Annotated in this window: 55 protein-coding genes, 1 other RNA gene and 1 pseudogene (1 of these 57 running past the window's edge); 33 read left to right on the forward strand and 24 right to left on the reverse strand. The window is 55.1% G+C overall.

The features are described 5' to 3' along the window. Window positions 1-170: 170 nt before the first annotated feature. From CDH48_RS11230 to CDH48_RS11245, 4 genes are all read left to right on the forward strand, one after another. Window positions 171-1,916: a hypothetical protein gene (locus tag CDH48_RS11230; RefSeq protein WP_100688841.1), complete on the forward strand. Its 1,746-nt coding sequence runs from the start codon at window positions 171-173 to the stop codon at window positions 1,914-1,916. After that, window positions 1,913-2,680, forward strand: coding sequence for a DUF3726 domain-containing protein (locus CDH48_RS11235; RefSeq protein ID WP_100688842.1), 768 nt, complete (start codon window positions 1,913-1,915; stop codon window positions 2,678-2,680). Before CDH48_RS11230 ends, CDH48_RS11235 begins: the two co-directional genes overlap by 4 nt. Window positions 2,681-2,689: 9 nt before the next feature. Next, window positions 2,690-3,067: a RidA family protein gene (locus CDH48_RS11240; RefSeq protein WP_100688843.1), complete on the forward strand. Its 378-nt coding sequence runs from the start codon at window positions 2,690-2,692 to the stop codon at window positions 3,065-3,067. Window positions 3,068-3,207: 140 nt separating this feature from the next. Continuing rightward, window positions 3,208-4,104: a chemotaxis protein gene (locus tag CDH48_RS11245; protein ID WP_100688844.1), complete on the forward strand. Its 897-nt coding sequence runs from the start codon at window positions 3,208-3,210 to the stop codon at window positions 4,102-4,104. 6 nt (window positions 4,105-4,110) lie between these two features. Here CDH48_RS11245 and CDH48_RS11250 read toward each other — a convergent pair whose 3' ends face one another. The 3 genes from CDH48_RS11250 to mqo form a co-directional block, all read right to left on the reverse strand. After that, window positions 4,111-6,135, reverse strand: coding sequence for a hypothetical protein (locus CDH48_RS11250; protein ID WP_100688845.1), 2,025 nt, complete (start codon window positions 6,133-6,135; stop codon window positions 4,111-4,113). 53 nt (window positions 6,136-6,188) lie between these two features. Then, window positions 6,189-7,421 (reverse strand): ATP-grasp domain-containing protein, encoded by a 1,233-nt coding sequence (locus tag CDH48_RS11255; protein WP_100688846.1) that lies wholly within the window; start codon window positions 7,419-7,421, stop codon window positions 6,189-6,191. Between the two features lie 179 nt (window positions 7,422-7,600). After that, window positions 7,601-9,082 (reverse strand): malate dehydrogenase (quinone), encoded by a 1,482-nt coding sequence (gene mqo, locus CDH48_RS11260; RefSeq protein WP_100688847.1) that lies wholly within the window; start codon window positions 9,080-9,082, stop codon window positions 7,601-7,603. A gap of 449 nt (window positions 9,083-9,531) precedes the next feature. On the opposite strand from mqo, the gene CDH48_RS11265 reads away from it, so the two are divergent. Next, complete coding sequence (locus CDH48_RS11265) at window positions 9,532-10,515, forward strand: calcium/sodium antiporter (protein WP_188437586.1); 984 nt, start codon at window positions 9,532-9,534, stop codon at window positions 10,513-10,515. 30 nt (window positions 10,516-10,545) lie between these two features. Here CDH48_RS11265 and msrB read toward each other — a convergent pair whose 3' ends face one another. Together msrB and msrA are read right to left on the reverse strand one after the other, a co-directional pair. Next, complete coding sequence (gene msrB, locus CDH48_RS11270; protein ID WP_100688848.1) at window positions 10,546-10,971, reverse strand: peptide-methionine (R)-S-oxide reductase MsrB; 426 nt, start codon at window positions 10,969-10,971, stop codon at window positions 10,546-10,548. 11 nt (window positions 10,972-10,982) lie between these two features. Beyond that, window positions 10,983-11,663, reverse strand: a complete 681-nt coding sequence (msrA, locus tag CDH48_RS11275; protein WP_100688849.1) for a peptide-methionine (S)-S-oxide reductase MsrA — start codon at window positions 11,661-11,663, stop codon at window positions 10,983-10,985. 157 nt (window positions 11,664-11,820) lie between these two features. Here msrA and CDH48_RS11280 point away from each other — a divergent pair, with 157 nt between their 5' ends. Further along, window positions 11,821-12,798, forward strand: coding sequence for a metallophosphoesterase (locus CDH48_RS11280; RefSeq protein ID WP_100688850.1), 978 nt, complete (start codon window positions 11,821-11,823; stop codon window positions 12,796-12,798). A 12-nt stretch (window positions 12,799-12,810) separates the two neighbouring features. On the opposite strand, the gene CDH48_RS11285 is transcribed toward CDH48_RS11280, so the two are convergent. The 4 genes from CDH48_RS11285 to CDH48_RS11300 all read right to left on the reverse strand — a co-directional run bounded on the left by CDH48_RS11285 (window position 12,811) and on the right by CDH48_RS11300 (window position 17,803). After that, on the reverse strand, window positions 12,811-13,293 hold the full coding sequence (locus CDH48_RS11285) for a CDP-archaeol synthase (protein ID WP_100688851.1): 483 nt from the start codon (window positions 13,291-13,293) through the stop codon (window positions 12,811-12,813). A gap of 25 nt (window positions 13,294-13,318) precedes the next feature. Continuing rightward, window positions 13,319-14,722, reverse strand: a complete 1,404-nt coding sequence (locus tag CDH48_RS11290; protein ID WP_100688852.1) for a class II fumarate hydratase — start codon at window positions 14,720-14,722, stop codon at window positions 13,319-13,321. Between the two features lie 99 nt (window positions 14,723-14,821). Continuing rightward, entirely contained in the window at window positions 14,822-16,342 is a 1,521-nt protein-coding gene (gene exaC / locus CDH48_RS11295; protein ID WP_100688853.1) for an acetaldehyde dehydrogenase ExaC, read from the reverse strand. Between the two features lie 69 nt (window positions 16,343-16,411). Then, window positions 16,412-17,803, reverse strand: coding sequence for a WS/DGAT domain-containing protein (locus tag CDH48_RS11300; RefSeq protein ID WP_227521070.1), 1,392 nt, complete (start codon window positions 17,801-17,803; stop codon window positions 16,412-16,414). A gap of 353 nt (window positions 17,804-18,156) precedes the next feature. Here CDH48_RS11300 and CDH48_RS11305 point away from each other — a divergent pair, with 353 nt between their 5' ends. Together CDH48_RS11305 and CDH48_RS11310 are read left to right on the forward strand one after the other, a co-directional pair. Beyond that, a complete protein-coding gene (locus CDH48_RS11305) occupies window positions 18,157-19,080 on the forward strand; it encodes an alpha/beta hydrolase (protein ID WP_100688855.1) in 924 nt (307 codons plus the stop codon). Between the two features lie 114 nt (window positions 19,081-19,194). Further along, window positions 19,195-19,944 (forward strand): FFLEELY motif protein, encoded by a 750-nt coding sequence (locus CDH48_RS11310; RefSeq protein ID WP_100688856.1) that lies wholly within the window; start codon window positions 19,195-19,197, stop codon window positions 19,942-19,944. Between the two features lie 14 nt (window positions 19,945-19,958). On the opposite strand, the gene CDH48_RS11315 is transcribed toward CDH48_RS11310, so the two are convergent. After that, window positions 19,959-20,237, reverse strand: a complete 279-nt coding sequence (locus CDH48_RS11315; RefSeq protein ID WP_100688857.1) for a polyhydroxyalkanoic acid system family protein — start codon at window positions 20,235-20,237, stop codon at window positions 19,959-19,961. Window positions 20,238-20,363: 126 nt separating this feature from the next. Here CDH48_RS11315 and ubiE point away from each other — a divergent pair, with 126 nt between their 5' ends. From ubiE to CDH48_RS11340, 4 genes are all read left to right on the forward strand, one after another. Beyond that, entirely contained in the window at window positions 20,364-21,146 is a 783-nt protein-coding gene (ubiE, locus tag CDH48_RS11320; protein WP_100688858.1) for a bifunctional demethylmenaquinone methyltransferase/2-methoxy-6-polyprenyl-1,4-benzoquinol methylase UbiE, read from the forward strand. Then, window positions 21,146-21,787, forward strand: coding sequence for a ubiquinone biosynthesis accessory factor UbiJ (locus CDH48_RS11325; protein ID WP_100688859.1), 642 nt, complete (start codon window positions 21,146-21,148; stop codon window positions 21,785-21,787). Before ubiE ends, CDH48_RS11325 begins: the two co-directional genes overlap by 1 nt. Then, entirely contained in the window at window positions 21,784-23,427 is a 1,644-nt protein-coding gene (gene ubiB / locus CDH48_RS11330; RefSeq protein ID WP_100688860.1) for a ubiquinone biosynthesis regulatory protein kinase UbiB, read from the forward strand. Before CDH48_RS11325 ends, ubiB begins: the two co-directional genes overlap by 4 nt. A 139-nt stretch (window positions 23,428-23,566) precedes the next feature. Beyond that, on the forward strand, window positions 23,567-25,168 hold the full coding sequence (locus tag CDH48_RS11340) for a GMC family oxidoreductase (protein WP_100688862.1): 1,602 nt from the start codon (window positions 23,567-23,569) through the stop codon (window positions 25,166-25,168). Here the strand turns inward: CDH48_RS11340 and CDH48_RS11345 are convergent. Continuing rightward, on the reverse strand, window positions 25,049-25,894 hold the full coding sequence (locus tag CDH48_RS11345; RefSeq protein ID WP_198515498.1) for a GNAT family N-acetyltransferase: 846 nt from the start codon (window positions 25,892-25,894) through the stop codon (window positions 25,049-25,051). The genes CDH48_RS11340 and CDH48_RS11345 overlap by 120 nt on opposite strands. Before the next feature lie 137 nt (window positions 25,895-26,031). Between CDH48_RS11345 and CDH48_RS11350 the strand changes: the two genes are divergently transcribed. The 7 genes from CDH48_RS11350 to CDH48_RS11380 all read left to right on the forward strand — a co-directional run bounded on the left by CDH48_RS11350 (window position 26,032) and on the right by CDH48_RS11380 (window position 29,776). After that, a complete protein-coding gene (locus CDH48_RS11350; RefSeq protein WP_100688863.1) occupies window positions 26,032-26,667 on the forward strand; it encodes a LysE family translocator in 636 nt (211 codons plus the stop codon). 85 nt (window positions 26,668-26,752) lie between these two features. Further along, a complete protein-coding gene (gene hisI / locus CDH48_RS11355; protein ID WP_100689055.1) occupies window positions 26,753-27,169 on the forward strand; it encodes a phosphoribosyl-AMP cyclohydrolase in 417 nt (138 codons plus the stop codon). 12 nt (window positions 27,170-27,181) lie between these two features. Continuing rightward, complete coding sequence (locus tag CDH48_RS11360; protein WP_100688864.1) at window positions 27,182-27,511, forward strand: phosphoribosyl-ATP diphosphatase; 330 nt, start codon at window positions 27,182-27,184, stop codon at window positions 27,509-27,511. 90 nt (window positions 27,512-27,601) lie between these two features. Beyond that, window positions 27,602-27,835 (forward strand): twin-arginine translocase TatA/TatE family subunit, encoded by a 234-nt coding sequence (gene tatA / locus CDH48_RS11365; protein ID WP_100688865.1) that lies wholly within the window; start codon window positions 27,602-27,604, stop codon window positions 27,833-27,835. A gap of 11 nt (window positions 27,836-27,846) precedes the next feature. Then, complete coding sequence (gene tatB / locus CDH48_RS11370; protein ID WP_100688866.1) at window positions 27,847-28,269, forward strand: Sec-independent protein translocase protein TatB; 423 nt, start codon at window positions 27,847-27,849, stop codon at window positions 28,267-28,269. Beyond that, the gene (gene tatC / locus CDH48_RS11375) at window positions 28,266-29,060 is read left to right on the forward strand and encodes a twin-arginine translocase subunit TatC (protein WP_100688867.1); all 795 of its coding nucleotides are present in this window, start codon (window positions 28,266-28,268) and stop codon (window positions 29,058-29,060) included. The genes tatB and tatC overlap by 4 nt, the downstream gene beginning before the upstream one ends. After that, window positions 29,057-29,776 carry a 16S rRNA (uracil(1498)-N(3))-methyltransferase gene (locus tag CDH48_RS11380; RefSeq protein ID WP_100688868.1) on the forward strand — a complete coding sequence of 240 codons (720 nt, stop codon included), beginning with the start codon at window positions 29,057-29,059 and terminating at the stop codon, window positions 29,774-29,776. The genes tatC and CDH48_RS11380 overlap by 4 nt, the downstream gene beginning before the upstream one ends. On the opposite strand, the gene CDH48_RS11385 is transcribed toward CDH48_RS11380, so the two are convergent. Continuing rightward, window positions 29,756-30,682: a DUF808 domain-containing protein gene (locus CDH48_RS11385; RefSeq protein WP_100688869.1), complete on the reverse strand. Its 927-nt coding sequence runs from the start codon at window positions 30,680-30,682 to the stop codon at window positions 29,756-29,758. The two genes, CDH48_RS11380 and CDH48_RS11385, sit on opposite strands and share 21 nt — an antisense overlap. A 149-nt stretch (window positions 30,683-30,831) precedes the next feature. Here CDH48_RS11385 and CDH48_RS11390 point away from each other — a divergent pair, with 149 nt between their 5' ends. The 4 genes from CDH48_RS11390 (at window position 30,832) to CDH48_RS11405 (ending at window position 34,013) form a co-directional block, all read left to right on the forward strand. Further along, complete coding sequence (locus CDH48_RS11390; protein ID WP_227521059.1) at window positions 30,832-31,353, forward strand: TlpA family protein disulfide reductase; 522 nt, start codon at window positions 30,832-30,834, stop codon at window positions 31,351-31,353. Between the two features lie 44 nt (window positions 31,354-31,397). Further along, a complete protein-coding gene (locus CDH48_RS11395; protein WP_100688870.1) occupies window positions 31,398-31,661 on the forward strand; it encodes a DUF4266 domain-containing protein in 264 nt (87 codons plus the stop codon). Continuing rightward, on the forward strand, window positions 31,652-33,013 hold the full coding sequence (locus CDH48_RS11400) for a DUF3570 domain-containing protein (RefSeq protein ID WP_100688871.1): 1,362 nt from the start codon (window positions 31,652-31,654) through the stop codon (window positions 33,011-33,013). The genes CDH48_RS11395 and CDH48_RS11400 overlap by 10 nt, the downstream gene beginning before the upstream one ends. Before the next feature lie 64 nt (window positions 33,014-33,077). Next, window positions 33,078-34,013, forward strand: coding sequence for an FAD:protein FMN transferase (locus CDH48_RS11405; protein WP_100688872.1), 936 nt, complete (start codon window positions 33,078-33,080; stop codon window positions 34,011-34,013). A gap of 23 nt (window positions 34,014-34,036) precedes the next feature. On the opposite strand, the gene CDH48_RS11410 is transcribed toward CDH48_RS11405, so the two are convergent. The 4 genes from CDH48_RS11410 to CDH48_RS11425 are packed head-to-tail and all read right to left on the reverse strand — an operon-like array spanning window position 34,037 to window position 38,490. Continuing rightward, a complete protein-coding gene (locus CDH48_RS11410) occupies window positions 34,037-35,260 on the reverse strand; it encodes an FAD-dependent monooxygenase (RefSeq protein WP_100688873.1) in 1,224 nt (407 codons plus the stop codon). Beyond that, window positions 35,257-36,540 (reverse strand): 2-octaprenyl-6-methoxyphenyl hydroxylase, encoded by a 1,284-nt coding sequence (ubiH, locus tag CDH48_RS11415; protein ID WP_100688874.1) that lies wholly within the window; start codon window positions 36,538-36,540, stop codon window positions 35,257-35,259. The genes CDH48_RS11410 and ubiH overlap by 4 nt, the downstream gene beginning before the upstream one ends. 4 nt (window positions 36,541-36,544) lie before the next feature. Then, window positions 36,545-37,864: a Xaa-Pro aminopeptidase gene (gene pepP / locus CDH48_RS11420; protein ID WP_100688875.1), complete on the reverse strand. Its 1,320-nt coding sequence runs from the start codon at window positions 37,862-37,864 to the stop codon at window positions 36,545-36,547. Between the two features lie 26 nt (window positions 37,865-37,890). Further along, complete coding sequence (locus CDH48_RS11425; protein WP_100688876.1) at window positions 37,891-38,490, reverse strand: UPF0149 family protein; 600 nt, start codon at window positions 38,488-38,490, stop codon at window positions 37,891-37,893. A gap of 191 nt (window positions 38,491-38,681) precedes the next feature. Between CDH48_RS11425 and CDH48_RS11430 the strand changes: the two genes are divergently transcribed. Beyond that, on the forward strand, window positions 38,682-39,221 hold the full coding sequence (locus CDH48_RS11430) for a ZrgA family zinc uptake protein (RefSeq protein WP_100688877.1): 540 nt from the start codon (window positions 38,682-38,684) through the stop codon (window positions 39,219-39,221). Between the two features lie 2 nt (window positions 39,222-39,223). Here the strand turns inward: CDH48_RS11430 and CDH48_RS11435 are convergent, their stop codons facing one another. Further along, window positions 39,224-39,766: a DUF3299 domain-containing protein gene (locus CDH48_RS11435; protein WP_100688878.1), complete on the reverse strand. Its 543-nt coding sequence runs from the start codon at window positions 39,764-39,766 to the stop codon at window positions 39,224-39,226. An 86-nt stretch (window positions 39,767-39,852) separates the two neighbouring features. On the opposite strand from CDH48_RS11435, the gene CDH48_RS11440 reads away from it, so the two are divergent. The 7 genes and pseudogenes from CDH48_RS11440 to CDH48_RS11470 all read left to right on the forward strand — a co-directional run bounded on the left by CDH48_RS11440 (window position 39,853) and on the right by CDH48_RS11470 (window position 44,309). After that, a complete protein-coding gene (locus CDH48_RS11440) occupies window positions 39,853-40,569 on the forward strand; it encodes an ABC transporter ATP-binding protein (protein WP_100688879.1) in 717 nt (238 codons plus the stop codon). After that, complete coding sequence (locus CDH48_RS11445) at window positions 40,566-41,840, forward strand: ABC transporter permease (protein WP_100688880.1); 1,275 nt, start codon at window positions 40,566-40,568, stop codon at window positions 41,838-41,840. The genes CDH48_RS11440 and CDH48_RS11445 overlap by 4 nt, the downstream gene beginning before the upstream one ends. Before the next feature lie 123 nt (window positions 41,841-41,963). After that, the gene (locus CDH48_RS11450; protein ID WP_100688881.1) at window positions 41,964-42,170 is read left to right on the forward strand and encodes a TIGR02449 family protein; all 207 of its coding nucleotides are present in this window, start codon (window positions 41,964-41,966) and stop codon (window positions 42,168-42,170) included. After that, the gene (locus CDH48_RS11455) at window positions 42,170-42,466 is read left to right on the forward strand and encodes a cell division protein ZapA (RefSeq protein ID WP_100688882.1); all 297 of its coding nucleotides are present in this window, start codon (window positions 42,170-42,172) and stop codon (window positions 42,464-42,466) included. Before CDH48_RS11450 ends, CDH48_RS11455 begins: the two co-directional genes overlap by 1 nt. 61 nt (window positions 42,467-42,527) lie before the next feature. Further along, a non-coding RNA gene (gene ssrS, locus CDH48_RS11460) (6S RNA) lies at window positions 42,528-42,707 on the forward strand. A 38-nt stretch (window positions 42,708-42,745) separates the two neighbouring features. Further along, a pseudogene (locus tag CDH48_RS11465) lies at window positions 42,746-43,732 on the forward strand (DUF6538 domain-containing protein); the annotation flags it as partial. Further along, window positions 43,689-44,309, forward strand: a complete 621-nt coding sequence (locus CDH48_RS11470; RefSeq protein WP_157807820.1) for a tyrosine-type recombinase/integrase — start codon at window positions 43,689-43,691, stop codon at window positions 44,307-44,309. The pseudogene CDH48_RS11465 and the gene CDH48_RS11470, both read left to right, overlap by 44 nt. Window positions 44,310-44,367: 58 nt before the next feature. Here the strand turns inward: CDH48_RS11470 and CDH48_RS11475 are convergent, their stop codons facing one another. Beyond that, a complete protein-coding gene (locus CDH48_RS11475) occupies window positions 44,368-44,727 on the reverse strand; it encodes a hypothetical protein (protein WP_157807821.1) in 360 nt (119 codons plus the stop codon). A 125-nt stretch (window positions 44,728-44,852) separates the two neighbouring features. Next, on the reverse strand, window positions 44,853-45,584 hold the full coding sequence (locus CDH48_RS11480) for a hypothetical protein (protein ID WP_100688886.1): 732 nt from the start codon (window positions 45,582-45,584) through the stop codon (window positions 44,853-44,855). A gap of 189 nt (window positions 45,585-45,773) precedes the next feature. On the opposite strand from CDH48_RS11480, the gene CDH48_RS11485 reads away from it, so the two are divergent. Next, complete coding sequence (locus CDH48_RS11485) at window positions 45,774-46,481, forward strand: hypothetical protein (RefSeq protein ID WP_100688887.1); 708 nt, start codon at window positions 45,774-45,776, stop codon at window positions 46,479-46,481. Window positions 46,482-46,616: 135 nt separating this feature from the next. Further along, complete coding sequence (locus CDH48_RS11490; protein WP_100688888.1) at window positions 46,617-48,026, forward strand: DNA cytosine methyltransferase; 1,410 nt, start codon at window positions 46,617-46,619, stop codon at window positions 48,024-48,026. Between the two features lie 5 nt (window positions 48,027-48,031). Here the strand turns inward: CDH48_RS11490 and CDH48_RS19715 are convergent, their stop codons facing one another. The 5 genes in view from CDH48_RS19715 to CDH48_RS11515 are tightly spaced (at most 40 nt apart) and all read right to left on the reverse strand, a layout consistent with a single transcriptional unit that may run on beyond the window. Continuing rightward, window positions 48,032-48,748 (reverse strand): HhH-GPD family protein, encoded by a 717-nt coding sequence (locus CDH48_RS19715; RefSeq protein ID WP_100688889.1) that lies wholly within the window; start codon window positions 48,746-48,748, stop codon window positions 48,032-48,034. Window positions 48,749-48,788: 40 nt separating this feature from the next. Further along, window positions 48,789-50,390 (reverse strand): hypothetical protein, encoded by a 1,602-nt coding sequence (locus tag CDH48_RS11500; RefSeq protein ID WP_100688890.1) that lies wholly within the window; start codon window positions 50,388-50,390, stop codon window positions 48,789-48,791. Window positions 50,391-50,403: 13 nt separating this feature from the next. Next, window positions 50,404-51,888, reverse strand: a complete 1,485-nt coding sequence (locus CDH48_RS11505; RefSeq protein ID WP_157807822.1) for a DNA/RNA helicase domain-containing protein — start codon at window positions 51,886-51,888, stop codon at window positions 50,404-50,406. After that, window positions 51,872-53,752: a DrmB family protein gene (drmB, locus tag CDH48_RS11510; protein WP_100688892.1), complete on the reverse strand. Its 1,881-nt coding sequence runs from the start codon at window positions 53,750-53,752 to the stop codon at window positions 51,872-51,874. The genes CDH48_RS11505 and drmB overlap by 17 nt, the downstream gene beginning before the upstream one ends. A gap of 4 nt (window positions 53,753-53,756) precedes the next feature. Continuing rightward, a protein-coding gene (locus CDH48_RS11515) for a helicase-related protein (protein WP_100688893.1) crosses the window boundary here: on the reverse strand, window positions 53,757-56,900 show its 3' portion. Its footprint extends 207 nt past the window's final position; the window shows 3,144 of its 3,351 coding nt (coding positions 208-3,351); its start codon lies off the right edge, out of view; the stop codon is at window positions 53,757-53,759.

Consider the following 56,900-nt stretch of genomic DNA (forward strand, 5'->3'; position numbering starts at 1 on the left):
TCAGTGTGCTGCAGCAGTTCATCGTGATCACGGCCATCCCGGTCTCGCTGGTGCTGCTACCCTCGTTATGGCTTGGCCCCAAAGCGGCCTATGCCATGGCGCGCGAACAGAATCTGATCGCTACTGAAAACGCCGTACCGAAAAAAGCCTGAACAGGCAGGGGTGACACCATGATTTCAGCAACGTCTGCATCCGAATTATACAATTTACGTCCTGCTCGCGAAGTGATGAAGCTGGAGCGACTTGGCAGTATGTTTGCCAGCAGGCTCAGCTTTGTCCGGTCACTGATGCGGAAGATGATCACAGAACGCTGGCAGATTGTGAATACGGTGTTTGATCTGGACGCGAAAGGCCACGGCCTTGCGATCTACCGCATCAAAACTCCGGCCAACTGTTACCACTGTGTGATTTTCTCCAGAGACCTGACGCCGGAGCAACGCTCGGACCGGGTTATCGCAGAGGCCTGGGATGTCACTTTTGCTGTGGTTGAAGGCGAAGTGGAGAACTCGTTGCTGGAGCAAATGGCCGCCAACGTCCCGCTGCAAGAGGCGGGGAGACAGCACCCGCGGGTTCTGGTGCTCTCGCGCGCCAACAAAAGTCTGCGCAACTTCAGCCAGTTTATCGGCGCCCTGGCCGCAGGCCGGCAACCCGACCCGGCCTGGCTGACCGCTGTGGGCTACCTTTACAGAACCACCGCAGTCTATGGCAACGGCAAGTTCGGCATTGCCGACTTTGCCCGGCTTGAGCGTAACCCGGATTTCAATCGCCCGTTCGCCGCACAAATGCTGGCTGTTTACGTGTTGCGCCAATTCTCGATTGATCAGCTCAACCATCTTGCCAAAGTACAGTCGCCGGAACAGGCAACAACCCTGCATCCGGAACTGGAGCGCTATCTGGGCATTGGCAACTCCACGGGGCTGGGCATGGCCCCCTTCCTGATTAACCATCCCCAACTGATTCAGCAATGGGTCTACGGCCGGGAACGGGCACTGGCGTACGCCCGTCAGGAAGCGGCGACCGAACAGACCCACGCCAAGCTGCAGGAACTGATGGCACGCGCCCTCAAACACCTGCAACAAACACAGACAGAGGACCGGGAACAGGCCCTGCGCAACCAGGAGACGGCCAGGTCGGTAACGGAAACCATAGACTGGCTGGACCGGACACCAGCCCATCCGGGGCTTTACGAAGAGCTGATAACCTGGGCCCGGGGCCATTGCTCCCTGGAAGCCCAGGAGCTGATCAATACCATGCTGATCGAACTCTACCCGAATCTGGTAGACAAGCTGGATGACGAACTCGGCTGTCACGAATCCATGGATTTACAGCCGGATATGAAAGCAAAACAACTGAAAAGCCTGATTGACCAGAAATTCAGCTGGGCTCTGAGCTACCGCGAGGACTGCCCTGATGATAATTACTGGTTCTGGTACCGCTCCGTTGAAAAAGAAGAGCCAAGGCTGGGTGTACGGGGCGCTGAATCCGGAGCAGAAAAGGAAACCGCTTTGGCCATTGGCCCCCGGATCAGCCGTTGCCACGCCAAACTTGAGCAATTTCTGGCACAGAACCCAAACGCCATGGTTGTGGAGTTCCTGTTGGCCCACCCGGAGCAAAAGGAATGTGTGCGCCGGATCCAGACAATGGGGGAGACACCCTACGGTGAAATCCGTGCAAATCTGTGGCATCGCGATATGAAGCCCATGCACCTGTTAAGAACCAAGCTGTCGTTTTTCGGTGCCAGCCGATTTGACCCGAAATCCGACCGCTGGGTGCGCATTACGCTGTTCCAGGGCGCACCGCGGCCTTGCGAGCTGACCAACCCTGAGCGTTCACTGGAACAACTGGACGACTGGGGCTTTCCTCTGGAACCACAACTCGATAACAACAACCTTATCCTTCAGGGTAAAGTGACATGAAAGTCTCGTTCAACGAATTGCAGGGGCTGTCCCGGAAAGCCTTCATTGCCATTGGTTTTGACGAAGGCGATGCCAATGATGCAGCCGACATGGTGGCCTGGATGGAAGCCCATGGTCTGGACGGCATTGCCGCACTCAGGAAAGGCCTGGATTTCCTGCTCAACGAGGACAAGTCCCAGCCGCCCGAGCTGATCTACCAGGACGCGGATTTGTGCGTTGTCGATGCCCAGCACAAAACGGTGCTCGGCCATGCCAGCCTGGCTGTTGAACTGGGTTACGCGAAGTGCCGCGCCAGAGGTCTCTCGGTTACCAAGATCCGCCACTGCCATAACCGCATGCTGATCGTGGGTTATCTTTCTCGTATAGCCCGGCGCAACATGAGCGTTACCGCCTTCTGGCGCAATTCCCATGAACCGTTGACCGAAATTCTGGTGAGCTTCAAATCTGGTGAGGCTGAGCCCGAGATATGCATGTATGGCCTGCCATCAACTCCGGACGACACGGAGCCCAACGACGGCATAACGCTGGTGATGGTGAACCACGTGGACCTGCTGCCTGATCTCAAGCCAGACGCGCCGCCGAACGACCTGATTCGCCAGAACCGCGAAGCCATGGCGGACTGGCATGAACGCTCACTGGTTGAAGGCATCGAAGTAGACCCGGAACTCTGGGAACGCCTGAAACTGCTGGCTACCAGGATGCTGGTAGAAGCGTCTGACGACTCACGCCAGGGTGCCGGTGCCGGCACAAACGACAACGACTGAGGACTCTCTATGAACCCCTATCCTGTTAATACAGACCTGCCCGCCTCCAAATCTCCCCTGGCCTGGGCAACCGTGGGCAACGGCATACTGTTTACAGCACAGATTCCCATCGATGCCGAGGGCAAGGTTGTTGACGGTGGCATCGAACCACAGATCATTCAGACTCTGGCAAACCTCAAACACACTCTGGAAAGCGCCGGCAGCCAGGTTTCCGACCTCACGCAGGTTGTTATCTATGTGACAAACCGGGAGCACCTTGCCACCGTTAACCGCGTGTATGGCGATTTCGTAGCGGAGCCTTTCCCGAACCGGGCTGCCATTATTGTGTCCGGATTTGCCCGCGAAGAAATGCTGGTAGAAATCCTCGCTTATGCGGTTGTACCCTGAGCCGGCGCCTCCTGATCCATCAATACTCCGATTTAACAGATGATCGCAAGCCGTAAGCTTGCTATGTTTAGCATCTGTCGTATTTGATGGCTCCCGGTAACCTTCTTGCGTCGCCGGGAACCATCCGTAAGGATCGGGTTATGACCAACACAAGCAAACAGTCCCAGAAGCTTCTTCTTTTCCGATTGTCCGGTAACCGGCTGTTCGGCATTGGCACGCTGAAAATTCGCGAAATATTGCCTTTCAAGCCACTCACCAAACTCCCTCACAGCCATCATGCTGTTGCCGGAACCGTCAGTTTCCGCGGTTCCTCTGTACCAGTGATTGATATGGCTGCTGCCGTTGGCTATCCGCCGCTGGAACCTGAAGAACTCAAAACCGCCTCCATCATCATCACCGATGTTCAACGTCAGGAAACCGGCTTTCTGGTGCGTGGCGTACAAAAGATCATCGAGATCGACTGGAAGAAGGTAAAGTCGCCACCAGCGGCGCTGGGCGACAAGGCCTTTATAACCGGCCTGCTGGATGTGGAAGGAGATATTATCCAGTTACTGGATGTGGAGTTGCTGCTGGCAAATGTGTATCCGGAATCCCTGGCACCGCGCGATGTAACTCTCACCGACGTACAGAGCGAAACCCTCAAAGCCCTTAATATTCTGCTGGTGGACGACTCCCGCGTAGCCCGGAAACAGCTGTGTGACGCGCTCGATGCCAAAGACATTTCCTATCAGGTCACCAGTAACGGCGATGAAGCGCTGCAGTTTCTGCTGAACGATAACGGGCGGGGGAAGCCGGTAGACATTCTGGTAAGCGATATTGAAATGCCCGGGCTGGATGGCTATGAGCTGGCATTTAACGTGCGGGACAACAGCGCCCTGAAGCAGCCTTACATCATTCTGCACACGTCCCTGAACAGTGAAATGAGCCTGAGTTATGCCAATCAGGTGGGGGCTAACGAGGCTCTCACCAAATTTGATGCGGATGAGCTGTTGCAAGCCATGCTCAGGGGTGCCCGCCAGCCCGGGGAGCAGGCGTAACACTGCTCACTCGGTTTGAGGCGGCTCGGCTTGCAGATCCAGCGCGGGAACGCGATTTCTGCCCCAGCTCCGGTATACCCGTGCCATTACCCGTTGCAGCTCTTCTTCGCCTACGTCCGCCGGCTCGCCCCGCTCCAGTGGATCAAAGTGGAAGATATACAACCGGGACGCAAACTGCTCAAACGGCAGAGACGCTTCACCAAATCGTTCACCACGGCCTTCTGTGCTTACATTCACGTCGTCACCCCAACTCTGGCCGCTGTCGTTGTTCGGGTTGTAGAAATAGGCGCGCATTTCGCCTTCCGGATCCAGCGCCACCCGTAAAATGGTGATCGCATGCCAGCCTATGAAACGTGCAGCCCTGTCGGTCACGGCAATGCCCGCCGGCTGCGGGTGAATCAGCGGTTGGTTACCGTTGTAATAGGGATGGTAGCTGGCGTAGAAGTGCCGGAGAAACCCTTCCAGATCGTGCAGGTTACCCGTGGCCACATCCACGTTGATGGCAAATCCTCGCCCTGCAGACCAGCCGTGAAATTCCGGGTTTACCCACCTGTGCGGGTCGCCTTCGCGTCCTATGCACATCCGCCCCATCTCACCGTAAATCCGGTCAAGATGCGGAACCACAACCAGTGAAACCGGGTCCAGATCAAGAGTGACTTCCGAGGCAACACCGCCAAGGCTGTGGGCCGACGATACCGGCTGCCCTTCAAAATGCATGATGATTTCGTTATCCCGGGCTGCCCACGCAACCATTTGCAGCATGTAGTCCGGGTCGTTGTAGGCCCACATGGATAATGCGCGGGCAGATTGGCAGGTGGGGTTGTTGCCCTGGCCGACGCCCAGCGGCTGCCCCAGCATATTCAGCACGCCCTGGATCAGCCAGGCGGCTGCCTGGGGCTGGTAGCCAAAGGCAAACTGCAGGCGCTCGCGAGCCTGCGGGCAAAGATTCAGCCGGACCTGGCGCCAGAGCGCGGGCGCCACCGGGGGCTGGTACAGGATGCCCCTTTCCAGCATAAGCGCCAGGCCGTACAAACCCTGCGCTGTCTCAGGAAAAATACCCTCGGTAATGAGTGCGTGCACCAGTTCCCGGTAACATAGCAGGCAGTCACGGCCCGTGCTGGACAGCCCGAGCGCTTCGCTGAGCAGATTGTCCTGGCCATCAAGTATATAACGCACAAAGGTCGCATGATAAGGCGCCACAAGCCCCGTATCGTGCATGGAGCGGGCGAAGCCGGTGGCTTCGTTCTGCAGGGCCTGGCCGTCCATGGATTCCAGGCGCTGCTGGTAAATGATTGTACCCGGGTCTTCGCTGCATCCGCGGGTCGGGCCGTACAAACTCGAGATCAGCCGGTCGGCTCCGCGCCCGGCACTGCCAAGATCGGCGCCCGGCTCGGCCCGGCAAATCGCAATCTGGGTAATCATCTTGCGCACATCAGCCACCTGGATTGGTCGCTGCTGCAGAATACGCCAGATTTCTTCAATCAGGCTGTCTATAACGTGTTCATAACCGATGTGCCGGGCCACATGCTGCACAACGTGCTGGCTGATCAGCGCCAGCCGGCCCTGTTCACGTTCAGCCTCCCCGGTCATACCAAACAGCAGGCCAAGGTTGATCGCCAGAACCTGCGTGAGGTAATGATGAGCCTGCTCAGCCGACACCGTGGGATGCACATAGGCTCCGCGCGCAACCGCCAGCAACCGAAGCTCGCTGAGCGCCTCCACAACCACTGTGTCGGCACTCTTGCTTTGCAGGGAATGAGTGGTCAGTGATGGCAGCAGAATAGCCGGCTCGGCCCAGTCTGTGCCTTCAAAAACGCCGGCCTTTTCCAGGCGTTCGGCCCGTGCCTCAATAATTGCGCAGCCTTCCGGCTGCAACAGTATCCTGCGCACAAGGTCGAAGACGAGGGGAAGCTTGCCAACCTTCGCAAAAGACCGGCTTTCTTCCAGCGCCAGAACCGCATCGTCCAGTCTTTGGGCCAGCTTGTCCAGATTGACAGCCGGCGCTGCACTGCCTGATTGGTGATCGTTCAACCGATGTTCCTCAGGGCCTGCATAAAACCCGTTTGATGTAATGCATCACCCGATTATACATAGAAATCCAGATCTTCCTGATGCTTCAGCAAATCCCGCATCACATAGGGATCCTCACCGAAGAAATAAACCAGGCCCCAATGGGTGCCAAATGCCGTGCGTTTGGTGACGGTTTCTTCCAGCGGTGGCGTCAGCTCATGGGATTCAAAATACTCGTGGTTTTCGGTTTCCTCGGGAATCTCCAGCCTGCTGACAACCCGACGGCGCGGGTACACGCCAAAGCAACCGGCATAGCCTTTCGCATCCACCACTTCTTTCGGGAAAAAGGCCTGGATTTCTTCCGCGGTTGTTTTCGGATCAAACGCAAGGATCAGGCCCTGATAGGCGTTGAAACCGTAGGCCTTTTCAAGCAATTCGAAAACCTTGAACCCGGGCGGCCGGTAGGCCACTTCACCGAAGTACATGGTGCTGTCGCTGGTCACGAAATATTCCGGGTGAACAAAACCGAAATCGATATCAAACGTCTTGATCAGCTTCTCGATTTCGCCGCGAATCTGGTCCCGGTATTTTTCGAGATCCGGCGTCGCCGGCACGAACACCGAGTAGCCCAGGGTGACGTACTCCGAGATATTCAGGAAGGCAATTTTGCCGTTGTGAATCCATGCCTCTACCGCAAACTCCCAGCCGTCGAGGTGGGATTCCATGAGTACCGGGAATTCCTCTTCCGGGATGGAGTCCACTTCATCAGGGGTGCGAATCACCCTGTGACCAAGACAGCCGGCCTTATCAAAGGCTTTCAGGTGAATCGGGTCGTTGGGGTCACCATCGAGTTTGAGCAAGGTCTGGTTCACACGCTTGAGAAAGCGGATTACATCGCCCTTGTCGTGGGCCTCTTCAAAAATCCCGACCCGGATGCCGCCGAGCTGGGCGCGGCGTTTCATCAGTGCCTTGTCCCTCAGCAACATGGCCTGGCCAAACAGTTTGGGCTTGTCCATTAACACTGAGTTGATAGCACCGGCCCACTCCACGGTCTCTTCAAACAGGGGAATGGCAACGTCTACCCCCATATCCTTGAGGGTCTGGGCTATCTCGACCGAGCGGTCATTCAGGCGCTCGAAATTCCAGGGTACGTAGGGGATGTCATGTTCCTGGCAATAGGTTTCTGCCCAGTCGGGCGCAACCACCACGTAACGGCGGTCAAATTTGTCGGCGGCTTCTACGGCGTTAAGGCTCCACCCAAGAAGTGCAACATATCCCTTGTCCGGATTGTATTGTTGTTTGCTCACAGGCTGTCTCCTTGTATCAGGGTGTAATCTCTACCCTACGCCGATAGGTGAAAATCGCAAATATCATTAGGGTATTAACAAAAAAAGCACCCTGGGTGCCGGTACCTAAACCGGCGCCCAGGGTGCTTCAGCACTGTGCAGGAATCTCTGGCGGAACTCACTGATTCCACTGAGGAATATCAGTTCAACTTCAAGGTAGCGAGTGTTCGTTCGCGCACTTTTGTAAGGAGAGCCTCATCGTTAACCAGTGACTGGCCGTAGGAGGGCACCATCAACTTCATGCGTTCCTGCCACTCGGCGGTCCGGATTTTGCCGGGGAAGCAACGCTCGATCACGCTGATCATGGCGTTTGCCGCGGTAGAAGCGCCCGGCGAGGCGCCAAGCAATGCGGCCAGAGTGCCATCTTTTGCGGCGACAATTTCGGTGCCGAACTCGAGCTTTCCGCCACCACCTTCGGCTTGCTTGATAATCTGAACGCGCTGGCCGGCGTTACGCAGTTGCCAGCTGCCTTCTTCAGCTTCCGGGAAGAAATTACGCAGGGACGCCACCCGGTCACTGTGCGACTGGAAGACTTCACCGATCAGATAGCGGGTAAGGTCCATATTGCTCTTGCTCACCGACAGCATGGGCTTGAGGTTGGTTGAACGAACCGAGCCGAACAGATCAAAGACCGAGCCCTGCTTGAGGAAGCGTGTGGTGAAGCCGGCAAAGGGGCCAAAGAGCAAGGCCGGCTCACCATTGATAATGCGGGTATCCAGGTGAGGCACCGACATAGGCGGCGCCCCGATGGGAGCCTTGCCGTACACTTTGGCGTGGTGCTGCTCTACCACATCGGTTTTACGACACACCAGCCACTGACCGCTGACGGGAAAACCGCCGTAGCCACGAGCTTCGTCAATTCCCGATTTCTGCAGCAAGGGCAAAGCGCCGCCTCCGGCGCCCAGAAATACGAACCCTGTCTCCAGCTTGGTCAGCTCACCGGTGTGCTGGTTTTTCACCCGGAGTTTCCAGCGACCGTTGTCGCGCTGGTCTATGTAGTGTACAGGGCAGCTTAACATCAACTCGAAGTTGGGCTGGCTTTGCAGCCAGGCCACCATGTTTCGGGTCAGCGAGCCAAAATCCACATCCGAACCGTGGCGGATACGGGTGGCTGCAACCCGCTGCATGGGGTCCCGACCCTTGACGACCAATGGCATCCACTCTTCCAGATCCCGTGGCGATTCGGTGTATTCCATGTCCCGGAACAGATGGTGGGCGCTCAGACGTTCATAGCGACGCTTGAGAAACGCCACGTCTTTTTCACCCCAGACAAAACTCTGATGTGGCGTGCGGTTTATGAATTTGGAGGGCTCCGGCAACACACCCTGCTCGACCAGATGCGACCAGAGTTGCAGAGACACCTCAAACTGGGCATTGATCTGAAGCGCCCTGTCGATGGCCACGTCGCCATCTTCGGTCTCGGGCGTGTAATTCAGCTCGCAGTATCCTGCGTGACCTGTGCCTGCGTTGTTCCATCCGTCCGTGCTTTCATGGGCAACGTGATCCAGACGTTCCAGCATGACAATGTTTATGGACGGATCCAACTGCGTTAACATCACGCCGAGGGTGGCGCTCATGACGCCACCACCGACCAGCACTACGTCTGCCTGTTTAACGGCCATTGGTTTTTCACCCTAGCTAGTATTTGAGCTTTTCGCCCCTCCACGATCAGCAGAGAGGTCTGTCGGATGCCGGCAAATCGCGGGGATAAGAGGGCGTTGCCGTGAGCGTCCGTTCTGAATGTGCGCGCAATTATCCGGATTTTTTGCACAAATATAAATTGCGATTACAAATCATTGCGGATTTGCGTGTGGTCTGCACCGGGTTACAGGTAATCACACCGACAGCTGAAACAGTAAGCTTAAAGAATTTTCCATTCTTTGCCGTGCAATAGCACCGCAACTTTAGTCTCATACACCTCACAGATTGCCATCCTTGCCCTTCATTGCAAAGGGGGCTGACCTCGGTGGCTCTTATGCGGTATCTTGCACACCTTTCCGACCTTCCGCCTCCGGTTTTACGGGCTGGTTTATCACCGGCTTTGCAGGTGGCATCTGACAGAGGTTTATCTATGGCAATGGCTATTGGCGCAATCATCGCCGGCCTTGTTTTGCTGGTGTGGAGTGCAGACAAGTTTGTGGAAGGCGCTGCAGCAACGGCCAAACACCTGGGCATGCCCACACTTCTTATCGGCATGGTAATCATCGGATTCGGTACATCTGCACCGGAACTGGCGGTATCAGCCATGGCTGCCGCCGATGGTAATCCGGGGCTGGCACTGGGTAACGGTTATGGCTCGAACATCACCAACATTGCGTTGATTGTGGGCCTTACCGCGGTAATTGCGCCCATTACCGTACACTCACAGGTTATTCGCAAAGAACTTCCGTTGTTGCTGGTGATCACCCTGATTGCCGGCGCGCAATTGCTGGACGGCGAACTCTCACGGCTTGACGGCTGGGTTCTTCTGGGGGTGTTTTCTGCGGTTATGGGCTGGTCAATTTTCCAGGGCATCCGCGGCAATGGCGATTCCCTGACCGGTGAAACCGATGCACAGATGGGCCCCGATCTCATGCCCATGAAAACCGCCATCATGTGGCTGATTATCGGGCTGGTGCTGCTCGTTGTCAGTTCCCGCCTGCTGGTCTGGGGGGCTGTGACCGTTGCCCAGAGCCTGGGTGTGAGCGATCTGGTGATCGGGCTGACCATCGTCGCCGTTGGCACATCACTGCCGGAACTCGCCTCGGCTCTCGCCGCCGTGCGAAAAAACGAACACGACCTGATTCTGGGGAACATTCTCGGCTCTGGCATCTTCAATACCCTTGCCGTTGTAGGGCTGGCCGCGACTATCCAGCCGCTGTCAGTGGACCCGGAAGTACTGTACCGGGACTGGGCGCTGATGCTGGCGCTGACCCTTGGCCTGCTGGTCATGGGTTTCGGCATGACGGGCTGGCGCAAGGTTATAAGCCGGCTTGATGGATCGATTCTGCTGCTGGTTTACGTGGCCTACACCGGTTACCTGCTGTCTACGGTTGTAGCCGCCAGCACCAGCTGACGGCCACAACCAGGCCGGGCCCAACAGGGCTCAGCGGTTTTCCCTGAAGACCAGGGCAATGGAGTTCAGGCAATAACGCTGGCCTGTTGGCGGAGGCCCGTCCGGAAATACATGCCCAAGATGGCTGTCACAGCGGGGGCAACGCACTTCCGTGCGGCTCATCCCGAGGCTCGTATCTTCGATATAGCGTATGTGGTCCCTGTCGAACGGCTGAAAGAAACTGGGCCAGCCGGTGCCGGAATCAAACTTCGCGCTCGAGCTGAACAGGGGAAGATCACAAAGCCGGCAGTGATAGACACCGTCCAGTTTGTTATCCAGTAAGGTGCCACAAAACGGATGCTCTGTTCCGTGATCCAGCAGCACATCGCGCTCTTCCGGTGTAAGACCGGCGGCTTTTTCCTGTATTTGCGCCTCTGTGAGAGGCGTCAGGTCATAACCTGCGGCAGAACGGCTCATTAATCATCTCCTCACGCCGGGTTGCTCCCGGAATCAGAATGGGACTTTGAAGCTGTGCCTGCGCCCGAATATTCCGGCTTGAGCCGGTCACTGAAACCATCAATCAGTTTTTCCATTTTCGGGGCAGCTACAGCCATGATGTATGGCTGATACGGGTTCCTTGACGCAAAGTTCTGGTGGTGCGCCTCAGCCGGGTAAAAAGCTTCCAGAGGCTCCAGCGTGGTCACTACGGGCTCCGGATAAACCCCTGCCTTATCAAGCTGACGAATGTAGGATTCAACAACGCGTTTTTGTTCAGGGGTTTCATAAAACACCGCAGAACGGTACTGGGTGCCCCTGTCATTGCCCTGGCGGTTCAGCTGGGTCGGGTCATGCGCCACCGAGAAAAACACCCGCAGCAGCTCACCAAAGCTCACCCTGGCGGGGTCGTAGTGAACATCCACCACCTCCGCATGCCCCGTACTACCCGTACAAACGGACTCATAATTGGCGGTTGCCTGTGAGCCGCCAGCGTAACCGGACTCGACCCGGGTTACGCCGTCCATGGCTTGAAAAACCGCCTCCACGCACCAGAAACAACCGCCGGCAAGGACAACTCTTTGCTCACCCTCACCGGCCGGCAAATCCTGCTCCGGTTCCGGGAAGCGGCTGCGGGGCACATTCATGCCCGGGACGCTGCAAGATGATGTCATAATGACCTCGTGTTAAGGATGTGAATGTCTGGATACCATAGCCATAGATTGTGGCTGTTAATCAGCCGGGTTGCATCCCTTCCGTCGCCTATCATAATGTGATCAGACGCCTGCAAAAAACAATGCCTGGCCACCGCCTGCCATCAAAGGAATACAGATGACCTCACTGGCGAGAAAACAGGAACACCAGGATGAGCTTCTGGAATACCGGCTGAGCCTCAGGCTGGGGCCGGTCCACGCCCGTCAGCGCCTGAACATTGAGCGGGAAGCTGAAGCCAGAGTATTTGGCCGGAACCGTTCCTCTTTTCACCTTGAAAACCTTACCACGGCTCCCGCCTTTATCCGTTTTTGCCTCAAGTCAGTGGGGCTGTTCGGGCGCGGCCAGGCCAATAGCCGACGCCTGAATACTGTTCACAACCGGTTTCACCTGCCCGGTTTGCCGGCAACCTTCGAGGGCTTTCGCATCCTCCACCTGACAGACCTTCACGTGGATATGGATGAAGCCAACCTGCAGGCAGTTATACGACAGATTTCGACACTGGATTATGACCTGTGTGTGCTCACCGGCGACTACCGGAAACAGACCTGGGGGCCGATTGAAGCCGCCCTTGCAGGCATGGCCCAGCTGCGCAAGGCTATCAAGGGGCCGGCCTACGCGGTTCTGGGCAACCATGACAGCGTACGCATGGTGCCCGGCCTTGAAGATATGGGTTACGCACTGCTGATGAACGAGATGGTTCCGGTGGAACGAAAAGGTGAGCGTTTGTATCTTGCCGGGGTTGATGACCCGCATTTTTACAAGGCCCACAATCTGTACCGGGCGGGCGACGACATTCCCGCTGGCGGTATCAGCCTTCTGCTGAGCCATACGCCTGAAATCTGGCGGGAAGCATCCCACGCCGGCTACGATATCTTTCTGTGCGGCCATACCCATGGTGGCCAGATTTGCCTGCCCGGAGGCATCCCCGTGACCCTGGATGCCGATTGCCCGCGCCATCTCGGCCGGGGCTACTGGCAGGCCAACGGCATGCAAGGGTATACCTCGCCCGGAGCTGGCACTTCCGTTGTAAACGTGCGGCTTAACTGCCCACCGGAAGTGACCATTCACACACTGACCCGCGGCGCCAATCTGTGAGGCGGATGCACGTCAGTGCGGCTGGCGGCGGATACCCAGGCGATAGAGCAATGGCGATATCCACATATTGGCCAGCGTGAAAACCACCACAATCACCAGCGCGGCCCAACCCCCAATCAATCCCCACCCCACAGCCAGCAAAGCGGGAAGTGCCGACTCGGGAACCTGATCCAGCCACGACATGCGTGCGCTTGGATTCAGCCCCAAACGGCGTTTGATGAAGCTGCTGACCAGATCACCGGCAAGGGCCAGCAGACCAAACAGCAGGCCGAATACAAAGCCGGGCCCGGTCGCCAAGGCAAACAGCGCACAGGAGAGTGTGCCAGATGCTATACCTCGCCAGGTCTTGCTTTTACCCAGCAAGGGGCGGCCATCAAACCAGTTCAATCCGGCATCCACCGGCGCTGACCAACGCTGCCTGAAAACTTTGGCAGCCACAACCGGTGCGCCATTGGCCAGCACCAGCATCACAAACAACTCCAGCGATATCAGCAAGAGCCGGTACTCCTGATTCGTTACCTCAGTCGATTCCGCCTCTCGTCAGCTTGAGCGGATTCAGAAGCTCTTCCAGCCGCTCCCGGCTCAGCCCGCTTTTCTCCTCAGCCACATCAATAACCGGACGCCCGGTTTTATAGGCTTCCTTGGCAATCTCCGACGCCGGGCCGTAACCGATTTCCGGGTTCAGCGCGGTCACCAGCACCGGGTTGCGACCAACGCTGGCATTCAGGGTATCGGTGTTTACCGTAAAGTCCCGAATCGCCTTGTCCGCCAAGATGCCTGTTGCGTTTGCAAGCAGACCAATCATATCCAGCAGGTTACCGGCAACCAGTGGCAGCATCACATTGAGCTGAAAGTTACCGGATTGCCCGGCAATGGCATTGGCGCTATCCAGCCCGGTTACCTGCGCCCCCACCATGGCAACAGACTCCGGAATAACCGGGTTTACCTTGCCCGGCATAATACTGCTGCCGGGTTGCAAAGCCGGCAGGCTGATCTCCGCAAGGCCGTGGATCGGGCCGCTATTCATCCAGCGCAGATCGTTGGCGATCTTGGTGAGCACTATACCCAGACCCCGCAATTGCGAGGAGAGCGCAACCGGGCCATCGACGGCGCTCAACCCGACAAACTTGTGCTCCATGGAGCGGAACGAGTAACCGCTATTGGCTTTCAGGAACTTCACAAACTGGCGGGAAAACTCGGGCAGTGCATTAACGCCAGTTCCTACTGCGGTGCCGCCCTGTGGCACTGCGAGCAATTCATCAACCACCGCCTCCAGACGTTTTTCCACAGCAAGTATCTGCTCCCGCCATGTGCGCATTTCCTGGCCAAGGGTAATCGGCATGGCGTCCATCAAATGGGTACGACCGGTTTTTACCTGTTCGGAAAAAAGGGCTTCACGCTCGTAAATAACACCGCGCAAATGGGTCAATGCAGGAAGCAAATGCTCAGCAACCCCGATCACCGAGCTGACGTGAATTGCCGTTGGTATCACGTCGTTGGAGCTCTGGCTCATATTCACATGATCGTTGGGATGCACCTTTACACCCTTACTGGCGGCGATGGCGGCAATTACCTCATTCACGTTCATGTTGGTACTGGTGCCCGAGCCTGTCTGGTAACGATCAACAGGAAACTGATCGGCATACTCGCCGCGAATTATCGCCTGGCAGGCTCCGGTTATGGCATCGCACTGGCTGTTATCGAGCAAACCCAGACTGGTATTGGCTTCTGCTGCAGCCTGCTTGATACGGGCCACCGCCGCAATAAAGGCCGGCGGCATGGGCAGGCCACTGACCGGAAAGTTGTCCACGGCACGCTGGGTCTGGGCTCCCCAGAGTGCACCGGCAGGAACATGCACATCGCCCAGGCTGTCGGTTTCTACTCTCGTAATACTATCTGCGTCTCTGGCTCCATCTTTACTCATGGTCTCTCCTTTTCTGCCTTGGCTTCACAACGGTTAAGGCACATGTAATGCGTGTGCGGCAGATGGCCCCCGCGGAGGCCACCTGCCGCGGCCAGGCAACTAGAAGAAGCCCAACGGGTTGATGTCGTAGCTGGTCAGCATGCACTTGGTCTGCTGATAATGATCCAGCGCCATCTTGTGGGTTTCGCGGCCTACACCGGACTTTTTATAGCCGCCAAAGGCAGCGTGGGCCGGATAGGCGTGGTAGCAGTTCATCCAGACCCGGCCAGCCTGAATATTCCGCCCCACCCGGTAGGCACGATTGGTGTCACGGGTCCAGACGCCGGCGCCGAGGCCAAATTCCGTGTCGTTGGCAATGGCTACCGCTTCCTCTTCGGTTTTGAAAGTGGTTACGCCCACCACCGGGCCAAAGATTTCCTCCTGGAACACCCGCATTTTGTTATCACCCTTGAACAAAGTGGGCTGAACGTAGAAGCCGTTGCGGAACTCGTCGCCCATGTCCTCTTTTTCACCGCCAGTCAGCACAACAGCACCCTCCTGCTTGCCGATCTCGAGGTAGGACATGATCTTGTCGAACTGCTCCTTGCTGGCCTGGGCGCCCACCTGCACATCGGTATCCAGCGGGTTGCCGCGCTTGATAGCCTTGGTGCGCTCTACCACTTTCTGCATGAATTCCTCGAACATGTCCTCCTGCACCAGCGCGCGTGACGGACAGGTGCACACTTCACCCTGGTTGAAGAACGCCAGCACCAGGCCTTCAACGCATTTGTTGACGAACTCCGGCTCGGCCTTCATGACATCCGAGAAATAGATGTTGGGCGACTTACCCCCCAGCTCAACCGTTGACGGAATGATGTTTTCTGCCGCGCACTTGAGAATGTGCGAACCCACTGGCGTAGAGCCTGTAAACGCTATCTTGGCGATGCGTTTGCTGGTTGCCAGCGCCTCACCGGCCTCAACGCCGTAACCGTTAACAATGTTGACAACACCCGGTGGCAGCAGATCACCAATGAGCTCCATCAGTATCAGAATACTGGCGGGCGTCTGCTCGGCGGGCTTGAGCACGGTGCAGTTACCGGCTGCAAGGCAAGGACCCAGTTTCCAGGCCGCCATCAGCAACGGGAAGTTCCAGGGAATGATCTGCCCCACGACACCCAGCGGCTCATGGAAATGATAAGCCACCGTGTTGTGGTCGATCTCGCCCATGTGCCCTTCCTGGGCCCGGATACAACCCGCAAAATAACGGAAGTGGTCGGCAGCGAGCGGGACATCTGCATTCAGGGTTTCGCGAACCGCCTTGCCGTTGTCCCAGGTTTCGGCAACGGCCAGCTTTTCCAGGTTGGCTTCAATGCGGTCAGCTATTTTAAGCAGGATGTTGGAACGCTCGGCGACTGAAGTCTTGCCCCAGGCGGGCGCTGCCTTATGGGCCGCATCAAGTGCCAGATCGATGTCTTCAGCGGAGGATCTCGGGATGTCGCAAATAACATCACCGGTGATAGGCGTTATGTTTTCAAAGTACTGGCCTTTAACCGGCGCAACCCACTCGCCACCAATGTAGTTTTCGTAACGGGTTTTGAAAGAAACGACAGAGCCGTCTTTTCCTGGTTGTTCGTAGATCATGGTCATCACCTCTTGTTGGGTTGGTCAATGACAACGCGATCATTCGCGTTTACCTATTCACTGTAGACCTCAAACAACAATAGGTGAACCTCCTGGCAATTCCGATAGTTCCTGCAGGCAGTCCTGCAGAAAAATTCCCGGGTCTGCCAGCACCGATTCATCTGCCACAACACCGAACTGTACCTGCCCGGCGTAGCTGACAATGCTGACGCCCAGCCCGATATCACCGGCCTGAGGCACCCAGAACATCTGTTCTGTAATCCGGCAGCCTGCGATGTAGCGTGCATCCGGGGTGCCCGGTACGTTCGACACCACCGCACTGGCTTTTCGGTAAAAAACCTCTGAAAGCGGCTGGCGCAGGGGTTCAGGTATCAGGGGTGAACAGGCTGTCAGCCCCCAGGCGATTCCCGGTTGCCAGCTCTTTTTCAGGCGCCGGGTTTCCTGCTTGATGCGATAGAGCCGCTCCAGGCCGCTCTCCCCATCCACAGGCAAGGGGACAAACACGGTGCCAAAATAATTTCCGAGCGAGCCGGGCTCCGGCTGCAGGTCCGCCGGCAGGCGACTGCGGATATCAACGGGGACGGCGGCGTGCATAACGGCATCGTCCAGGGCGCTGCCGGAAAGGCCAAGGCACGGGCGAACCGCGGCCGCCACACAGCTCAGCAGGACATCGTTCACTGTTACGTTCGTCGCTTTGGCGATTGACCGGAAGCTGTCAAGTGGAACGGGCGCAGACCACCGGCACTGCCTGTGCCCCGACAAGGGGCGCTTCAGATCGGATGGCGTATCTTCCTGTTCCGCCATAAAGTCAGTGAACTCATTAACCAGCTTCAGGCCGTTCCGGGCCAGTTGATCCAGTAGACTACCGGCTTGCTCTTCAGGGCTTTCAGCTTGCGCGCGCTGTTTTTTTCCGGCCGTTGCGGTAACCGTGGCACCACCGACAAACTGTTCAAACCGCTCTTTGGCCGCGTTTATCCAGGGAGACCAGTCTCCGTCTTGCCGCGCTCCGTATATTGCCGGGTGCTGCTGTGGCGAGGCAGAACACAGGCGATCAAAAATACCGGTGAGCGAGACGCCATCTGCATAACAGTGGTGTATCCGGAGCAACAAGACTGCACCGCCTTCGGCATTTGGTGCCAGCCAGAATTTCCACAATGGGCAATACAGAGGCAGTGGCTGGTTAAGGTGGGCAGACACCCACGCCTGAAGGGACGATTCTGTGAAACGGTCCAGCACCACGTCCAGATGATGCCTGAGATCAAAGACCGGATCCTGCTCCCACCACCAGCCGGGGGCGCGTTCTACCGGCCGATACCGGAAGCGTTCCCAGGCTACCCAGTAAACCTGCAAAAACTCCCTTAACCGAGACGCAGTCAAGCCTTCCGCCCGCATCATAACGGTGATGGTCATGGGGTTCCGGGGGTTCTCCAGAGCCAACCAGGCTGAATCCGCAGGAAGCATGAGATTCGTTTGCTCGTGATTCAAACCCGAACGTCCCCGGAAGAAGTGGAGTGGAAATGACCGTTCTGCATTGTGCCAGACATGCACGACCGGCTCCACAGACACATCTGTCGCATTTGGTTACAAAAAATTACACGCCAACCCATCTTCACTCGTATACTGGTTATAAGCCTTGATGTAAAAGTTATTACATGTTCCGGCGGTTACCGATTGGCCACAGCATTTCAAAAACACTGTTACCAGCGCCAATAAAGATCGGGCCAAAAGGGAGTACAACAGGGTTACCAGCACATTCACGGTCTGATGGCCAGACTCCGAAAACAGGCGATAGCCGTGCTGGGAGGAGAAGCAATATGAAAGCAAGCCATATCCGCAAGCTGATCAAGCCAATCGACAGCGCCTATTCGGAAATGTTCTCCGGGCGCGTGTTTCGTGTTGGTGAAGGAGCCGTTTCTGTTCGCAATCACAGCGGAGAAGCTCAGCAAACCGTGATTGGCGTGCATGGCTTCCTGGAGAATCACTGCTACTTCACCCAGACCTACGATGCACCTACTACCGAACTGATCCTGCTTACCTGCAGCAATTACCACATTCCGGTAAATGGCGTAACGCCGGAGACCCCGGACTGGGAAGTGCCGATCAAATACCTGGAAGGCACCATTGAATACGACGCCTGTATCCTGAACCAGGCTCTTACAAACCTCCCGAACACCCGTAACGTGCGGGTTCACGGCCATTCGCGGGGTGGTGCGGTTATTCTTGAGGCGATAAGACAGCGACCGGAGCTCTACGAGGATGTAGAAGTGGTTCTGGAGGCGCCGGCTCTGCCACAGGGCAAAGTTCACCCGTTGGTTACCACGCTTCTGGAACCGGTTAGCCACGGCATGTGGCCCTGGCTGATCCGGCTGATTAACAGCGCCCCCTCATCCGCTTACGGGCAGACGTTTTTCGGCAAGATGAACCCACGCAAAAAACAGCTGCTGGGCAAGCTGTTTTACGCAACCCGCGACCATCTGACCATTGTTCGCAATATAGAAAACATTTTCGACTGGATGGCGCGCACCGACACGGCTGTTTATCAACATGTGCGCCACGGTACCTTCCTGATTCCCGGCGTGGATCGCATTCTCGATCGCAGTGCCATGCTGGCCAGTGCACGCCAGAGCCCGACCACCATGCGCATCATTGAAACCCAGGCGCCTAGCCATTTCGTGACGCTCGACAGCAAGGAATGGTTACCCGGCTTTGAATCCCTGCCAGCCGCCGCTCAGGGCTGAACCAGCCTGACCCGACCTCCAACCGGATTGCCTGTTAACAGACCGGGCATACTGCACACAGGCTTTGCCTCCGGTAAACTGGCTGCCTCTACGCAAACGGACGGAGTTGGCACCATGTATCGTGAGCGCCTTGTTGGCACGGAAGTGCGCTCAGAAAGCGCCTATCGCCTGCAACAGCTTTTACTGGATTATCACGATTTCCGGCAGCACAAAGCGGGGCACCGGCTGCTGGAAAGCACCTTCCTGATTGCCGACTGGCAAGCTGAGCGCCTGAAATCAACCCACCAGGACCTGTATCAGCACCCAGGTTATCACGCGGGCCTGGAATTTCTGCTCACCGATCTGTACGCCCCCGCCGCTATGAGCCGGCGCGATGACAACATAGACCGGGTGTTCCCCAAACTGGTCAAGTGGCTGCCGGATAACCAGCTGGATACGCTCGCAGGACTGGTGGAGCTGAACCTGATTACCCAGCAGCTGGATCTTGAGCTGGCGGAACTGCTTGATGAACGTGGCATCCCCGCAAGATCAGTCACCCGCGAACGCTACTGCGAGGTGTACCGCGCCAGTCAGAGACTGGAGCAGCGCAGAAAGCAGGTGGTGCTGGTTGCGGATGTGGGGGAACGGCTCGACCGCTACGTGCGCAACCGTACACTGGGCTGGCTGCTCTCAATCAGCAGAACGCCGGCGGAAATGGCCGATCTTAGCGATCTGCACAATTTCCTTCACAGGGGATATTCCGCATTCCGGAAAATGGACAAAGTGGACGTGCTGATTGACCGGCTGGTCACCCGGGAAAAACAGGTTATGGACAACATTATTAACGGGCATCCCGAGCCTTTTTCACTACCGGGCGACCTTTGAACCGGCCGGAAGCGTCAGGCTCCCAGAATCTGGTCAAGCTGGCTGTGAATCTCCTGCGCAATCCGCGATTTGAAAGGCCGCAGCAGCATACCCAGTTCGAGATGCACATGCAGATCGTTGCCGGTGATGTTCAGGTGGCCCCTGGCGCCGGAGCGCTTGAACTTCAGGTGATCCCCTTCCCACTGATAATTGAGCTCGAACTTGCTGGCCAGATCCCGGGCAAGCGCTTCGGCCGCTTCACGGGCATGTTCTTTATCAAACGTGTGTGAACGGTGCACATCGATTACGGACATGAATCAGTTTTCTCTTCAAAATTGAACGGTTTTACAGTGTAAGGCGGTATTTAACGTCTAGCCACTCTTGTAGCAACCCCGTCAACCGTTAGAATACGGGGTTCAGTTTCTGACAGGACATGCCCCATGAGCGAGCAAAAAACGCCGGCCAGCCCCGTTGATGGCCAGGACGACGTAACCCATTTCGGTTTCAGAAATGTGCCAAAGAGCCAGAAAGCCGGCCAGGTAGCTGAAGTTTTTCATAGCGTCGCGGGCAAATACGACCTCATGAACGACCTCATGTCGATGGGTGTTCACCGGTTATGGAAGCGTTTTACCATTGAACTTTCCGGCGTGCGTCCGGGCCACCAGGTTCTGGACATCGCCGGCGGCACCGGTGACCTCACCATGAAATTCTCCGACCTGGTCGGGCCGGAAGGCAAGGTGGTTCTTGCCGATATCAACGCCTCCATGCTGCAGGTTGGCCGCAGCCGCCTGATCGACCGTGGTTACGCCGGCAATATCGAGTACGTGCAGGCCGATGCCGAGCATCTGCCCTTCCCGGACAACAACTTCAACGCCGTATCCATCGCCTTCGGCCTGCGCAATGTGACCGACAAGGACCAGGCGTTACGGGACATGACCCGCGTACTGAAGCCTGGCGGCAAGCTGATGGTACTGGAGTTTTCCAAGCCCACCAATCCGCTGCTCAGCAAAGCTTATGACACCTATTCATTCACTGCCCTGCCACTGATGGGCCAGCTTATTGCCGGCGACAGTGAGAGCTACAAGTATCTGGCCGAGTCCATTCGCATGCATCCGGACCAGGACACACTCAAGGGCATGATGGAAGACGCCGGGCTGGTGAACTGCAAGTACTACAACATGACCGGTGGCATTGTTGCCCTGCACGTGGGAATCAAACCCTGATGTTTCCGGGCCCGACCCTGCTTGCGGCGCTCACCGCCATAATCGAGCGGGCAATGAACCGTGCCCTCGAGCTGGACCCGGCAGGCCGGAAGGCGTTGCTGGGAGCCCTTCAAGGGCCGGTACAGTTTCGTATTACCGACCCGGTTGTGCTGACCTTCTCGTTACATCAGGCCGGCAACCGGGTGCAGGTACACAGCCAGCCCCTGGAAAAACCGGCCCTGGAAATCAGCGGCAAGCCCCTGGCGTTTGCAGCACTGGCCACCGGTGATAACCGCGTTTTTACGGATAAGCGCCTGAATATAGCTGGCGACACCGGTCTGGCACACCAGTTTCAGCGTGCGCTGGATCAGCTTAACCCGGACTGGGAAGCCGCCATGGCAAGTCACATTGGCGATGTGCCGGCGCATTTCATTGGCAAGCGTATGCGCGATGCCGTGAGCTGGAGCCGCCAGGCCTTCAGCACCCTGAACGCCAACATCGAAGAATACGTGCATGAGGAAAGCCGCGCCCTGCCCGGGCGGCGTGAACTGGAAGCCACCTTTGAAGATATCGACACCCTCAACCTGCGCACTGAACGCCTTGAAGCCCGCGTAAACCAGCTGAGATACCGCGGCAGCACAGACAAACCGGAGACTCCGTGATCCGCCTGCAACGCCTGTTCCGAATTTCCTGGGTATTCTGCCGCTACCGGCTGGACACGTTTCTGCCCATTGCCGAGCTTCCGGGGCCGTTAAAGGTCTTTTTCCTGCTGGCGCCCTGGCACCTGTTCCCGCAACCCAAACTCAGCCGCGGTGACCGCCTGCGCCTGGCTCTGGAGGAACTCGGGCCGGTCTTCGTGAAATTCGGCCAGATTCTCTCCACACGTCGTGATCTCCTGCCCGACGACATGGCGGAATCACTGAAAAACCTGCAGGATCGCGTTCCCCCCTTCCCCAGCGACACCGCCCGCCAAATCATAGAAACCTCTCTTGGCGCCCCGGTTTCCGAACTGTTCAAAACCTTCAGCTCCGACCCCATGGCCTCCGCCTCGGTGGCACAGGTGCACGCCGCAACCCTGCTGAACGGCCAGGACGTTGTAGTGAAGGTGCTGCGCCCGGGGATCGAAAAGGTGATCCGGCAGGATCTCGCGCTGATGTACATGATGGCCAACCTGCTGGAAAAATACTGGACCGAAGGCAAGCGGCTGCACCCGGTCGATGTGGTGGCGGATTACGACGCCACCATTCACGACGAGCTGGACCTTCAGCGCGAAGCTGCCAACGCCAGCCAGCTACGCCGGAACTTCGAGAACTCCTCGCTGATTTACATTCCCTTCATCGACTGGGACTACACGCGAAAATCTGTAATGGTAATGGAGCGCATCCACGGCATTCCCATTGCGGATATCCCGGCCCTGAAGGCGGCGGGGGTGAACCTGAAGGTCCTGGCTGAAAAAGGCGTCGAGATCTTCTTCACCCAGGTATTCCGCGACAGCTTCTTTCATGCAGACATGCACCCGGGCAACATTTTCGTGGATGTGAGCAACCCGTCCGACCCAAAATACATTGCCATAGATTTCGGCATTGTCGGCACCCTGGCACCGGATGACCAAAGCTACCTGGCCCGCAACCTTCTGGCCTTTTTCCGCCGGGATTACCGGCAAGTTGCGCAACTGCATATCCAGTCCGGCTGGGTACCGCCGGATACCCGGGTCAATGAATTTGAAGCCGCTATCCGCACGGTATGCGAACCCATTTTTGAGAAGCCCCTGAAGGATATCTCCTTCGGTCACTTCCTGCTGCGCCTGTTCCAGACCGCGCGCCGCTTTAACATGGAAGTGCAGCCGCAGCTGGTATTACTGCAAAAAACCCTGCTCAACGTGGAAGGCCTTGGCCGCCAGCTCTACCCGGATCTCGACCTTTGGAGCACAGCCCAGCCTTTCCTGGAAGCCTGGATGCGCAAGCGCATTGGTCCCGCCGGCCTGATCAAATCCCTGCAGACCCACCTGCCCTCCTGGCTGGAACAGTCCCCGGAAATGCCGCAACTGGTTCATGATGCCCTGCTGCAACTGCGCAGCGCCGGCCCCACCGAAAAACAGAATCAGGACACACTGGCCCTGCTTCGGGAACAACAGCGCAGAACCGACCGACGCTGGCGCCGGGGCATTGCAGCTATCGCTCTGGTTGCCGCAGCCTTTATCGGAGCCCAGCCAGAAGCCCGCGAATGGGCAGAGAATGCTCCGCTGTGGACCTGGGCGGCGCTGGCTGCAGCCGGCGCTCTGGTTGTGCGCGGCAGCCGCTGAACATTGAGAAATCTGCCACACAACTGAAAAATTTCTTTGCAGCGTCTGTGGAACTCATGCAGGTTATGGCCAGGGCATGGGGCCGGGCAGTGAGATATAGCGTTTTATCCGTGAAACGCAAACCACGGGATTTGCCAGAATGTACGACTTCATCATTATCGGTGCAGGCTCGGCCGGATGTGTTTTAGCCAACCGGTTGAGTGCCAACCCTGACCACAAGGTTTGCCTGATTGAAGCCGGTGGCAGCGACCGCAATTATCTTGTGCGCCGCACCAACCCTTTAAACATGCTTATGCTGATGAAAAGCAGGCGGTTTAACTGGGGCTACCGGTGCCAGCCCGAGGCGCGCACGGGGAACCGGCGCTTTTTCTGGCCCCGGGGTAAGGGCCTGGGTGGAAGCAGTTCGGTCAATGCGATGATTTATGCCCGCGGCCACCAATGGGATTTCGATCATTGGTCAGAACTGGGCAACGAAGGCTGGAGCTACAACGAGGTACTGCCCTGGTTCAGAAAATCGGAGCGCTGGGCTCGTGGTTCGAACCAATATCACTCCGACCAGGGCACTATGGATGTGGTGGACACGAACTTTCACTTTCCCACCAGCGAAGCGTTCGTGAAAGCCTGTGGCGAAGCCGGGATTCCTTTCTCGGATGACTTTAACGGCGCCAGTCAGGAAGGCTGTGGATATTTTCAGGTAACCCAGACACCGTTTGGTCATCGTGCCAATGCGGCCTATTCCTTTCTGGACGAGGTGCTGGAGCGCCCCAACCTGACCGTATTGACCAGAACACAGGCCACCAGAGTGCTGTTCGACGGCAAACAGGCTGTGGGCATAGAGGTTTGCCGGGATGGTAGACAAGGTAAGCGTGAACAGCTTACTGCCCGTAAAGAAGTGATTTTAAGTGCAGGCGTAATCAATAGCCCACAGCTATTGAAACTCTCCGGCGTAGGGCCGGCCGCAGAGCTGGCACAGCACGCAATTCCGCTGGTACACGAGTTACCGGGTGTGGGTGAGAACCTGCAGGACCACCCGGATGTTATTCTCCGTTACCTGAGCAAAGCCGGCGGCTCGCTCATTACTGCCCCTCACCCGCAAAGCATCAGGTTTTTCAGCAAGGTATTGTTTGGTAAAAACTTTATCTTTACACCGACCGATGCGGGTGGCTTTGTGAAATCCAGCCCGGAAGAACCGATACCCGACCTGCAGTTACAGTTCGCATCAATACGCATGCAGCCTCACGGTGAGGGTTTGTTCACGCCCATGAGAAGCGGGTATGTACTGCACGTGTGCCACCTGCGCCCTGAGAGCCGTGGCAGCATTAAACTCGCCAGTAAAGATCCTTTTGCCGCCCCGAGGATTGAAGCCAATTATTTTGAAAAAGAAAAAGAACTGAAGGCTCTGGTCAAAGGCGTGCGCCTTTGCCGGGACATACTTAATCAGCCGGCAATGGCGTTTTTTAACGGTGGAGAGGAGTGCCCGGGTAAGAACGTGCAAACCGATGAGCAGCTGGAAGAATGGATCAGACAGCACGTTGAGACCGTGTATCACACGGCCGGAAGCTGCAAAATGGGCAACGACAATATGGCGGTAGTGGATGCCGACCTCAAGGTGCGTGGGCTATCAGGGCTTCGTGTTATTGACGCGTCCATCATGCCAACCATTACCGGTAGCAATATCCACGCACCCACCGTAATGATTGCGGAAAAAGGTGCGCATAAAGTTCTGCAACAGTGGCACTGAACATTCGATACCCCGCCCGGGTTTGACATACATACAGCGGTAAGCGATGAAGCAAAGCCTCTCGTCACGATCATCGGACTGAACCTGTCCATGACGAACGACAACCCCACCATCACCTGCTGCACCAGGCCGGATCATCACCCAGCTTGGCAAGCTCAGAATCTCCGGGGCAGCCCGCACAGAAAAGCCGAACTTCCCGTAGAACACCACATTGGCGGGCGTGTCGGTTTCCAGATAAAAACAGTCCCCTTTACCATGGTGCAGTGCATGCTTCATCAGCTGTGTGCCAATACCTGAGCCCTGCCACGCGGGCTTCACCGCAAGCGGCCCCAGGTGCCAGTGGGGCTCAGCCGGATCGATTCTGGCCCAGGTTCCCAGCCAGACAGCCAAACGTATAAGCCCTACGGGGCTTTTGGTGGACATCAGCAGAGCCAGCAACAGCCCCGGCATATCGCGAAAAGCCGGTTTGCAGTGCCGGGGCGGCAACAGGCCGATCACACCGACCAGTTCACGCCCGTTAAAAGCCCCGACGAGAGCGCCTTTGCGATGCACATAAGCGAGCAACCCCCGGAATAACCGGGTCAGCCGGCGCACCCTTGGCGAATCAGGCTGCCCAAACACCCGCACATGCAGCGGATTATCCTTCATGGCCAGAGCACACAGGTCTGCCGCCGCCGGCAGATGTTGCGAGCCAAGGGGGAAAATGCCAGGGACCGGTGTATTCAAAGCAGCACCTCCTTCACCCCATCCAGCGTAACAAACAGCCTCTTTGTACCCGTTTTACTGTTACAGCCTCTGCAGAGGATGGCCAAAATTCAGTATCATCAGCACACACGTATTGCTGGCAGGAGTCAACCTGACCCATGATCCCCGCTGAGTCCCTTATTACCTTTATTCTTGCATCCACTCTGCTCGGTCTTGCGCCGGGGCCGGATAATATTTTCGTGCTTACTCAGTCGGCGCTTTACGGAAAACGATCCGGGGTGCTGGTGACACTGGGACTGTGCACCGGGCTTATTGCCCATACGGCGGCAGTTGCTCTGGGAGTGGCGGCCATCTTTCAGACCTCGCTAATTGCCTTTACGGTTCTGAAAACAGCCGGGGCAGCATACCTTCTATTCCTCGCCTGGCAGGCATTCCGGGCGTCGGCAAGTTCTCTGAATGTACCCGGCAGCAACCTGCGATCAAGTGGCGCCCTGTACCGGCGCGGTATTATCATGAACATCACCAACCCGAAGGTTTCAATCTTTTTTCTCGCCTTCCTGCCTCAGTTCGCCTCACCCGACAACGGCGCCCTGATGCCACAAATATTTTTCCTGGGTGGCGTATTCATGGTCACTTCTCTGGTGGTTTTCAGCGGTATCGCGGTGCTGGCAGGGGCGCTGGGCAACTGGCTGAGCAAGTCCCCCAAAGCCCAGGTGTATCTGAACCGGATAGCAGGCACGGTTTTCGCGGGGTTGGCGTTTAAACTGGCAACGGCCAACGCCCACATCCGGTGAGAGGCTGTTACAACTTGCACATCAGCAGCCTGTTTGTTTTATGGTTACTTTTATCCGCAACCCAAATTTCTCGGGATTCATCAAAATGAAAGACTTATCTGATAATCTAGGCGCTCCAGACTGGCTTGAGAGCATTCGCTGGACGGCTGACGGTCTTGTGCCGGCCATTGCCCAGGATGCCACCACCGGCGATATCCTTATGATGGCCTGGATGAACCGGGAGTCACTGCGCCTGACGGCGGAGGAAGGCCAGGCGGTTTACTGGTCGCGATCACGGGGCAAGCTCTGGCGCAAGGGCGAAACGTCCGGGCACCAACAGGTTGTGAAAGACATCCGCCTGGATTGCGACGAAGATGTCATACTGCTGAAAGTGGAACAGAAAGGCGGTATTGCCTGCCACACCGGTCGGCGCAGCTGTTTTTACCGTTCCCTGCGGGATAACCAGTGGGTAAGCGTTGAGCCTGTTATCAAAGACCCGGATGCCATATACGGCAGCAACTGAGGAGCGTGTTCATTGAGTGATGTCCTGGAAAATCTGACGCGGGTTCTGGAAGCGCGGAAATCGGCCGACCCGGAAAAATCCTACGTGGCCAGCCTCCATGCCAAAGGCCTGAACAAGATACTGGAAAAGGTGGGTGAAGAATGCACTGAAACGCTGCTGGCGGCGAAAGACGCCGAGCATTCGGGAGACACCCGGGCAGTGATCAGCGAAACCGCAGACCTGTGGTTTCACAGCATGGTTATGCTCTCCAGTCTTGGCCTGGGCTCCAGGGATGTTCTTGATGAGCTGGCCAGCCGGTTCGATCTCTCCGGCCTGGAAGAAAAAGCATCCCGCAGCAAGTGAGTGGGTAATACCCCTTACGAGGGTTTCCGCCACCCTGCCCCGGTGACGTATAATAGCAACTTACGTAAACATCAAAACGAGGGTCCCGTAATGGGCATCAGCATCTGGCAACTTCTTATTGTACTGGGTATCGTCATTCTTCTGTTCGGAACCAAGAAGCTGCGTAATATCGGCACCGACCTGGGCGGTGCTATTCGTGGGTTCAAAAAATCCATGAACGATGACGACGACAAGGCAGACGACCCCGACTCGCTGGAAGGCAAGCCTGAAGAACAGCACAGGCAGGCAGCTGCAGACAAGCCCGGGGACAAGACCAAAAGCTGAGACCTGACCGAATGTTTGATATCGGCTTTCTTGAACTGCTGATCTGCGGTGTTATTGCCTTGCTTGTGCTTGGCCCCGAACGGCTACCGACCGCCGCCCGCGCTGCCGGTCGCTGGGTTGGTGGTGCGCGGCGTATGGTCAGCCAGTTCACCTCGGAGCTGGACCGCCAGCTGAAAGCCGAAGAGCTCAGAAAAGAGCTGCGCGAAGCAGGTGATGTCGGCCTTGATGACGTAAAGAAAACCGTGCGCGGTGCTCTGGATGAAGCCAGGCAATACGAGCATATGATCATGTCGGACAAACCCGCCGGCAAGGCCGCCACCGGCAAGCCGGCCATCACAGACCAGAGTCAGCCGGGCGACACCAGCCCGGGCCCGGGTGAAAACGGGCAAGCTGAGCCAGACACCGTGCAGAAACCCTCGGACCCATCTTCATGAATGCAAAAACAGATGGCGACAAGTCAGGCCGTCAGAACAACTCAGCCGATCAACCGGAAATGCCTCTCGTCGAACATTTGCTGGAACTCCGCAACCGGCTGCTGAAAATGATCCTGGCGGTGGTTATCTGCTTTGCAGCCATTTATCCCTTCGCCAACGAGCTGTATCTCTGGCTATCCGAACCCATACGGTCTTTGCTGCCTGTCGGCCAGACCATGATTGCCACAGACATCACCTCGCCATTTTTTGCGCCCCTTAAACTGGCCCTGTTTCTGTCGGTCTTCGCGGCTATTCCAATCATTCTGTATCAGCTTTGGAGTTTTGTTGCGCCGGGGCTTTACGCTCATGAAAAACGCCTGGCTTTTCCGCTGCTGTTTACCTCCGTGATACTGTTCTACCTGGGTGCTGCATTTGCGTATTTTGTGGTGTTCCCCCTGGTATTCGGTTTTTTCACGGCCATAGGCCCCGAAGGCATTGTTGAACTACCGGATATCAGCAGTTACCTGAATTTTGTGCTGAAGATGTTTTTTGCCTTCGGGATCGCCTTCGAGATTCCCATTGCCACCATTCTGTTGATCCTGAGCGGCGCCACAACACCGGCAGACCTGGCCGCGAAACGGCCATACGTGGTGGTGGGCTGCTTCGTGATTGGCATGATGCTGACCCCGCCAGATGTCATCTCCCAGACCCTTCTCGCGCTGCCCATGTGGATTCTTTTCGAGCTGGGCATTTTATTTGGCCGGCTGGCCGTACGTGAAGTAGCAGACGCAGACGAGCCATCGTCTGAATGAACCTGGCCTTACTGTTTGATGAGGACTTCGTGGCGCCCGACCGTGTGGTGCTGCGGGGCCGCCGCCTTGCGCACATCCGATCTGTACTGGGTGCAAACACAGGCGACCGGCTTCCGGTTGGCCGTGTCAATGGCCTGATGGGACTTGGCGAGGTGCTGAGCCTCACGGATTCTGAAGCTGAACTGAGCGTCACTCTGGACCAGCCACCACCACCCCCGCTCCCTCTTACGCTGATCCTGGCCATGCCCCGGCCCAAAATGTTCCGCCGTATCCTGCAAACCAGCGCAACCCTGGGCATCAAGGACATCTGGCTGATCAACAGTTACAAGGTGGAAAAAAGCTTCTGGCAGACGCCCTGGCTGTCGGATGACAACCTTCGGGAAAACCTGACCCTGGGGCTGGAGCAGGCAAAAGATACGAAGATGCCGGGCGTACATATCCGCAAGCTGTTCAAACCCTTCGTGGAAGATGAACTGCCCGCCCTGCTACACGGTAAGGAGGCTCTGGTTGCGCATCCCGGCACGTCTGCGCCCTGCCCCACACACCTGAACAGGCCCACCGCATTGTGTATCGGCCCCGAAGGCGGCTTCACGCCCTACGAAGTAGGCAAGCTGGAGGAAGCGGGCTGTCAGAGTGTTCACCTGGGGCCACGTATTCTTCGGGTGGAAACGGCAGTTCCCGTTCTCGTTAGCCGGTTATTTGACGCCTGCCTCTGATCTGGCCGCCCACATCCGCAACAATGGTGTCAGTACCGCCACCAGCAGCGCTCCTGCCAGCAAACCGAACAGACCATTTGCCATGGTTGGGATCAGCAGGGTAGACAGACCCCCAAAATCGGCGGCAAAAGCCTCGATAGCGTGGTAGATCGGCGGTATCCCGTGTACCAGAATGCCACCACCCACCAGGAACATGGCTATCGTGCCTACAATGGCCAGGGTTTTCATCAGATACGGCGCGAGCCAGAGGATGCCACGGCCGACCCGCCGGGCCAGTGCACTGTCTCTCTGGGTCAAATAAAGACCGCCGTCATCCAGCTTTACGATACCCGCAACCAAACCGTATACGCCGACCGTAATCATCACGGCGACCACGGCCAGCACCACAAACTGCACGCCTATACTCTCTGCCGTTACCACGCCAAGGGTGATGGCGATAATTTCTGCCGAGAGAATGAAATCCGTGCGGATAGCACCCTTGATCTTGCGCCTTTCCACAACCCTGAGATCCACGTCAGGCTGTTTTAATGCCTCAAGCAGCTCTTTCCTGCGCTGTGCATCTTCCTCATCGTGGAACAACTTATGAGCCAGCTTCTCAGCGCCTTCAAAGCACAGAAAGGCACCGCCAAGCATCAACAAGGGTGTAACCAGCCAGGGCACAAAAAAACTGATTGCCACAGCCGCCGGCACCAGTATGGCCTTGTTCGCGAACGAGCCTTTGGCGACAGACCAAACCACGGGTAACTCCCGCGCTGCTCTTACACCGGTTACCTGTTGCGCGTTCAGGGCAAGGTCATCCCCCAGCACGCCAGCGGTTTTTTTGGCAGCCGCTTTCGTCATCATGGAGATATCGTCAAGAATTGTCGCGATGTCATCAAAAAGAGCGAGCAGACTGGTTCCTGCCATGGCACTGGGTTCCCGGGAGTTTTGGTGGAGGATCGGGCGAGTGTATCCGAAACCCGATTCACCAGAAACCTGTGCGGCAACGACAGTTTTAAGACTTCCTTAAGAATTGTTCCATAGACTGGCTTCAGCACTAACCTGGAGTCTTGCCCATGGGTCTTTTTGCAACACTCGTTTTTCGCAAGGTCGCTGTCATGGTCGCGGCACTTTTCTGCACAGCTCTCGTCAGCATGTCTGCCTTTGCCCTGGACACAGAACCCGCACCCGACGTGAATCTGCCAACAAGAGACGGCAAGGTCAGCCTGTCGGAACTTCGCGGCAAAGTTGTGCTACTGGATTTCTGGGCCTCCTGGTGCGGCCCCTGCCGCCAATCCTTCCCCTGGATGAACGAGATGCAGGCCAAATACGGGAGCCAGGGTTTTGAGGTAGTGGCCATCAATGTCGATCAGAAAGCGGAAGCCGCTGCAAAGTTTCTGAGCCAGGTGCCGGCGGCTTTTACCATCGCCTACGATCCCGAAGGCAAAACCCCAGAGGCGTATAACGTTATGGGCATGCCAAGTGCTTATCTTATTGATCGAAATGGTGATATCCACAGCCAGCACATTGGTTTCCATAATGACCGGAAAGATTCCTATGAGGCAGAGATTCAAAGCCTCCTGCGCGCCCGGAACTGACCCTGAGCCCTTGACTACGCTGAACCGGATACGAGGACCAGAAAATGCCCGATAGCCACTTGTTTTACCGCTCCCGCAGACAAACCCGAAATGCTCTGACACTTGCCACATTTCTCACTGCAACAGTACTTACAGCCGGCTGCAGCAATCTGGGAGTAAAGCCCTGGGAACGGGACCTCCTTGCAGACCCGGACATGCAGTTAACGGTTTCCGGTGTCGACGCCGGCCTGGATGATCACATTTATTTCAGCAAGGAAGCGTCCAGTGGCGGGCGCGGTTTTGGTGGAGGTGGCTGCGGATGCAACTGAATAATAACAGCAACAGTAGTAGCAAAAGCCGACCGGTGGGCCGTGCCCTGGCCGCAGCCACCTGCGCCCTGCTTGGGGTGCAGGCAACAGGCAGTCTGGCCAAGGGGCAGCCCGGAGAGTGGGATGTGGAAACCGCTCTGCTGGTGTATTCCGAAGCCGATGACCGGGTTCAGGCCGCAGAGCCGGTTATCAGTGCCACCCGTAACTTCGATGGTGAACGCAAACTGAACCTGAAGCTGGTTGCCGATACCCTTACCGGCGCATCGCCTTCCGGTGCGACGCCCAGTGAACTGCCGCAAACCTTCACCACTCCCTCCGGTAATGGCAGCTACCAGATCGCACCCCGAGAGGCGCCTCTGGATGACACGTTCAAAGATACCCGGGTTGCCATTTCCACCAATTGGGAAGCCCCGATTAACCGGGATTACGCCTACAGCCTGGGTGCCTACGGCTCCAGAGAATACGACTACATTTCCACCGCGGTAAACGGCACCCTGTCCCGCTATCTTGACAACAAGAACACCACATTAACCGGTGGGCTGTCTCTGGGGTTGGATCTGGTGGACCCTGTGGGGGGCGCCCCCGTGGGGCTGTCACGGATGCCGCTGAGCAACAACAAAAGCCAGGCCGATTTCGACCAGGAGTTTGCCGCAACCCGCGAAAGCGATGACAGCAAAACGGTGATTGATGCCCTGTTCGGCGTCACTCAGGTGATCAACCGCCAAATGCTGATGCAGTTTACTTATGGCCTCAGCTACTCCAGCGGTTACCTCACGGACCCCTATAAAATTCTCAGCGTGATTGATGACGCCAGCGGTGCCAATTATGGCGGGAACCTGATAGGCGACGACGGCAATCCGGTGTACCTCTATGAGCAACGGCCCGACACCCGGCTGAAGCAATCGCTGTACTGGCAAACCAAATACATGCTCGGCAACGGGGATATCGTGGATGGTTCCTACCGGTTCATGATCGACGACTGGGGCATTACCTCCCATACTCTTGACCTGAAATACCGGTGGCGGCTGGGCAAGAGCTACCTGGAGCCCCACGTCCGTTACTACCTGCAATCCGAAGCAGACTTCTACAAGCGCTACCTCACTGCCAGCGAGTACAATGCCGGCGCACCGGTTATGACGGAAGCCAGCGCAGATTACCGGCTGGGTGAGATGACCGGCCTGACCTTTGGTGCAAAATGGGGCTATCGCTTTGACGACGATCGCGAGCTGGCAGTGCGGGCGGAATATCTGACCCAGACCAACGACGGTGACCAGGGTTTTGGCAGCCTGGCCAGCCAGGATCTGTACCCGGATACCAATGCCATGTGGCTTCAGCTCAGCTATAGTTTCTGACAACACCTGATTTACCCGGTGTGCTCCGCCAGACTGTTCTGTTGGCGGGGTGCCTGAGGACGCCATGAACACGATTGCCGTCAGTGCTGAAGACAACCCTGCCGGACATCCGCTGCCCCGGCTTCTCGGCGGCCAGTCCTCCTGGCAAGGCCGCTTTGAAGCTATGGCCAGCCCCTGCGAGATCCTGGCGGATGGCGTAACTCGCGAATACGCCGAACGGGCGCTCGCCTATGCCGCCAAGGAAGCCTGGCGTCTGGAACAAAAGTTCTCACGCTACGTTTCCGGCAACCCCGTTGACCGGATTAACCGAAGCAGGGGCGAACCGGTTACCGTGGATGAGGAAATGGCGCTGATGCTGGACTACGCCGCCCAGTGCCATGATCTCAGTGACGGTCGCTTCGATATCACGTCCGGGGTGCTGCGCCGGGCATGGCGCTTTGATGGCAGTGACAACCTTCCTGAACATGAACACACCAGCGCCCTGCTAAAACTGGTGGGCTGGAACAGGCTTTCCTGGCAGGGCCCGCAACTGACCCTGCCCGCAGGAATGGAAATTGATTTCGGAGGTATCGGCAAGGAGTACGCGGTAGACCGTGTATTACTGGGCCTCAAACGATCGCTGCCGGAAGGCGGATCCGTTCTGGTGAATTTTGGCGGTGACCTGGCCTGCAGCGGGCCCAGAACCAATGGCAAAGCGTGGATAGTGGGGATGGAAGATCACCAGAAGCTGTCGGACAGCAGCGAAACTTTGTCGCTGCACGGCGGCGCTCTGGCAACCAGCGGCGACAGCCGCAGGTACCTGCTGAAGAACGGCGTTCGCTACAGTCACATTCTCGACCCACACACGGGCTGGCCGGTGCCGGACGCCCCCCATAGCGTCACGGTCGCGGCTCCAACCTGCACCTTGGCCGGTATGCTGGCAACTTTCGCCATGCTCCAGGGCGCAGAGGCAGAGCGGTTTCTTGAACAGCAGGATGTCCAGTTCTGGGTACAGCGCTAAGCCTTTTAACCCCTCTTGACCGCTTAGCCTCTCAACCCCATGGCTTCAGCAGCAATCCGGCTTTTTACCGGCGCCAGCCCGTCAAGCCAGCGCATGCCGGTATTTCTCAGCCACCTCAGTGGCAGCTCATCACGGCCAAACAGCTGTTTGAAGCCCTCCATAGCCAACATCATGGCCAGGTTCTCGCCTTTGCGGCGCCGCTGATAGCGCGCCAGAACCAGCTCATGAGCCGGGTTCAAACCGCTGCTCCTGGCGCTAGCCAGCTCTTCAAGCAACACCCGGACATCGCCGTACCCGAGATTGGCGCCCTGGCCCGCAAGAGGGTGAATGGTGTGGGCAGCGTCCCCCACCAGCGCAAAACCGGGTGCGATATAGTCTTTGGCATGGCGTTGCCGCAGCGGGAAGGCAAAGCGCCTGGACACCGCTTCAATAGTGCCAAGTTCTCTTTCGATCGCCTGTTCAAGCTCTGCCGTAAAGGTGGCATCATCCAGAGCCATCAGGCGGCGCGCTTCTTCGGTGTCCTGGGACCAGACAATGGAGCAGAAATGCTCGTCTCCGCTTTCCGTTGCCAGCGGCAAAAACGCCAGGGGGCCGGTTTGCGAGAACCGCTGCCAGGCAGTGTACCGGTGGCTTTGGGCCGTGCGCACGGTGCACACGATGGCCTGCTGGTCGTAATCCCATTCACGGGTAGGCAGCCCCACCCACTGGCGCAGGCGAGAGTTGGCGCCATCGGCGGCAATTAAAAGGCGGGCACCGAGTTTGCGGCCATCGGCAAGCTCGATGCTGCGCTGGTCGCCATCCCCGGCACAACCGGTAACCTGCACACCATCAATCAATTCCACCTCGCTGGTTTCCACGATCCCGAACAGCGCCCGAACCAGGCTACGGTTTTCTACGATGGTACCAAGGGCTCGAGCCTGCAGTTCGGCCGCATCAAAGTGGATGCGCCCGGTGCCGTCACCGTCCCAAACGGTCATGCCCTGGTATGGGCAGTGACGCCCCCTGGCAACCCCCTGCCAGGCACCCAGGGATTCCAGCAACTGCTGGCTTGCCAAGGAGATAGCGCTGACACGGGGTTCGAAATCCGCCACGGTTTCAACCGCTGCGGGCGCTTGCAGCAGAGTGGCACGATCACCGCCTTCTACCAGGCCAACCTGCCAACCCTGTCGGGACAAGCCAAGGGCCAGGGCAGTGCCTGTCATGCCGCCGCCCACTACAAGAATATCGAACACCCTGGTATCGCTCATTCCTTATCGCTCGTTGCAGGCCCATTGATAACCGCACGACGCCCGCCGGTGCCCATGGCTTTGCGCGCAAACAGGCGCTTGGCACCGGGCAGCAGATCCAGGCCCACCAGCCCGGCGTCCCGCGCCGCGGCTACCGGTGCCAGTGAGTGCCCGAAAATGCGGATCAGTGAATCCGAGAACTGCACAGTTTGCTGCCAATCCGGGCGATGCAGCGCCTGATAGCGGCGCAAAATCTGAAAGTCTCCCGGTGAGCGGCCCTGTTCAGCCGCCAGACGGAACTGCTCCACCAGCGTCATCAACCCCCGCAGCGCCAGATTGAAGCCCTGCCCGGCAACCGGGTGCAGAGCATGTGCCGCATTACCCACAAGCGCCACACCCGGCCTTACCGGCTCATCCACGGTGGTCAGGGTCAGCGGGTAGTGGTTGCATTCACCTATGCGGGTAAACCGGCCCAGGCGCCAACCGAAGCGATCCTGAAGTCGCCGGCATTTGTCGCTGTCCGGCATGGCCAGGACCTCTTCAAGCTCCTGATCGTTCAGCGTCCATACCAAGGCGGACTGGTGGCCTGCGCGGGAAGGTGAACCATGGGGCAAGAGTGCCATGGGGCCGGCATCGGTAAAACGTTCAAATGCGGTGAACCCATGGCTGTCACTGGTGGTCACGTTGGCAATCAGCGCGTTCTGATTGTAGCCATGGTGGTCAGGCTGGAAGCCGAGTTTTTCCCGCAGACCGGATCGGCCACCGTCGGCAACAATCAGGCAGTGTGCCTTCAGGGTGCTGATGGCATCGCCGGTCTTCAGGTTAACGCTCACGCCCTGTTCGGAGGGCGTCATATCGACGATCTCAGCCGGTGCCTGCCATTGTACGTCGGTTGCCAGCAACTCCCGCATCAGGCACAGGCCCATCCAGCGATTATCCACCACATAGCCGAGAGCCTGCTGTCTGAATGTACTGGCATCCAGGCGGGTAGCGCCGAACCGGCCCCGGTCAGACACATGAATGCGCTTGATAGGCGTTGCATGCTCTGATAACCGTTGCCACAACCCGAGCTCTTCAAAAATCATCCGGGAACCCCAGGCCAGCGCGGTGGAGCGGGCATCATAACTGGGCTGGTAGGATGCCGGCAGGGCATCGGCAGACAGCGGAAAAACCTCTGCCACCGTAACTCTCAGGCCTGGCACAGCCCTGGCAAGCGCCAGGGCCAGTGTGGCTCCGGCAAGCCCGCCACCGGCAATGATTACATCGGTATCGCAGGTATCTGAGGTATCGGAGTGTGTCACAGGGTTAATCCGCCATCAGGGCTTCAATGTCGTCAATGGTCTTGGGCACACCGCTGGTCAGCACCCGGCACCCTTCTCTGGTAACCACTACATCGTCTTCAATACGGATACCGATGCCACGCCATTTTTCATCCACATCGGTGTTACCCGGTGCGATATACAGGCCTGGCTCAACCGTCAGCGCCATGCCCGGCTCCAGCAGACGCCAGGCATCGCCTATTTTGTAGTCGCCCACATCGTGCACATCCAGACCGAGCCAGTGACCGGTGCGGTGCATGAAGAAGGGCTTGAAGGCTTCGCTGGCAACGGCATCATCAACCGTACCCGACAACAGGCCCAATTCAATCAAACCGCCCGTCAGTACTTCCAGTGCCGCTTCGTGGGGATGATTCCAGTGATTGCCGGGACGAACCGCCTCTATGGCCGCGTACTGAGCGGCCAGAACCACTTCATAGAGTGCCCGTTGCTCCGGGCTGAACCTGCCGCTGACCGGGAAGGTGCGGGTAATGTCCGAGGCATAGCATTCCACCTCACAGCCCGCATCGATCAGCACCAGATCACCCTCTTTCAGGGGTGCAGTGTTCTCAATGTAATGCAGGATACAGCCATTGGCGCCAGCACCGACAATGGATGGATAGGCCGTGGAGCGGGCACCGTTATCCATAAACGTATGAATCAGCTCGGCCTCAAGGTTGTATTCGTAACCACCCTTGCGGGCGCGCTTCATGGCACGGCAGTGGGCTTCGGCACTGATCTGCCCTGCCCTGGCCATAGCCTTGATTTCATTAGCACTTTTGTAAAGCCTGAGGTCGTGCAGAAGATGCTCCAGCGCCACAAACTCCCCTGGTGGATGGGCACCGCTTTTGACCTTGCTGCGGATAACCTTCACCCAGTCCATCACCCGGGTATCAAAACCCTGATCCTTGCCCAGCGGGTAATACACCCGGCTGCGACCTTCGATCATCCCCGGCAGAATCTCATCGATATCCGCCACCGGGAACGCATCGTCCAGGCCGTAACCTTCTATCGCGCCCTCGGGCCCCACCAGAAATCCATCCCAGAGTTCCTTTTCAGGGTTTCTTTCTTTGCAAAACAGCACCGACTCGCCATGCTCACGGCCGGGAATCAGGGCCAGCACCGCCTCAGGTTCACCAAAGCCGGTCAAATACTGGAAATCACTGTCCTGGCGAAACGGATGCAGCACATCCCGGTTACGGACACGCTCCGGAGCAGCCGGAATAATGGCAATACTGTCCGGCGCCATCCGCTCCATAAGCTTGCGACGGCGCTCGGCAAATTCCTTGACGGGTATAATGGACGGCATAGCTTCTCCCGCTTTGTGTGGCATTCTCAGTGCAGCGTTGGCGCTTGTGGCGCCGGCTTTTCCGGGGGATTGAATTCCGTGAATACGGCCAGGGCCCCGAGCCGGATGTATTCCGTTATTTCCACCAGTTGCTGTTCACTTTCCTGATCCGACTCCTGATCTTCCGAAACCTGGCTGATGGCCACCATATCTTCGATCAGTTCGCGGATTTCATCTGGCGCCTCCCCCAGAGACTCCCCGGCAGACATGGCCATACCCTCCAGAAAACCCCGCACCCAGGCCACCAGTGCTTCGAGGCGCTGATCGAGCGCATAGTCGTCATCGGGCAACAGAGGGTGAAAGCTCATATCAGCGGACTTCAGAAACACCAGCGTTTGCTCGTAAGCTTCTTTCATAAAGCCAGACAGCTCATCGGATTCTCCGGCTGCGCTTTCAGGCAACCCCATGTGCTCGCATACCATCGCCAGCCACTCATCCTCGTCAATGCGTGAACCGGCCGCTAAACGACCACAAAGAGCTCCGTGAAGTTCGGAAGGATGGCTGAACGCTTTATGGGTGGCGAAAACGTTGGCCCAGCGTTCAAATTCAGCGGCATAGGCCGCACTGGCAGTGTCGGTTTCTGACATGAACCAAGACATTCCTGTGTTGTGGAGTTAGGCGTCTATCCTAGCATTCAGGCGCGTTCAAGACACTCTTGAGACACTCTCAACAAATTCCCAAAGCCGTCGCCCGAGGTAAAGGGGAGCGCCCTGTTGATTTTCACGGGATATAATAAGAATATGTTATAACATATCATTACCCGTTTAAGGACAACCTGATGCCTCTTATAAAACGCCCGGCTTTCGCCATGGTTGCGGTACTTCTCGGTACGCCCGCAATGGCAGCAGACAACCCCGGTTCACATCAGCACGGGCACGCCGAATTGCAACTTGCCTTCAATGGCGATGAAGTTGATTTGCTGCTGATTTCACCCGCAGGAAACATGCTTGGGTTCGAACATCACCCGCGTACGCCGGAGCAAAAACAGGCTGCAGACACCCTGACCGATTGGCTGGAAGAGACTCCGTTGATCAACACACCGGGATCAACCTGCACCGTATACGGCAGCACGGTTCAGCATGAGATTGCAGGTGGCTCCCCTCACGGCGACGACCACGCCAATGAGGGGCAACATGCCGATATTGAAGTCACCCAGATTCTGATTTGCCCCGGGCTGGAAAAGACTGTGGTTCTGACAACGCAACTCACTACTCGCTTTCCCGGCCTGGAACATCTCGACATCGCCTGGGCGGGCCCCGGCGGACAAGGTGCAACCCGCCTGGCCCATGGCGAGAACTCGTTCAGACTCGGGCGCTGAGGCTATTCGTCATAGGCTTCAACCGCTGTCGCGACCATAGAGTAGGAGGAGGTACCCAGATCGGTTTCCGTGCGATCGATAACAAGGGTGCCTTCCACCCAGACCGGATCGTACAGGGCCTCGAGCTTGAACCCCTTGTTGTACTTGATGTGAATGATCTGGTTGGGCGGCGGTGGAGGCACATGGATGCAGGCGCCGTAATAGGGCACCAGGAAAAACTCCAGTATGCGCATGTCTTTGGTTGTTTTGAGGGGCACAACAAAACCAGGGATCCGGCCTTCGATGTTGCTCATTTTGGGAACAACGCGCCCGGTCATGATCTCATCAGGCAGCAAGGGTGGGCCATCGCCCTCATGCTCCAGTTCTGGCATATTTTCCAGCAACGCCAGATCCTCGGCGGGCATCAGTTCCAGCCAGTCGATTTCGCGCTGTTCCCTGTTCAGGTTTGTGCCCGGTTCGGAATGCGCAAAAAAAGACACGCTTGACAGAACAAACAGCAACGCGGGAAAAACTGCCCTGGCAGGGCCGCGTAAAAAGTGGATCATCAGCAAAGTTCTCCGGCAAGCCAACCACCGGCCACACGCCAGCGATTGCAAGCAACATATAATACACGGAGCAGATCAGGACCGACATGAACAACCCGTCAGAACCCCGCGCAAATAGCTCGCAAGGTGCACCCGCGGCGCTTGAAGTAGAAAGCCTCAGCTTTCGCTGGGGCAGCGACCAGCCTGCGCTCGTTTTTCCGGATGTGAGTCTGCCACGGGGGGAACACCTTTTTCTTCATGGCCCGAGCGGCACGGGTAAGAGCACATTCCTCAGCCTGCTGGCGGGCATGCTGCCGCCAGCCACCGGCACAATCCGGTTGCTGGGTACCGGTATCCGCCAGCTTTCCGCATGCAAACGCGACCGCTTCCGGGCGGATCATATCGGAGTGATATTTCAACAGTTCAACCTGGTGCCTTACCTCACAGCCGAGGCCAACGTGATTCTGCCCTGCAGGCTCTCGTCAATCCGCAAAGCCGCTGCGGAGCCAACACCGGTGCTGGCGGCCCGACGCTTGCTCACGGCTCTCGCCATTCCCGAAAGCCAGTGGCAACGCAAGGTCACCCAACTGAGCATTGGCCAGCAACAACGCATTGCTGCTGCAAGGGCACTGATCGGCGCCCCGGAAATTATCCTCGCAGACGAGCCTACATCGGCGCTTGACAGTGATAACCGTGACCGGTTTATCGACCTTCTGCTGACTATGGCTGAAGAACGCCATACGTCCGTTCTGTTCGTCAGCCACGACCGCGCTCTGGCCCGACACTTTCATCATCAGATTGCACTCGGGCAGGTACCGGCATGAAGGCGCGTCTCGCACTGTCCCTGGCAACCGCCAGCCTCTGGCACAGGCGCAAGGTGCTGGCGCTGGTGTGCCTTACCCTCACCCTGAGTGTAACCCTGCTGCTCGGCATCCAGTATCTGCGCACAGAGGTCAAACACTCCTTCACCAGCACCATCAGCGATACTGACCTGATTATCGGGGCCCGCAGCGGTCAGCTCAACCTGTTGCTGTACACGGTATTTCACATTGGCGATGCCACCAACAACATCCGCTGGTCGACCTTTCAGGAGCTAGAGAAAGACAAGCGCATGGACTGGCTGATTCCCATCTCCCTCGGCGACAGCTACAAAGGGTTTCGGGTTATCGGTACTGACAGACGGTTTGGCGAGTATTTCCGTTTTGGCCGTGGCCAGCCTCTGAAACTTGCCCATGGTCAGTGGTTTGACGGAATTTTTGATGTGGTACTGGGTGCAGGTGTTGCCGGAACCCTGAACCATACCATTAACGAGCAGATCATACTGTCCCATGGCGGCGGGCGTACCAGTTTTTCCAACCACAAGGACACCCCGTTCACAGTAACCGGCATTCTTGAAGCCACAGGCACGCCCGTTGACCAGGCCGTCTATATCAGCCTGCAAGGGATGGAGGCCATACACGTGGGCTGGGAGTCCGGCGTTGCCATTCCTGGCCGCACCCTGACGCCGGAACGGGCGCAAGGCCGGGATTTCACGCCAAGCGCGATTACTGCCATTTTCGCCGGGCTGGAACGCAAAATTCTGACGTTCCGTGTGCAGCGCGATCTCAATCAGTACACCGGAGAGCCACTGTCTGCAGTTTTGCCCGGTGTTGCCCTGAGTGAACTGTGGCGGCTGATGAGCCAGTTTGAACGGGCACTGCTCGGCATAACCGGGTTCGTGGTGGTTACCAGCCTGATCGGGCTGATTGCAGTACTGCTCACACTGCAGGCCCAGCGCGCCCACGAAATAGCGATTCTGCGTGCCACGGGGGCCTCACCCGGCCTGATCGCCAGCCTCTACATTCTCGAGTGTGTAGCGCTTGCAGTGATCGCTTGCCTGATCTCGGTCCTGCTGGGAGCCCTCGGAATTTCAGTACTTGGCCCCTGGCTGCTGACGAACTACGGCATTCAGGTGCCATTGCGCCCGCTGAACCCTGGGGAGTGGGCACTGCTGGCATCCGTACCACTGGCTGCCCTGCTGGTAGCCCTGCTGCCCGCGTTCAGCGCCTGGCGCCAGAGCCGCTTACAAGGCTTTGGAAGCCCCGGTGATTCGTGATGCATGTCTCGCGGCAGCGCTGAATAGCAGCCCGCAGATAGTTATGACACGCCTGTAAATTGACCAGTATGGCCCGCACACTTATAGTTAGTCGCAATAACTTCAACCTATGCTGGGCACGTCATGGAACAGTCCGAAGTACAAGCATTAGCGGACAAGCTGGACAAGCTGATCGAACACTGCCAGAAACTCGAGCGGGACAATGCCAATCTCAGGCAGTTGCAGGATGACTGGAACCGGGAACGGGCCCAGCTTATGCAGAAAAATGATCTTGCCAAAAACAAGATCGAAGCCATGATCGGTCGCCTTCGGGCGCTGGAGCACCATTGATGTCCAAGCAATCCACCACCGTTGAGGTGAAAATTCTCGACAAGGAATACCTGGTCGCCTGCCCTGTCGAAGAGCAGGAAGCCCTTATGCGGGCCGCCCGGCATCTGGACAGCAAGATGCGGGAAATCCGCGCCAGCGGGAAGGTATTCGGAACCGAGCGCATCGCGGTTATGGCGGCGTTGAACATGACCCATGAATTGCTCGAGCGGGACACCATGTCCGAAGCCACAAGCACGCTTCTCAAAGCCATGGACAGCAAGTTGGAAAACGCCCTCGGGGAGCCGTCGAACCACTGATTCCGGAGAGATTCCCGGATAGGTGTTGCAATCGGCCCCGGACCTGGCCCTATAATGGAACCACTTCCTGGGCTGTTCGCAAGTCGGATTCGTCCTCGAGCCGATGCGCTTTACCCAGGTGGCTACTCCAGGGCATTGTGAGCATGTCCCCGCAAGGGGAAAGCCTAATATGTCACAGCGGCCACCGACCTTGAACTCTGGGTTCAAGGGCTACATCCGATAACGGCAGCCCGGGAAGCTTTATTTTCAACGAGTTGCCCTGAAAGCTCCAACCTTTTCTTCCGAAAAGTAATCCCAGCAGAGTTGCGTCCCTTTTTCGGCAAACGCGAGATCAAATACAGCTTCCAGACTGCAGACCCGGTAACCGCACGAAGCCGCTATTACCAGATCAGCGCATGCGTTGAGCGACAAATTGCCAACGCGAGAGTGCAACTTTTGGGTGCTGCGGAAATCACCGACCTCCAGCTACAAACGCTGGCGGACGAATGGTATTCCCTCGCGAGGTCAGGTGCCGATTCCACTGATCCAATATCTCCACTCTCTCTGAACCAATTGCCGGGGGGACCAAGAAAGTCACCGTCAGTTCTTAATTTAGATTCCTGCCCTCAAGCCAACAGCTTGAACAAGCTGGAGAAAGCACTGGGTATGGATGCTCGCTCTCTACTCCTACACCACGGCATTGCCCTCAACCACAAGAGTGCGAAGCATCATCAGTTACTCATTTTATTGGCAGAGAAAGCGCTCCTGATCGAAGGGCACGACCCTGTCGAATCTCACCTGCAAAGCGCCGTCGTCGAAAACACAGAAACACCGACACTGAAGGACATTTGGAATCGATTTGAAGCCCTCTACAGCGCCTCAGACAACCCCAAAGACCGAGGCAAGGTGGCAACCTACCGCAGCGACTTCTTGAAGCTCATTCAGCACGCTGGAGACATCCGGCTATCAATGCTGACGCGAGAGCATGCGTTAACGTTTCGAGATGTGCTTCGCGAACTCCCCGATACGACCATCCCAAACTTTGAGCAGCGTTCGAGTCTAAAACCAAAAGAATTTCGCCAGCTGTCACTCGATTTCCAGCGAGACATCGAAAGCGAAGAAAATCTACCCGTCAGAACCGCCAGCGGGGTTAAAGCAGCTCTGAAACGAGTTGCATGCAGCGGTTCTTGCGTTTGCGGATCAAGAACTACAGACGAAATACAACACCTTCAATCCGATGCCTATGGTGCCAAATACCCAAACACAACATCGGGGAGAAGCTTTTGAATACGGCAAGGAAGAAATTGAGACCTTACTGACCTCGGAAAACATCCTCAAGTTGCTGACCATTGATGAAATTTGGGCGATGCTGACTCTTTACTTGACTGGAGCGCGACTAGGGGAAATTGCTCCGATGTTGGGCGAGGACTTGGTTATGGTTCGCGATACGCAGGCTTTGCATATACGTGAAGACCATTCAATGGGTCGTACTGTGAAGAACTATTCCAGCATCCGAAGAGTTCCTGTTCACCCTTATTTGAAAGAACTGGGGTTCACAGAGTACGCCAATAGACCTGCACGAGAACCCCTATTCCCAAGTCTCTGGGACAGAACCGGGAACAAAGCCAACCGATTCAGTCGCAAATTGAAGAAACTTGGACAAGAAAACGGAATAAAACCAACCGTGCGCCCAGCGCACGGCTTTAGGCATCATGTGATTGGACTGTGGCGCGAAGCTGAAAAAAGGCAGGACCTGCAGGGTGCCTATCTCGGCCATGCGAACAACTCCCAACAGTCCAAGTATTCTGATTTCAAAGCATTGGCTAAATCGGCGGAGACAGTATGGCCGCCCCTTCCAGACTAGGAGTTGCTGACTAGATACCTATGGCCGGATGAAGTTATGTCATAAAGCCTGATCAGCTTCAGCCACGAGCCGAAACAAAGATTCGGTACTGTTCACTTTGCCGCTGAACCTTTGCGACGCAGACACTGAACTCTTCTCCCTTAAATTCCTCTGTTTCGGCAAAATGGCTGTTCAGTTCGTAGCTCAGTCGCCCCACGAATGGCTGATTCAGAGCCCTCATAAAGCCCTGTGACGACAAACGATCGACCCACGGAACGACGCCTACCTGCCCTATGGCTGAGTCGAACGAAACGTCTAACTCCAGTTCAATGGGGGCGGATGTCACCTGTCGTCGTTGTCCAAACACAGCATGCTTCGGCTTCACTTCAAGAAATGCTTCCCGGAGCTGTTGAACCATCTCAACGGTTTTTTCTTTCACTAACGGGAAGACTGTACGGGCGACGATCGGAGGAGCGATTTCAAGTACACGATTGTAAGCCCATGCGGTCTGCGACAGCTGCCACTGATGCCACACCGGGGGGGGGGCAGACTAGGCTATCGTCTCTATCGCCGCCACGGATGAGTTGAAGGGCTTTCTGACGACTGTACACGTCCGTCGAACTCCAATCTTGTGCTTGGGCGAGTGTCCCCCATGATGGTCGACTCAACTGCACGAACTTTTTCCACCAATCGCGGATACATCTTTTGATTATCCGCGACGAAGCTGAACACCATTCCCAAAGAAAGATATTCGACAGCCTTCAGTAACTCTCGATTGGCGTCGAACCCAGCGCCCCTAAGGTCTTTGATGAAGATGAAGCGGAGTCCCCGACGAAGCGATGCCTCCAGACCTTTTACGTTCTTCGCAAGGGGATACCTCTGTTTGACGAGCACCAGCGAAGCGACCGCCAGATACGAAGGTACGAACGCAAAATCAACGGCAGCATCGCCGGGCATTGCAGTGTCCTCAGGAATAGCCCAGGACCCATGACCGAAGTGGAGTTCTCGATTGTCTCTTTGATTCTCCACGAGATATCGGGTGAATACTTCGATTTGGGCATCCGTAGGGGAATGCCTGGTGTCTTTGGCACAACGCAGCAGTGTAAGGCGGTGATGAAAGCCTCTGACCGCCTCCTGATAGGCTTTCAGGTCGTATTCGATAAACGGCAGGGATTTTTGGGGGGGGGGGGGATGTCCCATGAAAACGCTCCCAGGGGGGGGGCGCTTAGGCACGAGGTGATGAACTTGGTCAGATGTCAGATTATCGAAATCCAAGTCTTCGGTGATAAAGATCATTTCCGTCTCCTTTTCTTGGTTAAGAATACAGTCGCATTAACTGGTTGCAATACTGTATCAATAACGTCATCGAGTAGGAGCAGTTACCGTGACCTTGGAGGTCTGTCGATTTGTGAAGTGAGGGGCAGGTGAATTCTTGATTAAGAATACAGTATCCTCTTCATCCTAAATGACGGTGAGTGAGGTTCCATGCACGTAAGAATCAAGTTGATCGCGTTGACGATGGGTCATGCTCAACTGCAACTCATGCTTCCATGCGAAGAAACGGGGTTGCCCTCGGAGGACCTAACGAAAGGCAATCCAGACTCGATCGCGTCTGAACTTGCATCTGAACTCTCTGGATACTCGGAAGGAGTTCAGCGTCATGGTTTTCTCTCACCGGATGACACTGATACTGACAGCCTGACGTTGATCTATATTCAACTGGTAACTGAGGAGAAGCTTCAAGGCAATCAGGCTGCAGGCATGGCACTGGTACCCGTCGCCGATGTTGGGAGGGTTCTCAGTACCGTCGAAACCCGAATCGTGAACGAAGTTGTCGGCAGCCTGAAGGCTGATCTCGACCAGGTGATGCAATCCAGACTGAACAAGCGTGGATTGATCCATTTGTTGGGTTTATTGCCGGACATCTTCGATCACAAGGAGCTCGCCGCTGCCTATTACGCGCTTACGGGAGAGAAACCCTCCAGCCCCCTGATGCTCGCCAGGATGATGTTGGATCGGTACACCATGGGTAGCGGTGATCGGCAACGGGAAGTAAAAGGTCGTGACTTGATCGAGGAATACGAACCGGAAGCGCCGGACCTTCTCGGGGAGAAATGGGCGAAGAACAAGGAGCTTTACCGAACCGGGGGACCAAAAGCGAAGCGGCTTTACAAAAAGCAAACTGAAGGTTGATTTCACATTCTCCGGCTTGTAGAAACCGCAGTCTCTCTGTGTCTGAAACTGGCCGATACCGAACAATTATCTCAATGTCTTGGCAGATGCTATGATGCAAGCATCAATGGCGTTGGGCTCGAACGATTGAATCATATGACGTTTATCGATTTGTTTACCGGTTGCGGAGGGCTGTCCTTAGGCTTGCTTAAAGCGGGTCATCAAGGATTATTGGCCGTCGAAAAAAATGAACAAGCGTTCGAGACGCTGAAGTTCAATTTGCTCGGTCAAAGTGACCAGTTCGATGGACATTACGAATGGTTGGAGCACCCGAGCCTGAGTAAAAGTGCTCACGATATCTCCAAGCTGTTGAGCGATCCTAAACTCACTGAGTACCTGAGTGAGTTAGGTGATTGTGGGCACGTTGATTTAGTCGCTGGCGGACCGCCATGCCAGGGTTTTTCCACGGCTGGCAAACGTGAACCAGATGACCCCAGAAATAGTTTGGTATTTGCCTATTTGGACTTTGTGAGCTTGGTTAAGCCCAAATATATCCTAATGGAGAATGTTCGAGGTATCGCACACGCATTCAGTAAAGGTGATGGTGGTGAAGCTGTATCGGAAAAAATTGAGAAGGAGCTTGCTAAGACGGGGTATTTGACTGCTCATTTCATCGAAGACAGCAGTCAGTGGGGGGTGCCGCAGACCCGTCAAAGGTTTGTTCTGATTGGCATTAGGAAAAACTTGTTCGGCACGCTTTTTTCGGGGGAAGGGAGTGACCAAGCAGTTGATGAGCTGATTGCGGCAGGCAAAGCACTTAGACCTCGACTTGAACATGGTTTGGAGTGTTTCGCTACGAGATTTCGTGCATCGCTCGGCCTAAAGCAAGACTCTTTGGTCAGTGTAAAAGAAGCAATTGGCGACCTGAAAACAATGGATGCATTTGGCGCAAGGGACAAGAAATCCGCGTCGGACTCCACTGTGAGCGGCTTTCAGCAGATTGCGAACTCCGCCCCTATGAAGGGCATCGATAGAAACTACCAAAGACTGATGTCCGATGGCTGGAACAAGGATTTACCAAATGGTGGGCTTCGCCTTCCGAAGCATAGCAAACCTGTAGTTGACAGGTTCAGTCGAATTTTAGATGACGTAGACAATCCGGATTTCCAGAATCAGTATCTCCTCTCTCGGAGGAAGACGCTCCCAATCAAGTATCGAGAGGAGAGGCTGAACAGCAAGAAACACACATTGACGGTACTGCATCCAGATAAGCCGTCAGTCACTGTTACGACGCTCCCCGATGACATCCTTCACTACGACGAACCACGAATCCTAACGGTTCGAGAATTGGCTCGCTTGCAGTCATTTCCAGATTGGTTCAGATTTGAAGGACCTTACACGACTGGCGGCAGTCTCAGGAAATCTACGTGTCCAAAGTATACGCAGGTGGGAAACGCCGTCCCACCGCTAATGGCGGAGGGCTTGGGTTGTTTCTTTCGTGATGAGATAAAAAATATCGTCGATTCGTTTGTTCGAGATACGAAAGCTGCCTCAACTGCGGCCTAGGTACACTATTTAGCGCAAGTAGATGAGGGGCATCTCTTGGTGAGGGGGCAGTGCTCACATCTTGGGTCCGCAGGCATACAGATTTGTGCCGCAACGTCTAGCATACCCCAGTTGAGTGACAGAGGTGAGACCTCCGATTCTTGCAATACTCGCCTGGCGATTATGTTAAGGAAAGGGTCGTCACGAATATCAACAAGTCCACGAGGACCGAAGAAACGCTCCAAAAGCCGAGCCATGCTGCCGTCAAGCAGTGGTTCCGGGCGATTCTCTCGATAAAGGAGAACCGCATTAACGATGTAAGGTCCCAGCCCTGGGAGCGTTCCAAGTTCCTCGGGACTCTCGGGCAACGCGCCACCTCTGCTCTTTATCGCTATCGCAAGTTTTCGGAGTGTTGCTGCTCGCCGCTGCCATAGACCGAAAGGCTCAAGGGCTTTTTGAAGGTTGGCTGATTTACTGCGGGCAATGGTCAGCCAATCCGGATAGAGCTCAAAAAAAATCCCGATAAATCGATCCACAGTCTCAGCTCGCGTTCTCTGCAAGAGAAGCTCAGTTACGACTACCCGATACAGCGGATAGTCATTCTTACGCCAACTGAAGTTTCGGCCATTTTTGGAGAACCACTCCATGATCTGAAAAACAAACCAGGAGATAGTATTACTAGATATAGCAAGGGCTCGATTTTCGGCTTGTTTGCGCCGTGGACTGTACTTCTTTGTTCCCATTGCCTTATCCCCGCCCCGCCAGAGCCCTTACGGATGAGGTTTAGATCGTAGAGACTAACTCTTCAATTAACGCACCCCCGTCGGCTACCTGCTCTACATGGTGCCAAAGTTCGTCGCGATCCATAGTGTCGACCATTTGCAACCTTGTCAGGAGAAGCTTGCCTTCTTCATTAACGCCGAGAGCGACCCCTTGCTCCGTAACTAATTTTAGTACCTGAAGGCGAGTGTTTGCCTTGCTCAAGACTCCGTGTTTCAGTGACGTTTCGTATTGAACGTGCACCTCGTTTAGCTGGTGATTGCTCATAGAGTTGAATATTTTTAGCGTGACTACAATCGGCTTTGACTGAACATACTTTCTCACAGCTATGTCGCCAGAGTGCTCGTCTCTGAACGGCTCAATTGAGAACGTCCGTAGCGTCGATACTACTAGCTGTTCCTCAGGGCTAATATCTCTAGTGGTTGCTCCAATTTCTTTTCCGTTGACTGCTAAGTCATATGTTACGCGAAGATCTTCATTTCCTTTTCTGGTGCTAAGTTCGATTACGGCTTTTGATGCAAAGCAGCAATCCAGAATTGCTGATGCCCAGGAGCTTTTTTGGGTGCCGAAGGAGCTAAAAAAGTCACTAGTGAGCTGGCTAAAGCGGCTGCGTAATGAGAAAAAATACTTGGCAATTGCTTCTACCTGATCTGAAAACCGGAACCTATTTCTTAGTTCAGAAAATTCGCTTGCGGTCTTGGCCATTAATGAAACGTAGAACCCGAATTGAAACGCCTTTTCTAGACTTTTTTCATCTAGTTGTGGATGAGGTTCCATCCCCATGAAAACGCTTGAAATTTTCTCAAGAAAAGAAATTGTCTTCTTTACTTCGATACTATCGTCTGGAATGGAATGCAATTTTCCTTGAAGCAGGTCAACGACCTCCATTTGGTCGGAGCGAGCATCAATGCTATCCAACCTGCAAAGCTCCCAATACTCACGTAACAGGAGATTGAGTCCTTTTGGCGGTAGCTTAACGCCAAGGTGCGATGCCAGCTCAGATATAGCCACATCTACGTCATTTCGTGTCGATAGAATTGGGATTTCCTGTCGTGAATTTCCTTTTAAATGATTGTGGAGTGCGTAGGTGAAAGCTATAATTGATTTCCCATCGTTAATTAGCCTTCCTTTCGAGCAAGTATCATCTATATCTATCTTTTTATTCTCAATCAGTTCTACCTCACCTCCCATATCATTCGAGGCTAATTCGTTGCATTCCATAAGGGAATTGCTAACAGATACGGGAAGGTTTTCTATGTCCAAATCGCTCATGTAATGGTATTTCGATATGAACTCGTTTAATGCCTCTTCAGATGAAAAGTGAATTCTTTTAATTTCATTTATGGATAGCGCGGATTTGACTCTAAATAGTTGAACTTTTTTGCTGCCCAACTTGCATGGAAGAGAATAAGCCCGACCTTTAAGCTCCACCTCACAGCAAATAGGGAGTGGAGAGTCCTCTATGTTCTTGACCACAACAGTGTTCGGCCAAAGCCTGGTGTGGATATCATTATATTGGACTTTGCTTGTGGAGACGCCAATGAATCCTGAGCTCAAAAACTCCACTAGCCCAATTTCTGTAATGGGGATGTAGAAGTTGTTCATAATATTTTTCCACTTAGGCTGTAGTCATTAAATCTTGTTCGACCCTATGGCATCCGATCTCTTTTATCAATCGAACTATATTCTGCTTATCGAGACCATCAATGTATTCTTTGACGCCTTGCTTTAAAACCCTGTGTTTTTTCGAGCCTTCAATTAAGCTGGATAATAGTAGCGGTGCGTCCTCCCCGAGCGACAGAATTTCATCTGCTAATGTATCTGCTCTGATCTGGTCAGCCATTTCCTCTGTTTCTGACCACCGAACATGTTTGAGCTTCTCACGCAGCTCTGCTTTCCATTCAGTGTTGGCATTGTATCCACAGAGCCTGGATTCGGGCGAGGGGAGCAACCGAGTTATTTGGGGCAACGAGTCGCCAAAGCACACGATGTCAAAGAATAATGTGTTTCTGGCTCGCGATGAAACAACGTACATATCCTTGATTAATTCTTGGGCACTTGCGTCGAATGCTCGACTATCTCTATGCATATTCACGATAAAGACGGCATCAAATTCAAGCCCTTTTGAACTTTTGTTGTGAAGTACAGTGATAGAGGGTGGTGCGCCGAATTTTAAGTATTTGGCATCGTGATGAATGCTTTCTTTGGCGGGGCCGTTCACGTACATCTGGACGGTATGCTTTGATTTTTTTTCTTCTTTGGCTTTATTTAGCTCTGCATATATATTCTTTACATCTCCCTTTTTTCCAAATGACAGGACGCCAACTTCGATCTGACCATTATTTATGACAAAATTTGTTATATGTTCGGCAACCGCAGCGTGGTCTGAAAGCATTATTACTTGTGGCTTCATTCCTCCACGGTCTGGAGCTTTTGCAGCGGTCCTACCTGTTAATTGGTAGAATGTTGCAAACTCTGATATCTCCCGCGTATTTCGGTAGTTTTTAAAGAGTCGCCAGTATCTTTTGTTTCGAATCCCAACATCTAATGTTTGTCGAATTTCCTGTAAGGTAGAGTTGTGCTCAGTAATCGTTTGATTTTCATCGGCAAAAACGGTAAGCGTAGGGCGAGAAGATTCTTCCAATAATGGATGGTCGATCAAGTCCATAAAAGCTTCGTACATGGAAACCGGAAAATCCTGACCTTCATCTATTATCAGGTGACCCCAGCATAGTCTGTGTAATATTGAAACATCCGTTGTTTCCCGAATGGTTTTGCCAATCGCATGCCAGTTGATGTCGAACTTACTACTATATGGGGCGCGCTTCTTGAAGGCGTGCCGGAACCAATGGTCGACCCATTTATGCAAGTTACAAATGGTTATGTCATGCTCAATGGCAACGCTATCCGCATACTTGGAAAGCACGTTATTGAACATTAGCAAGGTGACGGGCTTTCCTCCTTTGGATAGTCTAAGAGCGCGATGAAAAGCCACCACGGTCTTTCCTGTTCCGGGAGGTCCCGTAACCAATACCGCCCGGTTTGCAGGCGATTCAGTGTAAATTCCGCGTTGATCCGAATCTAGTTCAGCAAACGTTGGCATCCTCACGCGCTGCCTCCTCCACAAAACTTAGAAAGCCTAAAGGCTCACCAAACTTTTCGCCCATCCCTGACAGAAGTAAACGGTTGAGCCCAGCATTCTGGTGACCGCAACTGGTTTCGGACACAAGGGCACAACAATGGCAGGCTGCCTGGTTGACGCCTTGGAACCCCGATTCCTTAGTTTCGCGACACACAGGGTCTGCGGAACACCAGCTAGTCAGGTTGCTTAGATTTCTCACAAGATGAAATTGAATTTCGGGACGAGCCTGATCTACAAGGCCGCCTAGCGTGCCCTCAGTGTCTGTGTCTGTCGTGTAAATGAGTATCCCTGCTCGTTTTTCGTCGGGGACACAGAAAATTCGTTCCCTTAGGGCTGAAGAGGAGTATCCCGAGCGGAAAGTTAGGTCGCGGATTAAAATGTGGGCGACAGTATGGGCAAGTATGAATATGGGGTCCTCTACAACGCCAATCTTTACTCTTTCCTGAAGTTTCTCTAATGCATTGAGTTGCTTTGTGAGGGCTTGCCTGACTTGCTGGCCCGATTTCTCCAACCAGGTAGTTAATGTGTTTTGATTAAATTCAAAATATATACCTTCCCCGAAAGCCTCAATGGCGGGTACCCAATTCTGATTTCCGCCAAGATCAGGCGATAGTTCCGTTTTTCCTTCTCCTCGGACGAAGCCTTTGAATGCCCTTACTTCTCGGAGACGCTTTACCTGACCAATTCTCGAGAATACCCGACTCAGAATTGGGTCAGCGTCCTCAGAGCAATCGTTAAAGAAAACTTTGAAGTTTGGTTGTTCAATGTCCTTTCCTTGCGCGAGAAGAGCATACTCTGCGTCCAGAAGTTCTAGCTGAGCATCTTCTGCTTCCTCGAGTTCGGGAGCTGCCGTTGTAAGCTCATTTAATAGGAACTGAAAACCGTATTCGATCAGTTCATCCTCGTCGTCCGAAAATATTTCTGCAATGTTAGCCAATTGATCCTGAATATCTTCCGATTTCTGTATCACTTTAGTTTGGAGAATCTGTCGAGTGCCCTGAGATCGCTCTATAAGTTTTTGACACTTTTTTTCTATCGCAGCTCTTGCCTCAGGACTGATTTCACTTTTGAGTTGCGAGTGAACTCCTTCTTCAATATCTAGAGCGGAGAGAACCAAAGAGCGGTGGATAGAAGAGCTCCCACGAGGTTCGATCTTCATTTGTGCTTTGCAAGCCTCTCGATCCTCGAACCTTTGCCAAGGCTGCCTGCCGTAACAAGACTGGCCATAACCTTCCACGACATTCGGCTTAGCGACCTGACGCTGGATATCGGACAAATCCTTTTCTAGCCCACATTTGTCGCATTTGACTTTCATTTCTAGGAAGTCACCACCCGCACGCCCCCCAGAAGTAAACTTGAGAGAGTCTTTATCTTTGCATTGACCATTTTCTGCCGCGCTAGCTTTTTGGTGGACCCACTCCCACCAATTAATTTCGGTAAGGTGCCCATTGCTGCAGTATGCTACAAAGCGCATGGGTATCATTTCTGGTTTGTGTTTGCACTCGGCATTTTTGCAACGTGGGCAAGCTCCATCTTCGTTTTCATAGTCCTCTTTTTTTGAAATCTTCCTCATCCGATTGCACGCCGGGCAGTAATACCAACGAGGGAAGCGTTCGACTGGAACAGCTTCCTCTTCATTTGCGTTTCCCGAGAAAGTTCGGAGGCTTTTTCCTTGAATAAGCCGAGATAGACGGGCGCACTCGATTCTTTCTCTGGCATCCCAATAGGTCGTATCTTTGACAACAAAGGTCTCACCATTAGCATCAACGATCGCGCCAACTCCGAAGGTTTGGATTAGTTGGGCTCTTCTGATTTCACCTTTCATGTTGTTACCTAAATTTCATGGGGATTGATACATCGACCGATCTCATTGATCGCATGGTGGGGAATCCAGAGGAATGCTTCCCAGAAAAATCACTCATCAGGGAATGGTCTCCCCGACTTTTCGAGTAATAGACAAGGTCAGTGAAGTCTTCGGCGAGATGATGCCAATGACATATCACTTGCTCATAAAGGCGCAAAATAGTCTCTCTTTCATGAGATTGGTGCAAAGGATCGGGGTACGCGGCTAACAATCTGTCTTTTAATAGGTCGAGTATTTTTTTCGTCTCTGGCTCTTCAAAGGAGTTCACTCTGGGGTGGTTGTTTAAGCTCTTTATGGAGTGCCTCAGAGAAATAATAATTGCCGCGTGCAAGGCGCGCTCGAGAGCCTGTTCACTGCCAGGCGTCACACTTGTTGGTTCGACAAGCCGGTAGAGTGTTTCGTGGTAAGCTCTGAAATGCTCATAGTGACTTCTGTCTCTCGGTTTTGAGGGTGAGTAAAGGGTCAAAACCAAACCTGGACCTCTCTTGGATGGAGCTCGCCCAACCCTTGAAGAAGCTTGAATATATTCTGCCGTAGTTTTAGGTTGTCCGTTGATCATCATTGCACCGAGCCGGTCAATATCCACACCGACGGAAATCATATTTGTCGCGGGAATAAAGTCTCTGACCGGCGTATCGCGATTATCTGACAGTGGTATTAGAAGATTTCCTCGTGTTTCAGAGATGCTCTTCACGCCTTGACTACTAACTTCCTCCTTGCGAAGTTCTTTGACCTTGGTTTCGTCCAACCCTTGAATTGCCCGATATACGCGCATTCTTGAAAGAATTTCGTCGTTCGTAGACGCATTGATAAGCCCGAGCTCTCTTTTACTATTGCAGTAACAGACCAGAGACCACAGGAAATCGATTTCTGTTGCACTCAAAGAATTTGACTCACAGACTCCTCGAACTGCTTGAAGCATCGCCGCAGCAGTCCAGTGGGCTGCAGAGGTAGAGTTCAAGCCTTGGGCCATGATTCCCATATACAGGCGTGAGCTATGGAGGTCTCGGTCTTCCTTGGAAAAGAAGGAATCAGCGGAAGAGATTCCTCGAGGTGGAAATATTGCGGAGCTTCTGCCCAAGAGGCGTTGTATTTGGGTGTCAGAATCCCGGACGGTTGCGCTCGATGCAATATACTTCGGTCCACGCTCCCCAAACCCCAATGCGCGATTCTGGAACCTGATGATGGCGTCGAACGCGCCCTCGTAAACCGCTGCTATGGTGCCGAGTGGACCTGATATGAGATGCAGTTCGTCTTGAATGATCAGGCTCGGAGGAGCCTGCTTCCCATCTCCTCCTTTAAAGATACTTCCTTCCCGTTTGCCAAAGGCAAAATTAGCGAATTTGTCGACCGTGCCGAGGAGAAAACTGGGCGGCGTCTCAAAAATATCCTCATCGACAGTTTTGATGGGAAGTCCTGTTGAATTCGAAAACAAACAGCCGTCATTTGTGCAATGGACGTGAACTTGGTTTTCAACGATGAAATAACCCAACTGGGAGAAGTCTGGCTCTCCATTCTCATCAAACTTTGGTTCGCTAGGTAGTAGAGACGTGCCGCAGTTCGGACAGTAGTCGAGTTGGAAAAGATGATCCTCGGCGGGATTGTTCTGAAGTTTAGAGATTGCTTGTTCGGCGTCACTGATTTTGTTGTAAGAAACCGAGCCGCCAGCGTACAACCCCAAAGAAAACGGAGCCCCTCCAAGCTTGTATTCGCCAGACTGACGCAACTTCTCCAGTGCACAAATCAAAGAGCCTGTTCGTGCGAATTGGTCAGCCGTCAGGAAACGAAGAGTGTATCTTGTAATCACCCCCGTCCCGCTTCCTATATCTGGATCAGCGAATCGATGCCGTCGCCGAATTAGCTCGTAGGCTGCCAATAACAGATAAGCTTCGGTTTTACCGCCACCCGTAGAGAACCAGATCAAATCTACAGTGCTGGCATCCTCTTCCTCTGGATGTTCGAGGTCAAACATTGTCAGTAGAAAGAATGCCAACTGGAATGGGCGCCAGCTGTTGGGAAGCTGGTCTGGAGTCGTGTTGTCGCCCGGGTGTATTGCCTCGTCGGCAGGAATCGGCCAGCTTTTTCCTTCGCTGCTTCTTGCTGACCGTAACGTGTTGATCCTATCGTTCTGATCCATCTGTATTAGCATTGCGGCGTTTGCAAGTTGGAATGCTTGCCAACAGTCTTCCCGCTGCTCCAGGAGATCAACGCTACGGTGCATCCTATCGAAACACTTCGACATCTCAGATATTAGGTGATCTCGTGACCTTTCATACCTCGGTGGAACCGAAATTGCCTTTTGGAGCTCGATCCACTCGCCATAGAAATTGATGAATGCTTTGAGCTTTGAAACTGCATCATTTTTTGAGGTGTCAGACGAGGCGAGGTAACCAAGCCGAAGAACTTCAGATGAATCGAATGCTCGTCCATCGTCCAGCTGAAGGCTATCGAATATTGGTCTGTAGACGCGTGCAGATGGTGCGTAGTCAATACTCACAGAGTCGGCTAGCTTTCCATTGCTCTCCCAAGAAACGGATGCTCCGTGACCAACAGCAAAAACAGAGTTCTGCGAATACTGGAGTGCAAGTACTTCCTCCTCTAAATCATCGATGTTGGAGCTAACGTCTTCGTAGGGCAGAATGCCTCCTTCTGCCCTGCAAGAAAGAGTGACTTGATAAACGCGCTTCTCGATATTTTTTGTCGCTTCAACGTTTTCTTTGTCTGTCGTCTTATGAGCGTTCAACAGAGCAACAGTAATAATCTCGGTGCTAGGACTAAAATTTGATTCTCTTCGGGCAACCCTGATTTCGCCAGCGCCCCCGAGCACTTCGAATCTCTGGCTTTCGTCCGTGTTTACCTTCAATTGGCTATTAGGTAGCTGATGCCTCTGCCATTTTTGAGGTGACTTTTCTTTTAGTTCATAGTGTCCGCCTCCAGCCCGAACGAATACATCTGAGCCTTTACGAACACAAAAAGAGATGGCAACTGACGACGGAAGCATCTCGTTTGCCAGTGAGAGAGGGTTCTCAGAATCTGCAGAGAACTCATCGCCACCTCCAGTGTCTGCAGACTCAGGAGTCTCTTCTTGTTGTAGTTGCCCGCGCGTTGA

The organism is Marinobacter aromaticivorans (genome assembly GCF_002806975.1).
GTDB classification, from domain to species: Bacteria; Pseudomonadota; Gammaproteobacteria; order Pseudomonadales; family Oleiphilaceae; genus Marinobacter; species Marinobacter aromaticivorans.

Bases quoted from the DNA above. Each gene is read 5' to 3' on its own strand.
- CDH48_RS11230 (WP_100688841.1), top strand. From the start codon at position 171: ATGATTTCAGCAACGTCTGCATCCGAATTATACAATTTACGTCCTGCT.
- CDH48_RS11235 (WP_100688842.1), top strand. From the start codon at position 1,913: ATGAAAGTCTCGTTCAACGAATTGCAGGGGCTGTCCCGGAAAGCCTTC.
- CDH48_RS11240 (WP_100688843.1), top strand. From the start codon at position 2,690: ATGAACCCCTATCCTGTTAATACAGACCTGCCCGCCTCCAAATCTCCC.
- CDH48_RS11245 (WP_100688844.1), top strand. From the start codon at position 3,208: ATGACCAACACAAGCAAACAGTCCCAGAAGCTTCTTCTTTTCCGATTG.
- mqo (WP_100688847.1), bottom strand. From the start codon at position 9,082: ATGGCCGTTAAACAGGCAGACGTAGTGCTGGTCGGTGGTGGCGTCATG.
- CDH48_RS11265 (WP_188437586.1), top strand. From the start codon at position 9,532: ATGGCAATGGCTATTGGCGCAATCATCGCCGGCCTTGTTTTGCTGGTG.
- msrB (WP_100688848.1), bottom strand. From the start codon at position 10,971: ATGAGCCGTTCTGCCGCAGGTTATGACCTGACGCCTCTCACAGAGGCG.
- msrA (WP_100688849.1), bottom strand. From the start codon at position 11,663: ATGACATCATCTTGCAGCGTCCCGGGCATGAATGTGCCCCGCAGCCGC.
- CDH48_RS11280 (WP_100688850.1), top strand. From the start codon at position 11,821: ATGACCTCACTGGCGAGAAAACAGGAACACCAGGATGAGCTTCTGGAA.
- CDH48_RS11290 (WP_100688852.1), bottom strand. From the start codon at position 14,722: ATGAGTAAAGATGGAGCCAGAGACGCAGATAGTATTACGAGAGTAGAA.
- exaC (WP_100688853.1), bottom strand. From the start codon at position 16,342: ATGATCTACGAACAACCAGGAAAAGACGGCTCTGTCGTTTCTTTCAAA.
- CDH48_RS11300 (WP_227521070.1), bottom strand. From the start codon at position 17,803: ATGCTTCCTGCGGATTCAGCCTGGTTGGCTCTGGAGAACCCCCGGAAC.
- CDH48_RS11305 (WP_100688855.1), top strand. From the start codon at position 18,157: ATGAAAGCAAGCCATATCCGCAAGCTGATCAAGCCAATCGACAGCGCC.
- CDH48_RS11310 (WP_100688856.1), top strand. From the start codon at position 19,195: ATGTATCGTGAGCGCCTTGTTGGCACGGAAGTGCGCTCAGAAAGCGCC.
- CDH48_RS11315 (WP_100688857.1), bottom strand. From the start codon at position 20,237: ATGTCCGTAATCGATGTGCACCGTTCACACACGTTTGATAAAGAACAT.
- ubiE (WP_100688858.1), top strand. From the start codon at position 20,364: ATGAGCGAGCAAAAAACGCCGGCCAGCCCCGTTGATGGCCAGGACGAC.
- CDH48_RS11325 (WP_100688859.1), top strand. From the start codon at position 21,146: ATGTTTCCGGGCCCGACCCTGCTTGCGGCGCTCACCGCCATAATCGAG.
- CDH48_RS11340 (WP_100688862.1), top strand. From the start codon at position 23,567: ATGTACGACTTCATCATTATCGGTGCAGGCTCGGCCGGATGTGTTTTA.
- CDH48_RS11350 (WP_100688863.1), top strand. From the start codon at position 26,032: ATGATCCCCGCTGAGTCCCTTATTACCTTTATTCTTGCATCCACTCTG.
- hisI (WP_100689055.1), top strand. From the start codon at position 26,753: ATGAAAGACTTATCTGATAATCTAGGCGCTCCAGACTGGCTTGAGAGC.
- tatA (WP_100688865.1), top strand. From the start codon at position 27,602: ATGGGCATCAGCATCTGGCAACTTCTTATTGTACTGGGTATCGTCATT.
- tatB (WP_100688866.1), top strand. From the start codon at position 27,847: ATGTTTGATATCGGCTTTCTTGAACTGCTGATCTGCGGTGTTATTGCC.
- tatC (WP_100688867.1), top strand. From the start codon at position 28,266: ATGAATGCAAAAACAGATGGCGACAAGTCAGGCCGTCAGAACAACTCA.
- CDH48_RS11380 (WP_100688868.1), top strand. From the start codon at position 29,057: ATGAACCTGGCCTTACTGTTTGATGAGGACTTCGTGGCGCCCGACCGT.
- CDH48_RS11385 (WP_100688869.1), bottom strand. From the start codon at position 30,682: ATGGCAGGAACCAGTCTGCTCGCTCTTTTTGATGACATCGCGACAATT.
- CDH48_RS11390 (WP_227521059.1), top strand. From the start codon at position 30,832: ATGGGTCTTTTTGCAACACTCGTTTTTCGCAAGGTCGCTGTCATGGTC.
- CDH48_RS11395 (WP_100688870.1), top strand. From the start codon at position 31,398: ATGCCCGATAGCCACTTGTTTTACCGCTCCCGCAGACAAACCCGAAAT.
- CDH48_RS11400 (WP_100688871.1), top strand. From the start codon at position 31,652: ATGCAACTGAATAATAACAGCAACAGTAGTAGCAAAAGCCGACCGGTG.
- CDH48_RS11405 (WP_100688872.1), top strand. From the start codon at position 33,078: ATGAACACGATTGCCGTCAGTGCTGAAGACAACCCTGCCGGACATCCG.
- CDH48_RS11410 (WP_100688873.1), bottom strand. From the start codon at position 35,260: ATGAGCGATACCAGGGTGTTCGATATTCTTGTAGTGGGCGGCGGCATG.
- pepP (WP_100688875.1), bottom strand. From the start codon at position 37,864: ATGCCGTCCATTATACCCGTCAAGGAATTTGCCGAGCGCCGTCGCAAG.
- CDH48_RS11425 (WP_100688876.1), bottom strand. From the start codon at position 38,490: ATGTCAGAAACCGACACTGCCAGTGCGGCCTATGCCGCTGAATTTGAA.
- CDH48_RS11430 (WP_100688877.1), top strand. From the start codon at position 38,682: ATGCCTCTTATAAAACGCCCGGCTTTCGCCATGGTTGCGGTACTTCTC.
- CDH48_RS11435 (WP_100688878.1), bottom strand. From the start codon at position 39,766: ATGATCCACTTTTTACGCGGCCCTGCCAGGGCAGTTTTTCCCGCGTTG.
- CDH48_RS11440 (WP_100688879.1), top strand. From the start codon at position 39,853: ATGAACAACCCGTCAGAACCCCGCGCAAATAGCTCGCAAGGTGCACCC.
- CDH48_RS11445 (WP_100688880.1), top strand. From the start codon at position 40,566: ATGAAGGCGCGTCTCGCACTGTCCCTGGCAACCGCCAGCCTCTGGCAC.
- CDH48_RS11450 (WP_100688881.1), top strand. From the start codon at position 41,964: ATGGAACAGTCCGAAGTACAAGCATTAGCGGACAAGCTGGACAAGCTG.
- CDH48_RS11455 (WP_100688882.1), top strand. From the start codon at position 42,170: ATGTCCAAGCAATCCACCACCGTTGAGGTGAAAATTCTCGACAAGGAA.
- CDH48_RS11470 (WP_157807820.1), top strand. From the start codon at position 43,689: ATGGTGCCAAATACCCAAACACAACATCGGGGAGAAGCTTTTGAATAC.
- CDH48_RS11480 (WP_100688886.1), bottom strand. From the start codon at position 45,584: ATGATCTTTATCACCGAAGACTTGGATTTCGATAATCTGACATCTGAC.
- CDH48_RS11485 (WP_100688887.1), top strand. From the start codon at position 45,774: ATGCACGTAAGAATCAAGTTGATCGCGTTGACGATGGGTCATGCTCAA.
- CDH48_RS11490 (WP_100688888.1), top strand. From the start codon at position 46,617: ATGACGTTTATCGATTTGTTTACCGGTTGCGGAGGGCTGTCCTTAGGC.
- CDH48_RS19715 (WP_100688889.1), bottom strand. From the start codon at position 48,748: ATGGGAACAAAGAAGTACAGTCCACGGCGCAAACAAGCCGAAAATCGA.
- CDH48_RS11500 (WP_100688890.1), bottom strand. From the start codon at position 50,390: ATGAACAACTTCTACATCCCCATTACAGAAATTGGGCTAGTGGAGTTT.
- CDH48_RS11505 (WP_157807822.1), bottom strand. From the start codon at position 51,888: ATGCCAACGTTTGCTGAACTAGATTCGGATCAACGCGGAATTTACACT.
- drmB (WP_100688892.1), bottom strand. From the start codon at position 53,752: ATGAAAGGTGAAATCAGAAGAGCCCAACTAATCCAAACCTTCGGAGTT.